The sequence below is a fragment of the Prauserella muralis genome (assembly GCF_003202285.1).
Lineage (GTDB): Bacteria > Actinomycetota > Actinomycetes > Mycobacteriales > Pseudonocardiaceae > Prauserella_B > Prauserella_B muralis.
This window is the reverse complement of the sequence record NZ_MASW01000008.1, coordinates 1-57,671: the sequence shown is the minus strand read 5'-3', so window position 1 is coordinate 57,671 and position 57,671 is coordinate 1. Positions and strand designations below refer to the sequence as shown.

General features: G+C 68.7%; 49 protein-coding genes and 1 pseudogene (1 of these 50 running past the window's edge). 34 read left to right on the top strand and 16 right to left on the bottom strand.

Going from position 1 to position 57,671, the window contains the following annotated elements; genetic code table 11:
• On the bottom strand, positions 1-2,872 hold the 5' portion of the coding sequence (locus tag BAY60_RS34860; RefSeq protein ID WP_186361385.1) for a lantibiotic dehydratase. The gene continues 242 nt to the left of window position 1, outside the view; the window shows 2,872 of its 3,114 coding nt (coding positions 1-2,872); it begins with the start codon at positions 2,870-2,872; its stop codon lies off the left edge, out of view.
• An 81-nt stretch (positions 2,873-2,953) separates the two neighbouring features.
• The gene (locus tag BAY60_RS34855) at positions 2,954-3,139 is read right to left on the bottom strand and encodes an FxLD family lanthipeptide (RefSeq protein ID WP_009151814.1); all 186 of its coding nucleotides are present in this window, start codon (positions 3,137-3,139) and stop codon (positions 2,954-2,956) included.
• Between the two features lie 450 nt (positions 3,140-3,589).
• On the opposite strand from BAY60_RS34855, the gene BAY60_RS34850 reads away from it, so the two are divergent.
• The 11 genes from BAY60_RS34850 (at position 3,590) to BAY60_RS37420 (ending at position 14,147) form a co-directional block, all read left to right on the top strand.
• Complete coding sequence (locus BAY60_RS34850; protein ID WP_112276300.1) at positions 3,590-4,873, top strand: helix-turn-helix domain-containing protein; 1,284 nt, start codon at positions 3,590-3,592, stop codon at positions 4,871-4,873.
• Positions 4,873-5,247: a hypothetical protein gene (locus tag BAY60_RS34845; protein ID WP_233520190.1), complete on the top strand. Its 375-nt coding sequence runs from the start codon at positions 4,873-4,875 to the stop codon at positions 5,245-5,247. The genes BAY60_RS34850 and BAY60_RS34845 overlap by 1 nt, the downstream gene beginning before the upstream one ends.
• Complete coding sequence (locus tag BAY60_RS34840) at positions 5,240-5,452, top strand: hypothetical protein (protein WP_199542942.1); 213 nt, start codon at positions 5,240-5,242, stop codon at positions 5,450-5,452. Before BAY60_RS34845 ends, BAY60_RS34840 begins: the two co-directional genes overlap by 8 nt.
• 99 nt (positions 5,453-5,551) lie before the next feature.
• Positions 5,552-7,006, top strand: coding sequence for a tyrosine-type recombinase/integrase (locus BAY60_RS34835; protein WP_091679564.1), 1,455 nt, complete (start codon positions 5,552-5,554; stop codon positions 7,004-7,006).
• Between the two features lie 125 nt (positions 7,007-7,131).
• On the top strand, positions 7,132-8,991 hold the full coding sequence (locus BAY60_RS34830) for a hypothetical protein (RefSeq protein ID WP_146770612.1): 1,860 nt from the start codon (positions 7,132-7,134) through the stop codon (positions 8,989-8,991).
• Positions 8,988-10,661, top strand: coding sequence for a hypothetical protein (locus tag BAY60_RS34825; RefSeq protein ID WP_112285671.1), 1,674 nt, complete (start codon positions 8,988-8,990; stop codon positions 10,659-10,661). Before BAY60_RS34830 ends, BAY60_RS34825 begins: the two co-directional genes overlap by 4 nt.
• Entirely contained in the window at positions 10,658-11,458 is an 801-nt protein-coding gene (locus BAY60_RS34820; RefSeq protein WP_146771131.1) for a hypothetical protein, read from the top strand. The genes BAY60_RS34825 and BAY60_RS34820 overlap by 4 nt, the downstream gene beginning before the upstream one ends.
• On the top strand, positions 11,458-11,925 hold the full coding sequence (locus tag BAY60_RS34815; protein ID WP_112276282.1) for a hypothetical protein: 468 nt from the start codon (positions 11,458-11,460) through the stop codon (positions 11,923-11,925). Before BAY60_RS34820 ends, BAY60_RS34815 begins: the two co-directional genes overlap by 1 nt.
• Positions 11,926-11,934: 9 nt before the next feature.
• Positions 11,935-12,450 (top strand): NUDIX hydrolase, encoded by a 516-nt coding sequence (locus BAY60_RS34810; RefSeq protein ID WP_091679574.1) that lies wholly within the window; start codon positions 11,935-11,937, stop codon positions 12,448-12,450.
• A gap of 102 nt (positions 12,451-12,552) precedes the next feature.
• Positions 12,553-13,284, top strand: a complete 732-nt coding sequence (locus BAY60_RS34805) for a hypothetical protein (RefSeq protein WP_091679577.1) — start codon at positions 12,553-12,555, stop codon at positions 13,282-13,284.
• A 692-nt stretch (positions 13,285-13,976) separates the two neighbouring features.
• Complete coding sequence (locus BAY60_RS37420; protein ID WP_009151804.1) at positions 13,977-14,147, top strand: hypothetical protein; 171 nt, start codon at positions 13,977-13,979, stop codon at positions 14,145-14,147.
• A gap of 35 nt (positions 14,148-14,182) precedes the next feature.
• Here BAY60_RS37420 and BAY60_RS34795 read toward each other — a convergent pair whose 3' ends face one another.
• The gene (locus tag BAY60_RS34795) at positions 14,183-14,767 is read right to left on the bottom strand and encodes an Rv1733c family protein (protein ID WP_091679580.1); all 585 of its coding nucleotides are present in this window, start codon (positions 14,765-14,767) and stop codon (positions 14,183-14,185) included.
• Between the two features lie 121 nt (positions 14,768-14,888).
• Entirely contained in the window at positions 14,889-15,698 is an 810-nt protein-coding gene (locus BAY60_RS34790; RefSeq protein WP_112276275.1) for a universal stress protein, read from the bottom strand.
• Between the two features lie 66 nt (positions 15,699-15,764).
• On the opposite strand from BAY60_RS34790, the gene BAY60_RS34785 reads away from it, so the two are divergent.
• On the top strand, positions 15,765-17,246 hold the full coding sequence (locus tag BAY60_RS34785; RefSeq protein ID WP_245992959.1) for a potassium/proton antiporter: 1,482 nt from the start codon (positions 15,765-15,767) through the stop codon (positions 17,244-17,246).
• Between the two features lie 78 nt (positions 17,247-17,324).
• Here BAY60_RS34785 and BAY60_RS34780 read toward each other — a convergent pair whose 3' ends face one another.
• Positions 17,325-18,176, bottom strand: a complete 852-nt coding sequence (locus BAY60_RS34780) for a universal stress protein (protein ID WP_225949947.1) — start codon at positions 18,174-18,176, stop codon at positions 17,325-17,327.
• A 338-nt stretch (positions 18,177-18,514) separates the two neighbouring features.
• Between BAY60_RS34780 and BAY60_RS38205 the strand changes: the two genes are divergently transcribed.
• From BAY60_RS38205 to BAY60_RS34770, 3 genes are read left to right on the top strand one after another with little or no spacing between them, the layout of a single operon-like run.
• Positions 18,515-18,910, top strand: coding sequence for a transposase (locus tag BAY60_RS38205; RefSeq protein WP_228714306.1), 396 nt, complete (start codon positions 18,515-18,517; stop codon positions 18,908-18,910).
• A 40-nt stretch (positions 18,911-18,950) separates the two neighbouring features.
• Positions 18,951-19,412 (top strand): transposase, encoded by a 462-nt coding sequence (locus tag BAY60_RS38200; protein WP_233520242.1) that lies wholly within the window; start codon positions 18,951-18,953, stop codon positions 19,410-19,412.
• Between the two features lie 48 nt (positions 19,413-19,460).
• Positions 19,461-19,796, top strand: a complete 336-nt coding sequence (locus BAY60_RS34770) for an NUDIX hydrolase (protein ID WP_281245774.1) — start codon at positions 19,461-19,463, stop codon at positions 19,794-19,796.
• A gap of 514 nt (positions 19,797-20,310) precedes the next feature.
• Here BAY60_RS34770 and BAY60_RS36900 read toward each other — a convergent pair.
• Positions 20,311-20,718 carry a bacteriophage spanin2 family protein gene (locus BAY60_RS36900; RefSeq protein ID WP_005456771.1) on the bottom strand — a complete coding sequence of 136 codons (408 nt, stop codon included), beginning with the start codon at positions 20,716-20,718 and terminating at the stop codon, positions 20,311-20,313.
• A gap of 100 nt (positions 20,719-20,818) precedes the next feature.
• Positions 20,819-21,868 carry a TerC family protein gene (locus BAY60_RS34765; protein WP_005456772.1) on the bottom strand — a complete coding sequence of 350 codons (1,050 nt, stop codon included), beginning with the start codon at positions 21,866-21,868 and terminating at the stop codon, positions 20,819-20,821.
• Positions 21,869-22,137: 269 nt separating this feature from the next.
• Here BAY60_RS34765 and BAY60_RS34760 point away from each other — a divergent pair, with 269 nt between their 5' ends.
• On the top strand, positions 22,138-22,635 hold the full coding sequence (locus BAY60_RS34760; protein ID WP_005456773.1) for a hypothetical protein: 498 nt from the start codon (positions 22,138-22,140) through the stop codon (positions 22,633-22,635).
• Positions 22,636-22,723: 88 nt separating this feature from the next.
• The gene (locus BAY60_RS34755) at positions 22,724-23,203 is read left to right on the top strand and encodes a helix-turn-helix transcriptional regulator (protein WP_177242873.1); all 480 of its coding nucleotides are present in this window, start codon (positions 22,724-22,726) and stop codon (positions 23,201-23,203) included.
• A 409-nt stretch (positions 23,204-23,612) separates the two neighbouring features.
• Here the strand turns inward: BAY60_RS34755 and BAY60_RS34750 are convergent, their stop codons facing one another.
• Complete coding sequence (locus BAY60_RS34750; RefSeq protein ID WP_225950578.1) at positions 23,613-24,623, bottom strand: TerC/Alx family metal homeostasis membrane protein; 1,011 nt, start codon at positions 24,621-24,623, stop codon at positions 23,613-23,615.
• 316 nt (positions 24,624-24,939) lie between these two features.
• Here BAY60_RS34750 and BAY60_RS34745 point away from each other — a divergent pair, with 316 nt between their 5' ends.
• Together BAY60_RS34745 and BAY60_RS34740 are read left to right on the top strand one after the other, a co-directional pair.
• Positions 24,940-26,154 carry a bifunctional folylpolyglutamate synthase/dihydrofolate synthase gene (locus BAY60_RS34745; RefSeq protein ID WP_170160654.1) on the top strand — a complete coding sequence of 405 codons (1,215 nt, stop codon included), beginning with the start codon at positions 24,940-24,942 and terminating at the stop codon, positions 26,152-26,154.
• Between the two features lie 152 nt (positions 26,155-26,306).
• On the top strand, positions 26,307-27,422 hold the full coding sequence (locus BAY60_RS34740; protein WP_005456778.1) for an L-threonylcarbamoyladenylate synthase: 1,116 nt from the start codon (positions 26,307-26,309) through the stop codon (positions 27,420-27,422).
• Here the strand turns inward: BAY60_RS34740 and BAY60_RS34735 are convergent.
• From BAY60_RS34735 to BAY60_RS34725, 3 genes are all read right to left on the bottom strand, one after another.
• The gene (locus BAY60_RS34735; RefSeq protein ID WP_005456779.1) at positions 27,327-28,715 is read right to left on the bottom strand and encodes a UDP-N-acetylmuramoyl-tripeptide--D-alanyl-D-alanine ligase; all 1,389 of its coding nucleotides are present in this window, start codon (positions 28,713-28,715) and stop codon (positions 27,327-27,329) included. The two genes, BAY60_RS34740 and BAY60_RS34735, sit on opposite strands and share 96 nt — an antisense overlap.
• A gap of 72 nt (positions 28,716-28,787) precedes the next feature.
• Positions 28,788-29,657: a DUF6671 family protein gene (locus tag BAY60_RS34730; protein ID WP_005456780.1), complete on the bottom strand. Its 870-nt coding sequence runs from the start codon at positions 29,655-29,657 to the stop codon at positions 28,788-28,790.
• Positions 29,657-29,956 (bottom strand): helix-turn-helix transcriptional regulator, encoded by a 300-nt coding sequence (locus BAY60_RS34725; RefSeq protein ID WP_005456781.1) that lies wholly within the window; start codon positions 29,954-29,956, stop codon positions 29,657-29,659. The genes BAY60_RS34730 and BAY60_RS34725 overlap by 1 nt, the downstream gene beginning before the upstream one ends.
• A gap of 126 nt (positions 29,957-30,082) precedes the next feature.
• Here BAY60_RS34725 and BAY60_RS34720 point away from each other — a divergent pair, with 126 nt between their 5' ends.
• The 11 genes from BAY60_RS34720 to BAY60_RS34665 all read left to right on the top strand — a co-directional run bounded on the left by BAY60_RS34720 (position 30,083) and on the right by BAY60_RS34665 (position 46,829).
• Entirely contained in the window at positions 30,083-30,541 is a 459-nt protein-coding gene (locus BAY60_RS34720) for a hypothetical protein (RefSeq protein ID WP_005456782.1), read from the top strand.
• Positions 30,538-32,121 carry a proton-conducting transporter transmembrane domain-containing protein gene (locus tag BAY60_RS34715; RefSeq protein WP_091679436.1) on the top strand — a complete coding sequence of 528 codons (1,584 nt, stop codon included), beginning with the start codon at positions 30,538-30,540 and terminating at the stop codon, positions 32,119-32,121. Before BAY60_RS34720 ends, BAY60_RS34715 begins: the two co-directional genes overlap by 4 nt.
• A 154-nt stretch (positions 32,122-32,275) precedes the next feature.
• Positions 32,276-34,906, top strand: coding sequence for a DUF2309 domain-containing protein (locus BAY60_RS34710; protein ID WP_005456785.1), 2,631 nt, complete (start codon positions 32,276-32,278; stop codon positions 34,904-34,906).
• Positions 34,907-34,997: 91 nt separating this feature from the next.
• Positions 34,998-35,597, top strand: a complete 600-nt coding sequence (locus BAY60_RS34705) for a hypothetical protein (protein ID WP_005456790.1) — start codon at positions 34,998-35,000, stop codon at positions 35,595-35,597.
• Between the two features lie 46 nt (positions 35,598-35,643).
• Entirely contained in the window at positions 35,644-37,089 is a 1,446-nt protein-coding gene (locus BAY60_RS34700; RefSeq protein ID WP_005456797.1) for an NADP-dependent isocitrate dehydrogenase, read from the top strand.
• Positions 37,090-37,124: 35 nt separating this feature from the next.
• Positions 37,125-38,807, top strand: coding sequence for a dihydroxy-acid dehydratase (ilvD, locus tag BAY60_RS34695; RefSeq protein ID WP_005456798.1), 1,683 nt, complete (start codon positions 37,125-37,127; stop codon positions 38,805-38,807).
• Positions 38,808-39,046: 239 nt separating this feature from the next.
• Complete coding sequence (gene fabI, locus BAY60_RS34690; RefSeq protein WP_005456799.1) at positions 39,047-39,832, top strand: enoyl-ACP reductase FabI; 786 nt, start codon at positions 39,047-39,049, stop codon at positions 39,830-39,832.
• Between the two features lie 97 nt (positions 39,833-39,929).
• The gene (gene bioD / locus BAY60_RS34685) at positions 39,930-40,610 is read left to right on the top strand and encodes an ATP-dependent dethiobiotin synthetase BioD (RefSeq protein WP_005456800.1); all 681 of its coding nucleotides are present in this window, start codon (positions 39,930-39,932) and stop codon (positions 40,608-40,610) included.
• A 96-nt stretch (positions 40,611-40,706) separates the two neighbouring features.
• Positions 40,707-41,558 (top strand): phosphoadenosine phosphosulfate reductase domain-containing protein, encoded by an 852-nt coding sequence (locus BAY60_RS34680; RefSeq protein ID WP_083844754.1) that lies wholly within the window; start codon positions 40,707-40,709, stop codon positions 41,556-41,558.
• Between the two features lie 362 nt (positions 41,559-41,920).
• Positions 41,921-42,304, top strand: coding sequence for a helix-turn-helix domain-containing protein (locus tag BAY60_RS34670; protein ID WP_005456801.1), 384 nt, complete (start codon positions 41,921-41,923; stop codon positions 42,302-42,304).
• A 1,426-nt stretch (positions 42,305-43,730) separates the two neighbouring features.
• On the top strand, positions 43,731-46,829 hold the full coding sequence (locus BAY60_RS34665; protein ID WP_091679433.1) for a Tn3 family transposase: 3,099 nt from the start codon (positions 43,731-43,733) through the stop codon (positions 46,827-46,829).
• 201 nt (positions 46,830-47,030) lie between these two features.
• On the opposite strand, the gene BAY60_RS34660 is transcribed toward BAY60_RS34665, so the two are convergent.
• Complete coding sequence (locus BAY60_RS34660) at positions 47,031-47,930, bottom strand: DUF4241 domain-containing protein (RefSeq protein ID WP_211330569.1); 900 nt, start codon at positions 47,928-47,930, stop codon at positions 47,031-47,033.
• Between the two features lie 500 nt (positions 47,931-48,430).
• Here BAY60_RS34660 and BAY60_RS34655 point away from each other — a divergent pair, with 500 nt between their 5' ends.
• From BAY60_RS34655 to BAY60_RS34645, 3 genes are all read left to right on the top strand, one after another.
• A complete protein-coding gene (locus BAY60_RS34655; protein WP_091679428.1) occupies positions 48,431-49,636 on the top strand; it encodes an IS110 family RNA-guided transposase in 1,206 nt (401 codons plus the stop codon).
• A 54-nt stretch (positions 49,637-49,690) separates the two neighbouring features.
• Positions 49,691-50,563 (top strand): recombinase family protein, encoded by an 873-nt coding sequence (locus BAY60_RS34650; RefSeq protein WP_091679426.1) that lies wholly within the window; start codon positions 49,691-49,693, stop codon positions 50,561-50,563.
• Positions 50,564-51,043: 480 nt separating this feature from the next.
• Positions 51,044-51,889: a hypothetical protein gene (locus BAY60_RS34645; RefSeq protein ID WP_091679423.1), complete on the top strand. Its 846-nt coding sequence runs from the start codon at positions 51,044-51,046 to the stop codon at positions 51,887-51,889.
• A gap of 206 nt (positions 51,890-52,095) precedes the next feature.
• On the opposite strand, the gene BAY60_RS38670 is transcribed toward BAY60_RS34645, so the two are convergent.
• The 4 genes and pseudogenes from BAY60_RS38670 to BAY60_RS34620 all read right to left on the bottom strand — a co-directional run bounded on the left by BAY60_RS38670 (position 52,096) and on the right by BAY60_RS34620 (position 56,225).
• Complete coding sequence (locus BAY60_RS38670) at positions 52,096-52,329, bottom strand: hypothetical protein (RefSeq protein ID WP_146770610.1); 234 nt, start codon at positions 52,327-52,329, stop codon at positions 52,096-52,098.
• 55 nt (positions 52,330-52,384) lie between these two features.
• Positions 52,385-52,525, bottom strand: a pseudogene (locus BAY60_RS38665) (hypothetical protein); the annotation flags it as partial.
• 162 nt (positions 52,526-52,687) lie between these two features.
• The gene (mgtA, locus tag BAY60_RS34625; protein ID WP_245788968.1) at positions 52,688-55,342 is read right to left on the bottom strand and encodes a magnesium-translocating P-type ATPase; all 2,655 of its coding nucleotides are present in this window, start codon (positions 55,340-55,342) and stop codon (positions 52,688-52,690) included.
• 31 nt (positions 55,343-55,373) lie between these two features.
• Positions 55,374-56,225: a CorA family divalent cation transporter gene (locus tag BAY60_RS34620; protein WP_158303258.1), complete on the bottom strand. Its 852-nt coding sequence runs from the start codon at positions 56,223-56,225 to the stop codon at positions 55,374-55,376.
• 137 nt (positions 56,226-56,362) lie between these two features.
• Here BAY60_RS34620 and BAY60_RS34615 point away from each other — a divergent pair, with 137 nt between their 5' ends.
• Positions 56,363-57,496, top strand: a complete 1,134-nt coding sequence (locus tag BAY60_RS34615; RefSeq protein WP_043829840.1) for an IS701 family transposase — start codon at positions 56,363-56,365, stop codon at positions 57,494-57,496.
• Positions 57,497-57,671: the final 175 nt, after the last annotated feature.

Below are 57,671 nucleotides of genomic sequence, written 5' to 3'. Positions count from 1 at the left end.
TGCTGCGCAAGGCGCGGAAATTCTCGGAGGGGTCGGCGAGGCATTGTGCCTCGGTGAACACCGGCCGGGGCACGACGGTAGGAGGTTTGGCCGGGACATGGTCGACCAGCCACCGCATCCCGGCCTCGGTCCCTCCCATGAAGGCGACGGCGATGGCGGCGAAGTTCGCCGCGGCCAGAGCATGGTCGTGCGGTCGCGCGGGCCAGGCGAGCTCGGCGAGCACGGCGCGGGAGTCAGCCGTGAAGAACGCCTCGACGGCTGATAGTGCCGCACCTGAGCCCCAGCGGCCGGTCTCCGGGTAGGAGGTCGCGAAAGCGATGTCGCGCAGCAGGCCGAGGCGGCGGAGCCGGTCGGCCCAGGCGCTGACCCGGCCGGCCGCCTCGCCGAACACCACTGGCTCAGTGCTGAGGAGACTGATCCGCAAGCGCAGGTAGTGCTCGTTGCCCTCGCGGAATCGCAGAAACCACCACCGCGGTTGGGCATCGCCCCACTCCGCCAGCAGTGCGGGCAGGTGCTTGGCGAGCACGGTGTTGTGACGTTGCGGGTCGCCGTAGAGCTTGGCGAACAGCATGGGGGAACCACCCGGCGACAGCCCGTGCTCACCTGGCCGGACGATCCGCTGGGGCGTCGGGCGCGGTGGCCGCGTCGTGGCCTGCGGCTGACAGCTGGCCATGGGCACGACGACGTCGTGAGCACGGCCATCGAGCCATCCGGCGGCGTCCTCAGCGGGTCCTTCCTCCAGCACCGCGTGGGGGTGGGTACCGAGGTGCTCGCGCAGCAGGACCCGGTGTGCGTCCTCGACGAGATCGAGCGGCAACCGCCAGTCCCCGTCGACCAGGAACACCGCCTGCGGGAGGCGGCGGCGGGTGCGCCACTCGGCCAGGGCGCTGTCCCAGGTCGCCCAGCTGGAGGTCCGGTCGGGAAGGTCGGCTGCGGCCAACCGCCACCGGGCCGGGGACAGCACGATGCGGCCGAAGCGCAGCCGAGGAAGAAACGGCAACGTGGCCGCCGTGCCCCAGTCGAAGTCGGTGACCTCCGCGCAGTGTGCGCGGGTCAGTTCGACCAGGAGGCGGGCCAGCGGCGGAGTGTGTTTGCGTAGGTTGAGTGCGTGCAAGCCCCACGCTTCGACCCTCGCGCCGAGGGCGGGTGCGGTCAGATACAGGCGGTCGCTGTCGCAACTGACCGCCAAGTCCGCCGCCGTGAGGACCGCCGTTGACGCGGCGGTGTCGCGGTGTTCGGCGAGGCTGACGATGGTTGGCAGGACCTGGGCGCTGCGGGCGACGTGTGCGGTGGCGGGGTCCAGAGGCGGGAATGACAACTGGGCCTGGATTACCCCGTCAGACGCGGGCGGGGCGAGCGGCGTGATCAGCATTCGGCGGTCGTGTTCGTCGAACAGGTGCAGGAAACGGCCGCTGACGACGCCGGCCGATCGCGAGACTGAGGTAACGACGAGCTGGAAGTTGCCCTGCTTCAGGGCTTGCAGGCTCGGGGAGTCGACACGGGCGCACAACTCGAGGTGCGAGGGCAGCCGCATCGAGTGCACAGGCGCCAGCTCCAGCTCGGCGATCAACCTCTCGCCGAGGACGACCTCTTGCTGACCGTCCAACGCGGCGGCCTGGGCCAACGCCAGCAGCCGTTCGTCCCGAGGCGTCTGCTGGGGTCGTGTGACCACTCCGCTGGTGCCGGGGTAGCCGTCAGGCCAGCCGATCCCGCTGTCGGCAATGACCTCGAGCAGTGGCACCTGTGCGCCGGTGCCGAACCGCTGGTAGAAGCGTCGGTGGAAGTCCGCCCAGGCTGCCGTACCGCTGGCGCGGGAGGTCAGGCGCGCCAGGACCAGCGCGGCACGTTCCGCTTCGCGGGCGACTGCGCTGGGGAGCACGACGTCCAGGTCCAGCCGCAGGTCGACCGTGACTGGGCTCCGCCGTGACGGAGCCAGGCGGCTCATGGACGCGGCGGCGTCGGTCCGTAGCCTGCGCCGCGCTTCCGCTGGGCTGTTCCGATGTCGCCGCAACATGTCGTGGATGTCGTTCAGCGTCATGCACCGCTCGGTGGCAGCCTCGCCGACCGTGGCCAGCTCGCGCACCAAGTGGCCAAGTGCGTCGGGCTCCGTGCTCGGCGCATGGAGGTTGGTGACGAGCACGCGACGAGCGACCAACGTGGCCAGCAAGCCGGTCACCGTGCTCCCGGCGGTGCTCGGGAACTCGGCCTGTACCTGCTCGCGCATGTCATCGAAAGGAATCGGTGTCCGCGCAGCTCGCACGGCCGCGCGCACCGGGCCGGTGTAGCGAAGTTCGACTTCGACTGCGCCGGTGCCTCGATGGTTGACGGTCGGCTGGTACGGAACCACAAGCCGCTCACCGCGCACCATCAACGTGGAGTTCGCGACGAGGACCAAGCGCTCCAGGATCTCGGCCTGACCTTCCAACCGTCGGATGACCTCGGCCAGCCACCCGGCGTCGGCCGCAGCGTCCGCGCGATGATCATCACCCCAACGCTGAGAGGGATCCGCGTCGAACCGCGCGGCGGTGACCCCGGCGAACAAGCCGTTGGGAGTCGGACGGCCGGTCAACCGTGCCAGGTACCGCAGAACGGACAGCACCACGCGCCGGGATTCGCGCTCGCTGGCAACCTGAGCGCCACACAGGTTGTGGACGCGGTCAGCAAGGACAGGGCTGGCCAGGCCGATGGCGTCACGGACGGCTTCGACCTCCCACACTTCGCGCAGCCAGTCCACCCACGCGGTGACGGCGTCGGCCCCGGTCGCGGTCAGCGTCGGCCACGGCGGAAGTTTCAGCTCGCCCTCTGCAACAGCCCGGACCAACAGGCCACCCGCGGCTCGAAAGCCGACGCGGTCGGGCAAGGCCGTGGACACGGGACACCTCTCCAAAGCGACGGATGGAAACCGGACGCCCGCCCAAGAAGCCCCTGGCGGGCGTCCGGTCGCTCGTGACAATCAGGCGGCGCTGATGCAGGTCGACTTCTCGCACGTCGTCCCGCAGCCGTCATCCGTCATGTTGATCAGATGCGCCGGGTCCACCACCTCGACCAGCGTGATGTCGAGGTCGAACTCCGAGCCCATCTCGACCTCCGCGGCGGGCGTGGCCACCGTGGTCGGCGACCACTCCATCTGAACCGTCACAGATCCTCCTTCGTGGGTTTTACGCTCCGAGTCCCGGCGAGTCGGCCGTGACTTCGCCCGCCAGGCGGACCAGCCCGGAACTCGACCGAGGTACCGAGCGCTCCCGCCAGCACACCCGCGAGCGGAATTCCATCGAAGTGGAGGGCAGTCCTACCACCACACACCCCTCGACGGCACGTCCCGGTGAAAGACGCTTCCGGATACTCGGGCTGCGCCGAAGCGGAAGCTCGCCCGGACCGCAGCGATATCAGTCAAACCCCTGGTGATCAACGATAGCCAGAGCGCCGACGCGGCGTCGATGAGGCGGCAATGAGGCGTCATCACCTCTGACCTGCATAAACGCCTTTTCAGAGGCGGTAGTCCGAACGGGTACAGCTCGCCGAGCGGGTGATCAGCCTTGACCCGTAGCTGGCTATCGTGGCAGGTGACCGACGGGGTGAGGTGGTGTTCATGAGTGACCGACGAGATGCCTTCGCCGCGCGGCGTGAGCAGATGGGCTACACCCAGGAGAGCTTCGGCGCGGCGGTGGGCGTGGAGTTCTCCACGGTCGGACGCTGGGAACGCGGCACCCTGACCCCGCAGCCGTACCGTCGACCGTGTTTGGCTAAGACCCTCGATGTGAGCCTCGACCAGTTGGATGCGTTGCTCACGCCGAACCGGCAAGCTTCTACCGTTGCCACTGAACCAGCCGACCCTGCGGAGGCCGACGACATGAACCGTCGTGACCTGCTGCGCTTGTTCAGCATGACCGGCGCGTTGCTCGCGCTGCCTGCTGGCGAGACAGTACTCGGCGACGTCGACCGGCTCGCCGCCACAGCTCACGCGGGCACGGTGGACACGGCGGGAGCAGCGGAGTTCGCCCAGCTCAACTCCCACCTGTGGCGCGTGTACGCACTGTCGCCGACCAAGGCCCAGGTGCTGCCGCTGGTCCGAGCCCAACTCGGTGTACTCAGCGACTCCTTGCGACGACCGCAGACACCGACCATCCGACAACGGCTCTGCGAGCTGACCGCCGACCTCTTCCAGTTGGCGGGGGAAATCTTCTTCGACGGCAACCGATACACCGACGCCGCTCACTGCTACACGCTTGCGGCAACAGCGAGCAAGGAGGCCGTCGCTTCCGACCTGTGGGCCTGCGCGTTGACCAGGCATGCTTTCGTCGCCGTGTACGAGCGCCGATTCGCGGATGCCGCGCCGATGCTCGACGTGGCCGCCACCATCGCACGTCGAGGCGACCCCAGCCTGTCGACCCGACACTGGGTCGCCGTGGTGCAGGCCGAGACCTTCGCCGGCCTCGGCGACTTTGACTCCTGCCAACATGCCCTCGACACCGCTGCTGAGGTCCAGCGCCTACGGGGCCAGGTGCACAACGGCGGCTGGCTCCGGTTTGATGGCTCCCGCTTGGCTGAAGAACGCGGAACCTGCTACGTCACGCTGGGCCGCCACGACCTAGCTGAAGCGGCTCTGGTCGACGCCCTGCAGGGCACCTTGACCGCCCGCCGGAAAGCAGGCGTCCTGACCGACCTGGCGATGATCGGCGTGCACCGTCGCGACCCGGACCAGGTCGTCACCTACGCCGACACCGTCCTGACTACCGCCCGCCAGACCCGCTCGGGGGTCATCGCACAGAAGCTGCGGGTCCTTCAGCCACACCTTGCTTCCTTGCTCAACGACCAACAAATCCAGCGACTCGATGCCGAGATCACCAAACTCGTCGGCAACCGCGCCGCGTGATGGAGGACGACCGAATGCACAACGACCGTGGCCGCGTGTTCCGCGAGGCGTGGATCGCCGGAGTCACCAAGCACTACCCCGGTGAGCCGAAGCCTGGCTACATCACCCCGTGGGACCAGACCCCCGACTGGGAACGCGACGCCGCGACCGCCGTGTACGACCAGGTCGTCGCCTTCATCAAGGCCACCGACGGCGCCACCACCAAACTGACCCCAGACCAGAAAGGCCGCTTTGTGGCGTTGTGCTGGATCGGCCAGATCTTCAAGCACTTCCCCGAGCCGAAGCCGTCGTACGTCGCGGACTGGAACGATTTGCCGGACTGGCAGAAGGCGACGGATATCGACATCTTCGAGCGCATCGAACGCGATGCCTGACCAGGCGACGATCGACGCTGCGGCCGTCGATGCTCGCCTTGCCGAGACCGAGTACGACGACGCTCAGGCGTGGCTACACGCACGTTCGACCGCGTTGGAGCCGCTCGCAGCCGAGGTCTGGGTCACCGACCCGGAGCACCGCCACGTGCTGCTCGTGCGGCACCGGGTGCGAGGCTGGGTACCGCCTGTTATGGCAAGTATTTGAGCCTGTCTCACCGTTCCGTGGCGTTCGTACCGCTCTGTCGCCTTTGATTCGTGCCCGCTAGGTTCTGGGAGCCGTATAGCTCTCACTGAGGGGCGAACGATGGATCACTTCTTCGTGTCGAGGGACAAGGTCCGTCGATATTTTGAGCCCGTGCCTGGTCTTGGCGTTGACGGTCTCACTGTCCTGCGGCGGAAGGGTTCGCCGCAGGATGGGACTCCGTTCTTCCTCGGACGGGATATGCGGCCGGTCGAGCCACTGTGTTCGTTCATGTTCGAAATGGCCAAGACTCACCAACCTAAGACGTTGTCCGATTACACCTACGACCTGCTCGACCTCGTCGACTTCCTGGCTCAGCTGGAACCGTCGACTGACGTCCTGTCGGCGACTGAGGAAAACCTGATCGCCTACCGCGCTGAGCGGACCGAGCTACAGGACAAGCCGAACGCGCCGGCGACCTGGAAGCGCCGACGAGCGCTGATCAACAACTTCTATGAGTGGGCGGTCGAGGCCCAGTGGCTGGACCGCAAGCCTTATCGCCGGCTGCGCAACGGCCGGGACGTCCTGGCCTGGGGTGCGGTATCGGATCTGGACATTCGCCATCTGACCCACCGGCAGTGGCGATTCCTCAAGCAGGTCGGCTTGCGGGGAATGCTTCCAGCAGACCGGGTCGACCTGTCGTTCCGAGGTTCGGCTCCGCTCAGGAACGCGGCGGCAGCGGAGCTCGCGGTGACGACAGGGATGCGCTTGAGGGAATTCACCTCGCTACTGGACATCGAGGTCGGACTCCCGCGTCGTGACTGCCTGCCGGTCGACGTACGGCTGGAGATGATCGCGAAGTACAGCCTGCCCCGCGATGTGACGATCCAGCATTCCGTGATGAAAGAGCTCGACCTTTACCGGCGCACCGAGCGGGCCGCCACGATTCGCAGGGCGGCACCGGCGTTGACCAGGCGCAGAGCCGAGCTGTTCGTCGTCACCGATATCGACGAGCGGCAGATGAAGGTCAGCGGGCGGCTGCATGGGAGACGCCGGACGTTCTCGATCGAGAAGATGACCGCGGAGCTGCGGAGAATCGCGGTGACCGAAGGGCCTTGCGGTCTGGAGCCGATGGCGTTGTTCGTCGGCCGTGGTGGCCGGATGCTCAGTAAGCAACGGTGGGAACAGATCTTCGATGATGCGCACGCCAGATCTCTTCGGATTGCAGCTGAAAACGGTGTCGATATGGTGATGCCGCGCAGGTTCAGAATCCACGATCTACGGCACACGTTCTCGGTTTACATGTTGGAGCAGCTCACCCAGTTGGTGATTGCACAGGAGACGGACCGCAGACTCAACGGTGGGCACAATGCTTACCTGGCCGACCACATCTGCCGCAATCCGCAGTTGATCTTGCAGCGGCTACTCGGACATCTGAATCCTGGGTCGACGATGAAGTATTTGCGTTACGTCCGGAACACCAACGTTCTTGTGGCCCAAGCTATTGCCGAGTGGAATGAATCAGACAAGACCTACGCGGAGTACGCGGCTCTTGCCGCGGAACGCGCGGTCCTGTGATGGCCCGCAGAGGCGAACGTGCTTCGCGCCCACGTACGATGGTGGTGCCAGAAGTGAAACCCGCCAACTCCGATAGGATCGGGGACCGGGTTATAGTCCGGGAACGGCGAGGGCGAACGGTGCGGTTGAGTATCGCCCCCTCCCTGTTCCGATGTTCCGTCCTGGTCGCGGAGCTGGCGGACGAGGCTGTGGCGTACGCCCATCGGGTCTCGCTGCGCAAGCCCGATTGCTATTTCACGGCCGTGCGGGAGCTGGGAACGTTCCTCGATGAACACTTGCCGACCGTCGGGTGCGAGCCTGCAGAGGCGCGTTTGGCCGGGATGAAAATCGATCTGATCGAAGCCCTCTTCTGCTGGGAGGCAGATCTGCGGAGGCGGCACGGGCTGCGATCAGCGGAGCCCTACCGCAAGGCCGCGGCTGTGCTGGCGCTGATCGATATGCGTGCGGAGCGCGACCCGAATGTTCCGGAGACCCTTCGTCGTCGCGCGGCGGGGCCTCCGACATACAAGCGCCGCCCCAACGCGGTCCTTGACGAATACTCCAACGAGGAACGGTTGGCACTGCAGGAGGCCGCAAGGGCCGACGTCCGGGCACTGGAGAAACGCCTCACTCGGGGGCAGCATCTGCTGAGATCCGGAGCTGACCCCCGCCGCGAAGGCTGGCATGACCTCGCCAACCTGGTCTGGGCCGCCAAGCATCGCCTTCTGACGACCACAGATCTCCTCGAGCACCTGCCCATGAATTCGTCATCGTGGTCGCAGCCGATCAAGGACGTTATCGAAGCGAACCCGCCTGGCAGGGAACGTGGAGTCTATGCCTGCTTGAAAGCGATCAACCGGTTGCTGTTCCCGTCCGAGCAGGACCTGCAGCCCTTCCGGGTACTCCTGCTGCTGGGCATGGCCGACTGCACCCCCGAGGAACTCCTCGACCTGCGTATGGCGGACCTGGAGTTCTCTGACGCGGGCGTGCGAGTGCGGCAGACCAAACTCCGCGCGAATCGCATCCGGGCTGATTTCCACCCGGACCTTCCTGATAGCAAGGCCAGCACAGGCGATGTCGCGGATCTGGATGGGGACACCGGAAGCGAGGTGTATCTTGCCGTCGGCAGGTGGGATGTCGGTGGGCTCCTACGGCGGTTGATGGAGGTCACCTGGCAGGCACGCGAATCGTTCGACTCCGAGGACGTGCTGTTCCTCGCGGTCGAAGCGGGCCGTCCCAGGACCACTATGCGGGCCAGAGTCGCCACATGGACTGAGGACCACAACGGGTTCAGCGCGTGGATCAGCTGGCATCGCAACGACGACGGCACACCCGCTATGGCGATCTCTCAGCCGCACTACGCCCGAAGGCTCCGCAAGACCGTGAAAACCGCCCGTGTGGCCGCCCTCGGCGGAACCCTCACCGATGTGGCGGCGGACGACCATCACATCGAGGTCTTCCGTCACCATTACGCCCACGGAACGACGGCGCTAACACTCGCCGGACGATCCATCAACCGCGCACAAGAACGCGTCTTCCACACGATCACGACCAAGCCGATGCTCCTCGACACTCAAGCAGAGCATCGATTGGCCGAACCCGAGGTCGCCGAGGCCGCGGGGATGACTGTGGAACACGCCGCCGCGATGCGCGCCGGGGAGTACGACATGGGCCTGACTCACTGCCGTGATCCCTACGATTCGCCATTCACCCCTGGCGGGAAGCCCTGCCACGTCGCCCCGGCGATGTGCATGATCTGCCGCAACGCCGTCGTATTCATCTCGCAGCTGCCGAGGCTGCTGCTGCTGGCAGCCCACATCGAGCGGATGCGCGACGCCCTGGACCCGATCCGCTGGACGGCAATCTGGGGGACCCAGGCCACAGCCCTGGCCGAGGTGTTCGCGGAATGCACAGCACAGCAGCTCCACGACGCCCACGAAGCGATAGGCGACCAGGGGCTGCGGCTGGACCTGCCGCTGGGTATGAGGACGGAGTATGACCGGTGAGCACGACGCCCCAGCCGACGGCAGTGACTTCCACCCTTGTTTCCGCTGATGAGGCGGTCTTCGGATCCGGCCACCCGCTCGTGGAAGGCGTCCCTATTCCCGAGTTCGGCGAGAGCAGGTCCTGGAGTTTCGGGTGTATTCGCCGTCCGAGCAACGTCCGCCCGGCGGCGTGGAAGGTCAACTTCACGGTGATCGATTCCGTCTGGAACCTGCGGATCCGGGAAATCTGCTTCAGCATGCTCAACCCCACGCACAAAGTCATTCGGGACGCGGGGATCGCTCTTGTCGCCGAGCCGGCGGCGCACAGCACGGTCCGGCAATGCGCCTACACACTGGGCAAACTCGCTGCCTGGGCGTTGGCCAACGACATGCCCGCCGACATCGCGGCCTGGCGCGAAGAAGACTGGGCCGGATTCGTGGAACACATCACCGCCAGGGCGAACGCGCTCAAACCCGACGCGACGGCGCTGAGCTGGCTCTCGACGCTCGCGCCGGTACTCACTCACGGCGGCATGGCTCAAGGGCTGTGGAACACCGATACTTTCCGGGAGATCAGGCACCGCAGCGATACTCCGTCGACGGCATCCATACCGCCATCAACGTGGTGGCCGCTTCTGCGGGCCGCATGGGCCTACATCCACGAGTTCTCGCCGCACATCCTCGACCTACGCGATCAGCTGGCGCAGCAACCAGATCCTGGCGACAGCCCTGAACGTCGACCGGCCTTCCGCACTCCGGCGGGAAACGACGAGCTGGTGGACAACTGGCTCGCGAACCCCGACAACCTCGTTCCAGTCCACAAGTACGACCACCAGACGAAGTCGGCTGGGGAGCCGATCTGGCATCATCTCGCGCTGACGATCACAGGCGGCACCAACACGGGGCTCTTCCAGACCACAAGGAAGGGAGCGGCGCAGCGCCGGCGAGACGCCGTCCTTCGAGCCGTGGAACGGGGGCAGGTACAGGCCTACTCCTGGTCAGAGATGCGGGCCCGGACCGACGTGGTCAACCATCCCGCCATTTACCTCGGCCGAAGCACAGCTGCACTCGATCAGGTTCTCGACGACTGGCTTACCAATCCCGACAACCTGATCCCAATCCGCACCAAGCAGCCACGTGCGCCGCGCTCCGACCTCGAACCTGGAACGATCATTTGGACTGCACTGGAAGCACTGATCTACGGCACCGCGGGCACAGCACCCTTTACACAGCGCTCCGTGACTAGCGCCGCGCGCAGACAGAAGGTCGAGGACGCTGCCGCGGCCGGGCGGGTACAGAAGCTCGCCGGAACCATGACGACCCGCTCACTTCCGATGCCCTGCAAGGACTTCACCTCAGTCACCCGTCAGGACGGAACCACGCGGCCGTGGCGCGGCCAGATCAGCGTCGAGGAACTCGCGGACGAAATCCGCATGGTCAGGGCGGCATGTTATGTGTTCATGGCAGGACTGACGATGATGCGGGACTCAGAGATCCAGGAAATCGAGCGCGGATCCCTCACTGCCTATTACGGAGCGCCCGCAGTCAAGTCCCGAAAGCTCAGCACGACCCGGCGCAACCGGAACTCAACTGGTGGATCAGCGCGCCGGTCGTCGAAACTCTGGCAGTTCTTGACCGGTTGTCCTGGCATCACACTCACCTGTTCGTCGCTCTCGATCCGCCCAGGGTGACCGCTCACAACGAGGACACGGTGCGCGGAATCGATGCCGCCGGCGAGATCGACTTCTTCGTCGCGGGAGTCAACGCTTCCCTCGAACGAACGGGTTTGGAAGAGATCCCGGCCGGCCGCATCCGTCCGCATATGTTCCGAAGAACCATGTCGATCATCTGCAGTCAAGAGCCCGACTCCGAGATCGCCCTCGGCCATCAACTCAAGCACCTGGCCCGTCGTACCTTGGCCAACCGAATCACCCAGGGCTACTCCCGCATGGATACCCACTGGGCCAAGGAGTTCGACAACCAGCTCGAACTCGCCGCCGCTGGGCGACTCGTCGAACTCCTCAAATCCCGCCGGTCCGGCACCGACGTCGCAGTCGGTCCCGCAGCGGCCAAGCTCCACTCCGGCCTCGACAACGTGATTGCGACGATGAACAGAGCCCCAGCTCTGCGAGCTCAACTCGCTGACGAGCAAATCGAGGTCCTGCTGTTACGGGATGAGTTTGCTGACCTGCATTTCGGCACGGTCAACCACTGTCTCTGGGACCCCGCTCAGGCGGAATGCCAGAACTCGCTACCCGAAGGGCAGCGAGGGAAAACGCCCGTCCTGGGAGCCTGCCAGCCCGCACGGTGTCGAAACTCGGCAGTAGACCAGGACAAGCACGGCCCAGTCTGGCTCGCCGAGGACGCCGATCTGACGCGCATGCTCCGCGACCCGCGGCTGGCCACACCCCGCCGCGCAGCCCTCGAGAACCGCCTGTCCGAAGTCCGGCTGATCACCGGTACCTGGCTGACCAAGGAGCGCCCCTGATGGCCGTCTCGCCCCCGACCGAGACCAAGCTCCGAGCAGCGATACAACGACTGCTCGACGGAGTTCCGATCCACACAGACGGCGCACTGACCAAAGAAAATCTGGCCCGCGAAGCGGGCGTCAGCCATGCCACCGTTCACCGTGCTGGCGAGATTCTGGCCGAGTGGGACACCCGAGTTGCCCGGCCGGTCCTGCGCTCCACCGGTGAGGTTCGTCGGGACGAGAAGATCGAGGCACTCACAGCCGCGCTACGCGCCGAAAAGCGGGCCGTCACCGAACTGCAGGGGAAGCTCGATGCGCTCGCTAGCGTGACCGCCGACCTCTACCACGAGAACCTGACGCTGAGGAAGAGGCTTGACAAACAACCTCCAGTGACCTCAATGGATACCAGAGCAGCCAGGTCCGAATCTTCACCTGTTCGTGGCATCGAGCGTGCACGAGGTCATCGGCAAACCCGCCCGCTCTAGCCTGGATCGGTGACCCCTCACGCCCCTGGTCCGGACACACTGCACGCGGCCATCGTCGACGCCGGTCTCGCGGAGTTCGAGTTCGACGACGCAAGAATGTGGCTGAAGAACGCGTGCCACGGCCCCATGGCCCCTTTTGCCGCCGACGTCTGGGCCTTTGACAGCACCTTCCAGCACATCCTTCTTGTCCGCCACCGGTGGCGGGGCTGGGTTGTCCCTGGAGGAATGGTCGAACGAGGAGAGACACCTCGACAGGCAGCGCGCCGTGAGCTGGAGGAGGAAACGGGGATGGCCGCCGACCTCCTCGAACTCCCTGCTGCGGTGACCGTCCGTTCCTACCGCTCGGATTGGACACCCACGCTCGGGCTGACCTATGCCGCCGTTGTCGACCCCTCGCTTCCCCTGAACGGCGAACGTCATCAATCCGCAGCATGGAACCCATTAGCGCAGGACTGGACAGGCGCCTTTCCCGAGGACATCACAAGAATCCGACGCTACGCCCAGGCAGGGGCATCAGCGCAGTAGTCGGGCACTCGTGGGATGCCGCCGGGGCGATAGACCATCGGCTCGTCCTGGTGGTCGGCGGCCTTTCAATCTTGTCGAGCATCGAGACGAGGCGCACCGTACGTGCTGGTCGCCGCGGGCGCTGCCCAACTCGGGTTGTCGGTGGCGGCGGTGCCGAGGTTGTCCGCGGCGTGCATGACGGTGAGATGCGACGATGACGACATGGAGGACGGCCAGAGCGAGAAGGGCGCGTCGCAGCTGCCAGATGGCCGCGGTGGGCTGACGGTGGTGGCCGGAGCCGCGGTGATGGGGGCGCTGACCGTGGCGGTGACGACGATGGTCATTCTGTCGTCCGCGACAGCTGAATGCACCGACACCTCTGGGTCGATCCTGTGGTCTTGCAGGCCTTCATCATCGGTTGCGTTGCTGCTGCCGATTGGGGGGTGGGTCGTCGCGCACCTTGTTGTGCTGGTGACGGTGCCGCGGCTCCGACGTGCCCGCGATACAGTCCTGCCGCACACAGCCCTGCTTCTGGTGTCGGTGGCGATCCTCGTGAGCAGCGGGCTCACTGTGGTCTGGGTGGTGTGGGCGTCGTGGGTGCTGTCCGCGGTTGTTGTTCTGACTGTCCCGATGGCGGGGGTCGTGGCCTTCGCGGTCGCACGGTACCGGTGGTCGGCGGCACTTGTCGCCATTCTCGCCGCGGCGGTGGTTTCAGGCGGTGTGGTCGGGCTCTATGATGTCCTGCCGCTGGCGCCGGTTCTGGTGCCGTTGCTGTCGGCGGTGACGCTGACCGTCACGATGTCGGTCTACGCACGCTGGGCCGCGGGCCGGTCTGTGTCTGTGGCGCGGCGCTAGGCTGAGCTGTGAGGCTCCGCCGGATGTTTCTGGACCAGCCTGTGAGGGTGCGCCTCGACTTTTCTGACGTTGCCCGTAGGGTGTGTCGGCCAAGGATGTTTCGTTGTTGAGGAGCCGGTCGGGTGCAGGCACGGGCGAGGATGGGCCGATTCGGGCTCGTGCTTGCTCTGCTGGTGATGCTGCTCGGGATGAGTGCGGCTCCAGCGCACAGCACCGACGGCGGGTTTGCCGGGCAGCACCCGGTGTCGGTGATTGGCGAATCCGCGTCGCCTGTGCCGTCGCCGGACAAAGGTCTTCATGACCGGCCGCACCTGTCGGAGGCGGCGCGACATGTGCTGGCCACGGCGCTACCGGAGACCTGCTGGGCTGTGGGCCCGGGCACGAACCGTGGATGCTCCCTGCAGCGATGCTCGGCCGGCAAGGTCGGCGCTGGAGGGATAGCGGCTGCGGCGTCGACACGGCAATCGTGTCGGGCGCCCCCGGTCCGCGTGAACGGAACGATCCAAGCCTGACGCTGTTCACGTCGCTGCTGCGCGCATTCTGCGACGTGACTGTGCTGCCTGGCCCCATCGAGAGCGGGCCGGTGATCCCGTAATTCTCTTAACCACTGTCCTGGGTGCGTTCAGCCCGCCATGTGCTGGGCGGATGGCGGCGTTATCCGGCTCTACCCCTGGTTCCTGGAGGACCGAAACATGTCTGTTGTCGTGCTGGCACTGTTGATCATTTCGCTCGTGGCCGCGGCCGTGCTGATGGTGGCGATGCTCGTGAAGGACAAGCCGTTTTACGGCGGTATTGGTCTCTGTGTGTTGCTCGGGCCGGGTGCGGTGCTGACGTTCTGGTACACGACCTTGTCCTGGGGTTAGACGCGGCCCGCGCGCCGTCGTCGCGGTTGGGGCGTTCAGGGCGGGCCGTGGCCGGTGTTCAGGCGTGCCCACTCGTGTGCCCAGTGGGCGTAGCGATGCTGGTCAAGTCCTGCCCGCAGGAGCCAGAAGGCGGCCGACAACGCGCCGACCACAATCAGCCAGGTAGCGATGGCGGTGGCTGCGGCATGACCGGCGGCGTCCTGCGGCGTGGCGGGTGACGACGTCACCTCGCCAGCAGTGTCAATCCAGATCGGTACCTCGCTGCCCGCGGACATCCCGGAACTGGCCGGGACAGCCCCCGTGAGCTCGATGCCCTCGGATGTGGTCCACCGGGCCTGCGCGCGCGTGCCGTTCTCACTGACTGGCCCGCGCCCAGCTCGGGGTCTCGATGGGGCGTCGGCGAGCAGGGTGGCCGTGGTTTCGTACCGGCTGGCCATCGCTTCCTCGGCGATCTGGCGGTTGTGTGCGTAGCTGCGCTGCCCGTGAGTAACGACAACGGGGATGGTCAGCAGCGACAGCAGCACAACGATCACGAGAGCAGCGGCCTCGATTCGGTCGGAGCCTCGCGCCACAGGGCTTCGCCCCGGGCGGAGACGCCGGGCGAGCCGCAACAGGTACATGGAGGTATCGGGCATGCCGGGCGACCTCCTCCGGTCCCGATCGCCGGTTGAAGCCACCTTTCAGGGTACGACTGACACGGGCATCGGACATGTTGATCACCGCTGCCCTGGGGAGATGCGTTCAGGTGACGGGAGCGACCAGGACGGGGGTGGGACTGCGCGTGAGCAGTTCTGTGGTGACACTGCCCAGCAGGAGTCGGGTGAGCCCGGTACTCCCGTGTGTGGCGGTGATCGCGAGTGTGGCCGGGCGGGACTGGAGCAGCTCGGCGATACTGGCGGCGGGATTGTCGCCGGTGAGCAGGGTGGCACTGGCCTGAACACCGTCATCGGCCAGTGCGTCGGCAGCTCGGGACAGGCCCGCTCCGAGAGCTTCCAGGTTTCCCGGGGTTTCTCTCGGAAACGCGACGTGCACGAGCTCGACCTCGGTAGCGAAGAGGCAGGCCCACGTGGTGGCGACCGCGAGGGCTGTTTCGGCACGGCCGGAGCCATCGAGACAGACCACGAGACGTTCATAACGCCGGGGCAGTCGCGAAAGCTCGTAGCCGGGACCGACCACCAGGGTCGGCGCGCGGCTGGTGCGCAGCAGATGCGCCGAGACGCTGCCGAGGACGAGGCGGTCAACCTCGTCGCGGTGTTGCGCCGACATGCAGACCAGAGTTCCGGGTTCTTCACCGGCCATGTCGGCGATCACCTCGCCCGGCCATCCGGCGCCGACGACAGCGACCTCGACCTGGTCGTAGGGCAGCTGCTCGGCGATGTCGTCGAGGTCACGGGCCCAGCGTCCGTTGACCGGGTCGTAGACCGTGACCAGCTCTATGGGGCAATCCAGCGTCTGGGCAACCCGCAGTGCGGGCAGGAGTGCCCGCTGTGCCTCGTCGGAGCCGTCCAATGGCACCAGCACACGGGAGACGGCTTGCGTATCGTCCGGCATCACAGCCTCCGACCTGCACCATTTGCCCGATTCGACCTGATGTGTTGGGTAAGGTCGTGACCGTATGTGGAAACCGGAAACCGTGGAGCTATGAGCATTCAATTACCTGCCGACTGGTGGATCCTGCTGGTTGCGGTGCTGTTGGTGGGTGGCGTTCTCGCGGCCGGATTCGCCAACCGGCTGCGGTTACCCGGTCTGTTGCTGTTCCTCGTGCTGGGCATGGTCATCGGTGACGACGGGCTCGCGTTGGTCAGTCTGTCCGACCCGCGTGTCGCCCAGATCGGGGGCACCATAGCGCTGCTGCTGATCCTGTATGAGGGTGGGCTGACCACCAAACCCGGTGATCTACGCCAGGCCGCTCTGCCCGGCTCACTGCTGGCCACCGTCGGAGTGCTCATCACCGCGGGCGTGGTGGGCGGCGGTGCGTATCTCCTGCTCGACGTGGAACCGTTGACCGCGTTCCTGATCGGCGCGGTGGTGGCCTCGACCGACGCCGCTGCGGTCTTCGCGATGTTGCGCAGGGCCCCGCTGCCGCGCAAACTGGCCTCGCTACTGGAGGTCGAATCCGGCGCGAACGACCCGATCGCGATCATGCTCACGATCGGATTGATCGAGACCTGGCGTGCCGATCCCGGAATTGGCGACTGGGTCACGTTCGCGCTGCTGCAACTGGGCGGTGGCCTCGGTGTCGGCGCACTGGCCGGCCTCGCCGGCACCTGGATGCTCATGCGCCCCAACCTCGGCCCCGAAGGCGCCTATCCGGTCCTCGCGCTCGGCGTCGCCGGACTGTCCTACGGCGCCGCCGCGGCGGTAGGCGCCTCCGGCTTCCTCGCCGTCTACGTCACGGGACTGGTGGTGGGCGCCCGGGTCCCGCTGCACCGCCGCGGGATCCGCACCTTCCACCAAGGACTGTCCAGCACCGCCGAAGTCGGGCTGTTCCTCATGCTCGGCGTGCTGGTCTTCCCCTCACAACTGCCGTCGGTCGTGGTTCCCGGACTGGCCGTGGTTTTCGTGCTTGTGTTCGTGGCCCGCCCGATCGCGGTCCTGCTTACCCTGGGTTGGCTGCGGTACCGATGGCAGGAACTGCTGTTCACCAGTTGGGTCGGACTCCGCGGCGCGGTGCCGATCGTGCTCGCCACGTTCCCCTTCGTCGCCGGCCACCCCGATGGCCAGTTCATCTTCAACATGGTCTTCTTCGTGGTCCTGGTCTCCGCGGCCGTACAGGGCGTCAGCATCAGCACCGTCGCGGGCTGGCTCGGGCTGCGTGGCGAGTCCCCTACAACAACCTCGGTGGCCGAGGATGTCCCCATCGGCGACATCAACACCGAACTCATCGAAGTCCGCGTCACCCCCGACCTACACATCGCCGGCAAACAACTCAAAGACATCACCCCACCCCACGGACTCATCACCGCCATCATGCGCGGCAAACGAACACTGATCCCCACCCCACGCACCCGGCTCCGAGACGGCGACCTCGTCATCGTCGCGATCCCCCGCCAACCCGACGCCTCCAAACTCGTCACTACCTGGGCCCGCGGAGAATAAGCGGCGATCAGGCAACGCCCACACAGGCGGCGATGGCCAGGATGATCGCAATATCGCGGGAACACGTACAGCTCCAGGTCAGTCCTTCCGGGCCGGCACGACGAGCACATCCGATGACGCGTCCCGCAACACGTGCTGGGCAACGCTGCCGAGCAGGGTGTAGCCCAGCGACGAGCGGGCGCCGGTACCGACGGCGACCAGATCGGCGGCGTGGTGGCGGCTCAGCTCTGGCAAACGCGTCTGCGGACGCCCGGACGCGATCACCACCCGCGACGCAGCGGGCGTCAGCTCGGCGGCCACGCGCTCGATATCGACGCGAACCTGCTCGGTGCTCACCTCGCGCAACTCGGCCAAGTGTTGCTCGCTGGCGCCGTGCATGCGCATCAACGTCTCGCCGACAACTACGGCAAAGTGCACGACGATGTGGTCCGCGTACGGCGTGAGCGCGCCCGCCGTGTGCGCCGCCGTTGCCGAGACAGCTGTGCTATCGACGGCGAGCACGACCGTGCGGTACTCCCCATCGGGTGGACTCTTGACCACCAGAACCGGAACCGGGCTCGCCCGCACCAGGTTGCCGGGAGTGCTGCCCAGGACCGGGCTGGTCAGCCGGTGGCCGCCATGCGCGCCGACGACCAGCAGGTCCGCGTCGCGATCAGTGACCTCAGCGAGGATCTCGTAAGCCACGTGACCGTGGCGGACGACGGCCTCCGTGACCGTGGAGGTGATGAACCGGTCGAGGTGTGAGCGCAGGCGGGCGTGGGCGAACTCGCTCAGCTCCTCGTTCAACCCGGCCGGCTGCACATTGACGGCGCTCAGCCGGGCGTCGCGTTCGGCGGCCAGCTGCGCGGCCCTCCGCACAGCCAAGCCCGCCTGCTCAGACAAATCGGTGGCGACCAGCACCCGGCGGACTGGTGCGGCGGCCATCGACATCACACTCCCTCCCTGCGAATAATGCCCCCTCCGACCGTCCGGCGCCCACGACCGAAGTCGAACCGGGCCAATGCATCGGCAAGCCGATGGCGGCTGGCGACGGATGTTTCCTCGGGCATCCATAGTAAGGCGACGTCTGGATGGGCCGCCTGCGCGAGCGGCGCCCGCTCATGACCAACGGCGCCAGCGAAATTCACGCGCTGAACGAAGCAGCGTCAGCCCGCACATCGAATTGCCCAAGACCAAACGCGTCCTGCACGGACCGAAGAGATGATGTCGACGCCGCAGCTAGGGCGTGTCTGACAATGGTGTTGGCGGGTGGTTGAGATGCTGTTCGGGTGTCGCGGTTCCAGTTGCTTTCAGATGATCAGTGGGCGTTGATCGAGGACCTGCTTCCGGTGCGTACCGGCAAGCAGGGCCGACCGTTCTCGGATGCGAGGTCGATGGTCGAAGGGATCATTTACCGGTATCGGTGCGGGATCGCGTGGCGGGATGTGCCTGCGGTATTCGGCCCGTGGCAGACGATCTGGACCTGGCACCGCCGGATGGCCGGTGACGGCACCTGGGACACCGTGTTGCAACGTCTGCTGACTGCTGCGGACTCGGCCGGCCTGGTGGAGTGGTCGGTGTCGGTGGATTCCACGATCGCGCGTGCGCATCAGCACGCCACCAACATCACCCGCCCCACAGGGGGCTGGGTCGAACTACACGGATCTGCACAACGAGCCGCCTGATCACGCGATCGGCCGCTCTCGTGGCGGCTGGAGCACCAAAGTGCACCATCTCGTCGACGGGAACGGCCGCCCGCTGGTGACGTTAGTCGGGCCCGGCCAGGCCGGGGACGCGCCGATGTTTCCGCATCTGATGCGGCAACTGCGTGTCGCTCGCCTCGGACGTGGTCGAGCTCGGACCCGGCCCGACCGTGTCCGCGGCGACAAGGCTTATTCCTCGAGAGCGATCCGGGGGCATTTGCGCGATCGCGGCATCACGGCGGTGATCCCCGAGCCGGCCGACCAGGCCGGGCACCGCACCCGCCGCGGTTCCCGCGGCGGCCGTCCGCCCACCCTCGACGCGGTCGATTATCGCGGCCGCAACGTTGTCGAACGGCGCATCGCCCTGCTCAAACAATGGCGTGGCCTGGCAACTCGCTACGACAAACTCGCCATCGTCTATCGCTGCGCGGTCGTTCTCCACGCCGTCATCACTTGGACCAAGACATTGTCAGACACGCCCTAGCCCTCGACGTGCGCGCCAGTTGAGACAGCAGAAGAGTGAGACCGCCAACTGTTCCTAACGCCCGGCGGAACCGTCGAGCCAGGCGAGACGCCTCGAGCCGCAGCAGCCCGTGAACTCTTGGAGGAGACCGGCCTGCTGGGCGAGCTGCTGTCAGTGCCGGCGGCCGTCGCTGTCCGCTCTTTCCGCGCCGACTGGACGCCAACGCTGAGCCTGTCCTACGGAGCCGTCATCAACCGCGACGCGCCACTCGGCGGGGAGAAGGGACAGCCGCCGAAGTGGGTCGACCTGGACGAATCGTGGGAGAGCGTGTTCCCCGAGGATCGCGACCGAATCCGCGCGTATGTGCGCAGGCTCGCGGCAGAGCACGCGGTCGAGGCGCGCTGATCCTGTCGGGCGGGGCTTTAGTGTCAACGGCGGGCGAATCTTGACCCCCTGGCGGCACCTGGGTTAGGCGCCACGCCGGGGTCAGTTTTCACGCGCCGTCGACAGCTTTAGTTGGTGGCGGCCCCTGCGGACAAGCACAGATCGTCCCAAGCACCATCCCGCTCTGGCGTTTTCATGGGCGGTCTGGGTCGCACGTCCGGACGTGAACGTCCGCCGTTTCGTCGTTGACATGGCCGCTGATCAGGTCCGATCAACGCCGGGTAGCGTGGGTGCGCTAGCGAATCTGGGAGTGATTATGGCGATACGACGAGATGCTCTCGCAGCACGGCGCGAGGCTCTCGGCTTCACCCAGGAAACCCTCGCCCAGGAGCTTGGGGTGGAGCTCTCGACAACCTGACCTCGCCTGCGAGTGGGCCGCTCACCTGGAAGGGAGGGACGACCGACGAACGTTCAGCGGGGTCGCCGACGGTGCTCATCACGGGCTGCTTCCTGTCGTGCCCGTGACCCTACTTGGTCAGGGCGCGCAGGCGGTGGTGAGCGCGGCGGCCTGATCGGCCCTGGTCTGCAGCCAGGCGGCTGGAGCACTGGTGAGGGTGTCCAGGGTGGCCGTCTGCAGGGTGGCGGCCAGGTCGGTGATGGCGCGGCCGATGTCGGTGTCGCTGGTGGTCGCGGCCAGGTCGGTGAGCTCGGTGGCGGTGGTGTGCGCCTGGTCCAGTGCGGCCTGCGGTGCGCTGAGGTCGGGCGGGTTGGCGACCAGTGCCAGCGCGTCGCTACACACCTCGGCGGCGGCGACCGCGCCGGTCACGGTGTCCGCGGCCGAACCGGCGGTGTCGCCGGCCTGCTGGACAGCGCCGCAGCCGCTGATCGCCGCCACGACGCCCACGCCGAGCAGCACAGAGGTCCATCGAGTCGAGATGCGCATGAGCGGGTTCCTTTCCGGATGGGCTGGGTCTGTGGGGTGGTGCCGCCCACCGCTGGTGGGGGGAGTGAGCGGTGGGCGGCACCGGGGCGGTCGACGCGCGTCAGTCGCGCGTCGACAGGCCAGTGGGCGAGGACGGGGCCGTCTCGGCTGCGGCCGCCCCGGTTTGGGCTGGCTCGGTCGTGACCGTGTCGGGCTCCGCACCGGCCAGCGAATCGGCAGAGGCAGCCGCTGGGGTGGCCGGGGTGGTGCGGGTGCGGATCCAGCTGGCCGTGACGGCGACGGCGAGCAGGAGGGCGACCACGGCCAGCGAGAACCAGGTGGGGATCTTGTAGAGGTCGAGCAGCAGCATCTTGATGCCGACCCACACCAGCACCAGGGCGAGGCCTAGCTTGAGGTAGATGAAGCGGTGCATCAGGTCGGCGAGCAGGAAGTACATGGCGCGCAGGCCCAGGATGGCGAAGGCGTTGGAGGTGAACACCAGGAACGGCTGCTGGGTGATGGCGAAGATCGCCGGGATGGAGTCGACGGCGAAGACGATGTCGGTGACCTCGACCAGCACCAGCACCGCCAACAGAGGGGTGGCCACCCAGCGCCCGGCCTGGCGCACCAGGAACTTCTGCCCGTGGTACTCCTCGGTGGTGGGGATGACCTTGCGGAACAGGCGCAGCACGACGCTGCGGTCGGGGTCGATGGTCTCGTTGCGGTGCACGGCCATCCGGACACCGGTGGCGACCAGGAAGGCGCCGAACACGTACAGGATCCAGGCGAAGGACGCGATGAGCACCGAGCCCGCGGCGATGAACACCGCCCGGAACACCAGTGCGCCGAGCACGCCGTAGAACAGCACGCGGTGCTGGTACTCGCGGGGAACGGCGAAGTAGCCGAAGATGATCGCGAAGACGAACACGTTGTCCACCGCGAGGGACTTCTCGATCACGTAGCCCGCGAAGTACTGGGCGGCGAACTCGCTGCCCCACGCCCACCACACGATCGCGCCGAACCCGAGGCCGAGCGCGACCCACACCGCCGACCAGGCGGCGGCCTCGCGGACCCCGACCACGTGTGCGCGGCGGTGGGCGAACAGGTCGATCGCGAGCATCACCAGGATCACGCCGAGCACCGCGGCCCACGCCCACAACGGAACAACCACAGTCAAGCACCTCCGGTCACGTCGAGTGAAACCGGAGGTCTCCCCAACCGCCAGAGCACGTGCGCTGGGTCCGGTGGCGCCGGGACCGGGCAGCCATCGAACTGCCGTAATGACGATCCCGGACGTGGTGGGTACTCCCCTCCGCACCACCAGAATGACGAAATACGGTTCGCCTGTCAAGGCTTGACTGGCGAACCGTACTTCGTCAATCTGGAAATGAGGCCAGCGCGCGGCCTCCTCGATCCGTGCCGTGGAAAGCAGGTCCGCTGATGCCCGCCCAGTGCACAACCCTCGTCTGCGTCGTCGACGCCACCGATCCCGCGCCGGCCGCCGAGCTGCCCGCGGCGGTCGAACTGATCGCCGACCACGGCCACCTCGTGCTCGCCGTGCTGCACCCGCCGCCGGGGCTCACGCTCAACGCGCGGCTGATCGCCTGGCAGCAGGTCCGCCGGGAGCAGGTCACCGCCGCGGCGCTCGCTCCCGCGCTGTCACGGCTCCCGTCATCCGGGCTGGCCGAGCGGGGCGTGCGGATCCACACCACCGCGTGGCATCACCGTCGCGGGCCGGGCGGCCGGCATCGGCGCGTGGCCGCCGCCCTGCTGCGACTGTGCCGAGTGCACGACGCCGACGTGCTCGTGTTGCCCGCCCATCCTCGCGCCGAGCTCCTCACGCCTGCGACCTGCCAGTACCTGCTCGGCCTCACTCAACCTCGGCTGCGGATCCGCCGCGCAGACGAGCACACCCTGCCCGACGCGATGCTGGTCTGATCACACCCGGTCGAGCAGCTCCCCGCCGATCCGGACCCCGCGCCGACAGCGGCATCGAGAGTGGAAGGAATGCCTTATGGTCGGCCCCATGCGGCCTGCCGAACCCCCACCCGACCACGCCCTCCCCACCCCAGCGGGCTCGGATCCCACCGACTCCGGCACGGTGGATTCTGGCGTGGTGGATGCTGGTGCGGAACCGGCCGACGCCGCCGCGTCGCAGACGCCAGGGTCGTGGATGTTCCTGAGCAACCACGCCCACGTGCTGCTCTGCCTGGCCGCCGACCCGCACCAGACCCTGCCCGTCATCGCCCAGAAGGTCGGCATCACCACCCGCGCCGTCCAGCTCATCCTCACCGACCTCATCCAGGGCGGCTACATCGAGCGCACCAAAGTCGGCCGCCGCAACCACTACCGCATCAACCCCGACGGCCATCTGCGCCACCCGCTGGAAGCCCACCACCGCATCGCCGACCTCATCACCGCCGTCGGTCCCGCCACCCCTGACGATGCTCGTGATGCTTCGGCTGACGGCGCCTCGACTCCTCCGCGTCGTCGCCGCACCGGATAACTCGCCACCCTTGGTAAACGAACCACAGTTCGTCATTCTCGACGTTGAGGGGGAGTACCTCAACGACCAAGCCCCGCGTCGTCAACACGATCTGGCCGACCCGGATCCGGCGCAGGCACCCGCCGCCCCACCGCGCGGGTCCAGGAAACCTCACGCCACCGACGCCAGCACCACCAAGCACGCCCTGGCAAGGGCTACGTGGCGTGGCCGGGCGGTGTGCGGACAGGACCTCGCGACGACCAGCGCCCCTCTCGCTTCGCACCCCACACTGACACGCCACCCGGGACGGCGTGTGTTCATCGTGGCGGGCGGGGCGGCACCAACGCTGCGCAGGTGATGACCAACGCCAGCAGAATGAGTGCCGTGACAGCGATGTCGATGAGGAATCCGGTGAGCATGGTGAACATGGTCAGTCCTTCTCAATCACGTGCTGCTCGGCTCGGCGGCGGGTGCGCAGGCTCGCCGCGATGACGACGGCGAGGATGGCCACGATGACAGCGAGGGAGACCGGCGTGGGGATCTGCGGGGTGGCCGGCCAGATTCCGTGGGCCCAGTGCAACACCAGTTTCAGACCGATGAACGCGAGAATGACCGCCAGGCCGTGGTTGAGATAGACGAGCTTGGCCAGCGTGGCGTGGAGCACGAAGTAGAGCGCGCGCAGGCCGAGCAGCGCGAAGGCGTTGGTGGCGAATACCAGGTAGGGGTCCGCGGTGATGCCGTAGACCGCGGGGACCGAGTCCACGGCGAACACCACGTCGGTCACGAACACCGCGGCGACCACCACCGCAAGCGGCGTGAGCGCGCGTCGTCCGTGCTCCCGTACGGTCAGCCGGGTGCCTCGGTAGTCGTCGGTGACGGGCATGAACCTGCGGAGCAGTCGCACGATACGCATCTGGGATACGTCGCGGCCCGCGAAGGCCGAACCGGTGTGCACCTCGTGCAGGATCTTGCCCGCGGACACGAGCAGGATCAGGCCGAAGAGGAGGAACGCCCAGGTGCCTGCCTGCAGCAGCGCCGCGCCCGCCGCGATGAAGATGCCCCGCAGGACCAGGGCACCGGCGATGCCGTACAGCAGCACCCGTTGCTGAATGGGGGACGGGACCGCGAACCCGGCCAGGATCAGCATGAACACGAACAGGTTGTCCACCGACAGTGACTTCTCCACCACGAAGCCGGTGATGAACTCCAGTGCCGGCCCGCTGTCGAACACCGCCCACAGCCAGATCCCGAACAGGACGGGCAGCGTGAGATAGAACACCGACCAGCCAATCGCTTCCCGTATCGACACCTCGTGGGGACGGCGGGTGACGGCGAAATCGGTGACGAGGAGGCCGAGTATTACGGCGATGCTGGCGACCCACAACCAGGGCGACCCGATCGACGAGGACCCCACCGAGTCGGCGGGCGCGGCCACGGACAGAGACGACACCACGGGATGAAAGGGCACGAAGACCTCCGCGCACGGACGACGTTCGAGGTCTCCTTCACCCTGGTGAGGGCGGTCGCCCGGGGACACCATGGGGTGTCCGTATTGACCAGGCAGACACTTAGGGAAGTACTCCCCTCTGCACGCAGTGTCACTGGCCGGAATGTGGCTGTCAAGGTTGATCGGGGGTGGATCTAGGATCGGTGGCGTGAGGCGCGCCGGGGTATGGCAGTGGCTGGACGGTCACGTCGACCATGAGCGGGGGGTGGGGGTCGCTGCTGGTGGGGTGGTGTCGCAGGCCCCGACGACCGTGGTCATCGAGCGGCTGCTGCGCACGCTCGGCCGGCCCGAGCAGCGGGTGCCGGTGATCCTGGTGGCCGGCACCAACGGCAAGAGCACGACCGCCCGGATCCTGGCCGCGGTGCTGGCGGGCAGTGGACTGCGGGTCGGGTTGTACACCAGTCCTCATCTGCACCGGCCGCAGGAGCGGATCACCATCGATGGTGTCACGATCACCGACGACGAGTTGGCGGCGGTGCTCGACCCGCTGGTGGCGGACGAGCGCACCGCGTCAGAGCTGGGGCGGCCCAGTTGGTTCGAATTGATGACCGCGGCCGCGGTGGGCTGGTTCGCCGACCAACGTGTTGATGTCGCGGTGGTCGAGACCGGTCTGGGTGGCAGCGGCGACGCGACCGCCGCGCTCGGCGCCGGCCTGGTGGTGGTCACGTCGGTGGGCGTCGACCACGTCGAGTACTTCGGTGACACGCGGTGGGACAACGCCGTGGCTGAGGCTGGCGCGGTTCCTGAGGGCGCGACCGTGGTGCTAGCCGAAGCGGACCCGGCCATGCACCCGCCGTTCCTGGGCCGCCGCCCCTCGCGCGTGGTGACCGTGGATCGTGACTTCGGCGTGGCCGCCGACGCGCCGGTCGCGGATGGCCGGACGGTGTCGCTGTTCACGCCCGGGGCGACTTATGACGACGTTTTCCTGCGTCTGCTGGCACCGTGGCAGGCGGCGAACGCGGCGACGGCGTTGGCCGCCGCCGAGGTGTGGCTGGCCCGGCCGGTGGCCGACCAGGTGGTGCGGGCGGTCTGCGGGGCGCTGCGGGCTTCGGGCCGCTTTGAGCTTGTCCACACCCCCGGCCCTGTGCTGATGGACGGCGCCCACAACGAGGAAGCGGCCACCGCGCTGGCACGGGCGCTGCGGGAGCGGTTCGACGGCGTCTCCCGCACCGTGGTGGTCGGTATGACCGGGACCCGCGCGCCGGAGGCGTTTCTGAGTGCCCTGGGGGTCGGGGCTGGTGACTGGGTGATCTGCACCTCGCCCCGGACACCGCGAGCGGTGCCGCTCGCCAGGCTCGCCGCCGCCGCGCGGGCGGTGGGCGCAGGATCGGTCGCGGTCGAGGCGGATGTGGGTGATGCGGTGCGCCGCGCGGCGGCGGCGAATGATAGCACGCTCACGGTAGTTACCGGGTCGCTCTATGTGATCGGCGAGGCGCTGCCCGTCGTGCGAGCGCTGGTGACGTGACCACCCGTGCTGCCCGGGCTGAGCGCCGCGCGTGCTGATCGGGAAGAGAGGGTACGAGATCCGGTCTCGAAATGGGTCCGGCGGCGCGGGGGCAACGGTGATCGCGCGAGCCGGTGGTGTGTCAGACTGCAGTGGTGAGGGGTGAACGGGTGATGTCGGATCAACCAGGCATCGCGCCTGAGCGCGTGGGACTCGATGTGGAACGCGCTGCTGGCACCCTGCGCGCGGGTGGGCTGGTCGCGTTCCCGACCGAGACCGTGTACGGGCTCGGCGCGGACGCGGAGAACGTCGACGCGGTGGAGCGTGTCTTCGCCGTGAAGGGGCGGCCCTCGACGCACCCGCTGATCGTGCACCTCAGCGGGGCGCGTCAGCTCCCCGACTGGGTCGCGGAGGTGCCCGACGCGGCGCGCCGCGTCGCTGACCGTTTCTGGCCTGGCCCGGTGACCCTGGTTCTTCGTCGGGGCCGCCGTGTTCCCCGCGCGGTCACCGGCGGTCTGGAGACGGTCGCGCTGCGGGTGCCCGACCATCCGGTCGCCCGCGCGCTGCTCACGGCGTTCGGTGGCGGTGTGGCGGCGCCATCGGCCAACCGTTTCGGCTCGGTCAGTCCCACGGCGGCTGCTCATGTTGGCGACGGGTTGGGCGCCGACGTCGACTACGTGCTGGACGGCGGCCCCTGTGCGGTGGGTGTCGAGTCCACGATCGTCGACCTCACCGGCGCACCTGCGATACTGCGCCCAGGCGGCGTGACACGAGAGGATCTTGAGCGCGCACTGGGTTGCTCCGTGCCGGTGCGGGCGAGGAGTGCCGTACGCGTTCCGGGCCAGCATCCGTCGCACTACGCGCCGAGGGCACGGGTTGTCCTGGTCGAGCCGGGCCAGGTGATCGGCCACGCCGAGTACCTGGCAGCGCAGGGCCGGCGCGTCGGCGTCCTGCTGCCGCCCGAGTTCGCGGGCGGTGCCGGTGCGTGTGCCGGGCAGCGCGTTATCGCGGTGCCGGACTCGGGTGCGCGGTACGCGCGGCGGCTTTTCGAGTTCCTCCGTGACTTCGACCGGCATGAGTGCGAGGTCGTGGTGGCCTCGGTTCCTACCCCGGACGGGCTCGGATTGGCGATCGCGGATCGGCTCCGCCGAGCGGCCGGGTCGCGCAGCCAGACGGCCGCGACTCCGGGCTGCTCAGCGGTTGCTGAGCGCGGCGACGAGGTGTTCGAGGTGGGCGGCGCGGGATGCTTTGATCAGGACGAGATCGTCGGGACGAAGGATTCGACTTAGCACGTCGTGGGCGGCCTGGCTGTCGGGAACGGCGATGATGTCGAGGGTGCTGTGCTCGGTGTCGGCCGCGTCGGCGATCAGAGGCGCGGTCCGGGTGCCGATGGTGATCAGGACGTCGAGGCCGGCGCGTGCGGCGAGCACGCCGAGGTGGTGGTGGGCGCCAGCGGCGTGGTCGCCGAGGTCGGCCATCTCGCCGAGGACGGCGATCCGGCGGCGGGCGGACATGGTGCTCAGGGTGGTCAGCGCGGCGGCCATGGAGTCGGGGTTGGCGTTGTAGGCGTCGTGGAGGAGCGTGACCCCGTCGCCCCGCACGATGGTTTGCATGCGCCCGCCGCTGGCGGGTTCAGCGGCGCTCAGGGCATCGGCGATGGTGTGGTGGTCAAGGCCGAGGCCGAGGGCGAGGGCGGCGACGGCGAGGGCGTTGCCGACGTGGTGCCGGCCGGTCAGGCGGAGCGTGACGGGTGCCGTGCCCTCGGGAGTGTGCAGGGTGAAGCACGCCCGGCCGCGCGGCGTGACGTGCACATCTCGGGCGTATACGCCGTTGGGGTGGGGGCGCTGGCTCCACCAGCGGGTGCGGGCGGGGGTGAGCGGGGCCATCGCGGCGACGAGCGGATCGTCGGCGTTGAGGATGGCCAGCCCACCGTGGTCTGCAGAGGGGAGCCCGGTCAGTAGTTCGCTTTTGGCCGCGGCGATCCCGGTTTGCCCGTCGGGGTATTGACCGAGGTGGGCGGTGCCGACGTTGAGCACGACCCCGACGTGGGGGGTGACCAGGCCGCACAGGTAGCTGAGGTGTCCACGGCCCCGGGCGCCCATTTCCAGGATGAGGTAGCGGGTGTCGGGGGTGGCGCGCAGGACAGTGAGGGGAAAACCGAGCTCGTTGTTGAAGGAGCGGTCTGTGGCGGCGACCGGGCCGTGGTGTGCCAGGACCTGGGTGGCGAGATCTTTGGTCGTGGTCTTGCCGTTCGACCCGGTGATGCCGATCACGGTGGCCGGCAGTCGGTCTGCCACGTGGCGAGCCAGGTCGCCGAGCGCGCGGGTCACGTCGGTGACCTGGACGGCAGGGGCGGGCACCGGGCGTGCGGCCAGCACCAGGGCGGCTCCCGCGGCGAGGGCCGCTGATGCGTGGTAGTGCCCGTCGGTGCGCCGGCCGGGGAGGGCGGCGAACACGCCGCCGGGGTGGACCTGGCGGGAGTCGATGCTGGCGGGTGCGGTCACCAGCAGCGACGGGTCGGTCCCCGGGACGAGGTGACCGTCGGTGGCCGCGGCGATCGCGGCGGCGGTCAGGGGGATCATCGTGGTGACGCTCCTTCGGACGTGCAGTGGCTGGGGCCGGCCGGGTGGGTCTGCGGGGGTGGTGTCCGGGGGTTACGGGTTGCAGCATTCGCAGAACGTGGGATCGGCACGTCGTTGGCCGTCATCGCGAGGGTGGCGGCCGCGGTGCGGGCAGCGGGCACACCCGTGGATCGTTGCCAGGGTCAGGCGGGTGGGCTCGCCACACGTGCCGCAGGGCAGACCAGGTTCGCGGTCCACCGGGCCGAATCCGGGGGTGCCGCAGGCCGGGCACAGGGTGGCCAGACGCGAGGCGAGTTGGTGGGCGAGCACGCTGATCTCCCGCATGCGGGTGGGGTTGACGTGCGCGCGCATGTCGGTCTCCAGTCGCGCCAGGCCATCGGTGGAGTGCGCGGTGCACCGGCTGATCGCCGCATCGAGGTCGGCACGGGTCTGGATGCCCTTGCAGATGGGGCCTGGAGCCCGCACGTCGGCGGGGCTGTGGGGACGGACGATGACCGCGTGGGCACCGAAACCGACGCGCGCCAGGTAGGCGTCGGTTTCCTCGTCGAGGCGGCGGGTCGTGGTGTGGCTGAAGTTCGTCGGTGTGGTTCGGCGCTCCAGGATGCAGACGTCCCGCACCGTGTCGAGGAAGGCGAGGATCTCCTGGCCGGCGCTCAGCATTGGCGCGACCGGGTGCGGGCCGAAGGAGCCTTCGCTGGCCACGGCGAGTCCGAGGCCGGTCGACTCGATCGCGAGGCGCGCCTTGCGGACCGCGGTCTCGGCCGCCGACCCGGCGCGGGGGATCTCACCGGTGAAGGTGCCGAGCTGATCGGTGTCCACATCGTGGGCGAGCACAAGCCGCATGCCGGGGATCCGCGCCAGGGCGGCAGCGAGGGCTCGCTGCTTGCCGTGTCGGGTGGCCATCGCGACCGGTGCGCCCGCGTAGGGGTGCACGGCGAGCATTACACGAGGTTGCCGGATCGGGCGTCGATGCCGGTGAGCAGGGCCACGAGCTGCCCGATGGCGGTGTCACGGTCCATCGGGTGCCGCAGCGGCAAATCCGGATGCAACCGGTACCGGTTGCGCCGCCCCTCCCTGGTGCGTTCCAGGTAGCCCGCCTCGACGAGGTCGGCCACGATGCGCTGCGCCGCCCGCTCGGTGATGCCCACCACCTCGGCCACATCCCGCAACCGAACTTGTGGATCCCGCACCACGCACAGCAGTACGTGGGCGTGATTGGTCAAGAACGTCCACTCCTGCATGGCCGCAACTGTACCTCGTCGGGGGTAACGCATGTCACGCTTGCCAAAGCACGTCATCAATGTCGTATGATTCATATCGCGTATTAGAACACAGGTCATTGGTAGCGTGCTTGGGAGGTGGGTGTCATGGGCGACGAGGAGATGGCGCTCCCGTGGGAGAACCTGCTGCGGGAGGTGGGCGCGGTGGTCGACGCCGAGATGGCGGGCGTACTGACCGGCGAGCGCGCGGCCGATGAGGTGGCGCGGCGCTGGGCGCACCGGTGGGCCTCGCCGCCGCCGGACGTGGTGATCGACACCAGCCCGCCGGGCGTGCGGCGGGGGGCCGCGCAGAGCGTGGGTGCCTACATCGCCCGGGAGCTGGAACGGGGGCGGTCGCTGTACTGCGTGGTCCACGACGAGTTCGTCCGGGTGCGGATCGGGGGTTTCGACGGGCGTGCGTTGCCTCCGCATTGCCTGGAACACCTCGGTTCGCCGCCCGAGCCCGCTGCGGGCACCGGTGCTGAGCCGCGCGCCACCGACCTCGCCGGAGCCCCGGCGACGCGCGGCGCGGCGGCGCGCGCGGGTCAGGAAGGTACGACGGCGTGACAGGGGTGACGCTGCTCGTTTTGGTGGCCCTTCCCGCTGTTGCGGCCATGGCCGGGTCGATCCGGCGGCTACGAAGCTTGGCGCCCGCGTTGGGTGCGGGTGCGGCGCTGGTGGCCACCGCGCTGGCGGGGACGCTGGCCGTGACGGTGGTAGTCGGCGGGCCGGTGGCGATGGTGCTGGCCAACCCGGACGGGCGAGCCTGGACCGGGCTGGTGGTCGACCACGTCGGGGCGATCGTTCTGCTGCTGGTGTGCACGGTCAGCGCCGTGGTCCAGGCGTTCGCCCGCCGCTACCTGCACGGCGATCCGGCCGCGGCCCGCTTCGCTGTCGCGGCGGGGGCGCTGACCGCCGCGACCACGGTGATGGTGACCGCGGCGACTCTCGTCACCCTGGCGGTGGCGTGGACGCTGACCGGGGTGATCTTGTGCCGTCTGGTGGGGATGTATCGGCCGGCGCCCTCGGCCGTCGATGCCGCACGGCGCACCACCCGTGCCGTCGTCGCCGGGGACGCCGCGTTGTGGACTGGGGTTGTCCTCGCGGTCACGGTCTGGGGGGATCTCGACCTGCGCCACCAGGGCGACGCGGCCCTCGGCGGTGCGGTGGGCACGGTGGTGGCCTGTTCGCTGGTGGTCGCCGCGGCCGTGCGGTGCGCGCAGCTGCCCTGGCACCGATGGCTGCCGGCGACCCTGGCGGCACCGACCCCGGTTTCGGCTCTGCTGCACGCCGGCGTGGTCAACGCCGGCGGGGTGCTGCTGGTGAAGCTGTCGCCGATCGTCGGTGCCGCGCCGGTGGCGACACACCTGGCGTTCGCCATCGGAGCCGCCAGCGTCGTGGCCGCCACCGCGATCATGCTGACCCGCCCCGACATCAAAGGGGCGCTGGTGCACTCCACGATCGGGCAGATGGGGTTCATGCTCATGACCTGCGGGCTCGGCCTCTACGCCGCGACGGTGGTGCACCTGGTGGCGCACGGGCTGTTCAAAGCCACCCTGTTCCTCGGCTCGGGGTCGGCCGTGCAGCGGCACGCTGGCCACACTGCGGCTCCTCCCGCGCCTCGGTTGGCTCCTGCCCGCGCAGCGCAGGTCGCTGTCCTCGCCGGGGTCGCCGCCGTCGCGGCGGTCGGGGTGGCGGCCTGGTTGCTACCCCTTCATGCCGGTGGCGTCGCGTTGTCGCTCTTCGCCGTGGCCACCGCCGCGCGGCTGGCGTGGGGCTGGCTGCGTCGTCACCCGACCGGCGGCGCGCTGGTCACGGTGGTGATCGTGCTGCCGGGCGTGGCGATCGGGTACCTGGCCCTGGTGGGCGCGGTCACCGAGCTCCTGGCCCCGAGCCTGCCCGCAAGCGGGCCCGCCGCTGTCTCGGCCTGGGTTCTCGCGACCGTGGTGGCGGTGCTGGCGGCCGGTGCGCTGCTGCTCCACCTGGCACCCGCGGTCGGTCTGGGCCGGTGGCGCGACCGGCTGTACGTGGCGGCGTTGTCCGCCGGGCAGCAGCGCACGTACACCGCCGCCTGGGGTCACCCGCCATGGCTGGTACCGACACCGCGTCCGCGGCCGGTTCCCCAACTGGAAGGAGCTCGGGCGTGACTCGCCCCCACGCGCTCGACGGCATCCCGCGCAAGCGGGTCGCCGCCATGACAGGTGAGTCACCGGCTGTCCCGCACGCGTGGCTTCCCCTGTTCTCCACGGTCGCACGTTCCGCCACTTGTCGCGTCGTGCTCGCGCAGGAGGGTTCACACTCATGACCACCGGCCCCGCCACCAACCTCGCCCCCGATGCCGTCTCTGACGTCGCCACACAGCAGGCGGCAGTGCGCGCCGAGATCGCCGACGCGGCCGGATTCCTGGCTCCGACCTGGCCATTGGCGGACTTCATCGCGGTCAACCCGTTGTCCGGCCTGCTGGACCGCCCGTTCGCCGACGCGGCCACCACCGCCGCGGATCTGCTCGGAGCACGAGTCACCCCAGACGAGACCTGGCTACGTGCCGCCTGGCAGCGCGGCCGGATCACCGACGACGACCTGCGCGCCGCGCTGGCCCGCCGCCACCCCACGGCGCTACAGCGGGGCCCGCTCACTCTCGGCAACCGCGCCTACGACCCGGTCGACCTGCTGGTGGCCGATCTGCACCAGGGCATCGCGTGTCCACCGCCGCGCCGTCAGGCACGCACCGCGGCCGAAGCACTGGCCCCGGAGGTGGCCGCCCTGCTCAACACCCACACGATCCAGTGGTGCGCGGCCTACCTGGACGAAGGCCAGTCCACCTGGCGGATGCCGGGTCGTGACCGCGGCTTCTACTCGGCGTGGCGGGCGCTGGCCGCCCATGACGGAACCTTGCCGCGGCCGGTGCGGGCGCGGCTGCGGCACCTGCCCGAACGCGCCGAGCACACCATCCTGGACGCGCTGGCCGCGCTCGGTGTCCCGGACGACCAGCGGACCCGCTACCTGCAGGCCCACCTGGCCTGCTTGCCCGGCTTCGCCGCCCACGTCCGGTGGCGCGGCGAGCGGCCCGACAGCGGCATCGACCTCGTCGACTACCTCGCGTTGCGGTTGGCCGTCGAAGCCGCCGCGCTCGCCGGCTCCCACGCTCCCGGCACAGCGTGGTCCTGGGCCTCCGCGAGCCGGTTCGACACCCGGCAGGCCACCGTCGACCCGCACGACCGGGCCTACCACCTGTTGGGAGCGCTGGAAGTCACCGACACCGATGCCGCCCAACGGAGCGAGCTGGTGGAGCTGCTCGACCAGCTGCCGATCCAGCAGCGGGCGCTGGTCTGGCTGGACGCCTACGAGGACCACTACCGGAGCCGGCTGCTGCTGCGCATCCTCGGCCGGCCCCAGCCCGAACTGCCCGAAGCCCCACCGCGGGCGCAGGTGGTGTGCTGCATCGATCCCCGCTCCGAAGGACTGCGCCGCCACCTGGAGGTCCTCGGCAGCTACCAGACCCTGGGCTTCGCCGGTTTCTTCGCCGTCGCCATGCGCTACCGCGACCTCGCCGGGGGTGCCGCTCGCACCCAGTGTCCCGGCCCGATCACGCCTCGCCACACCCTCACCGAGCACCCCGCCCCTGGTCGGCGGCGCGCGGCCGAGCGGTCACTGGCCGGCCGCAGGGTGCTCGCCGCCGCCGAGCACTCCCTGCACGCCGCCAAGGACGACCTGCTGGCGCCGTTCGCCCTCGCCGAAGCCGCCGGCTGGCTGGCCGGGCCGCTGGCCGCGGCCAAGACCTTCACTCCCCGTGCCGCCGGCGCCACAGGCGCGTGGTGGGCCCGCCGCATCACGCCCGAGCCGCAGACCGAGATCTCCATCGCCGAGGCGCTCACCCCCGAGGAGCGTGCCGCGACCGCCGAAACCATCCTGACGTTGATGGGCCTGACCCGCGGGTTCGCGCGGCTGGTCGTGTTCTGCGGGCACCGCGCCCACACCGACAACAACCCCTACCAGGCCGCGCTGGACTGCGGCGCCTGCGGGGGACATCCCGGAGGTCCCAACGCCCGCACGGCCGCCGCCCTGCTCAACGATCCGCAGGTCCGCCTTCACCTGGCCGACCGCGGCATCACCGTTCCCGACGACACCTGGTTCGTCCCGGCCGAACACGACACCACCACCGACACCGTACGCCTGCTGGACACCCACCTCCTGCCCGCCACCCACCGCCGCGACGCTGACAGGCTCACCGCCGACCTCCGCACGGCCGGCACCCGGCTGGCCGCCGAACGCTGCGCCATCCTGCCGGGCGCACCCACCCGGCCCCGCCCGCGGCACGCGGCGCGCCACACCCGCGCCCGGGCCCGTGACTGGGCCCAGGTCTTCCCGGAATGGGGTCTCGCCGACAACGCCGCCTTCCTCATCGCGCCCCGCGCCCTCACCCGCGGCATCGACCTGCACAGCCGCGTGTTCCTCCACGACTACGATCCCGACCTCGACCCGACCGGCACCGTCCTGGAAACAATCCTCACCGCGCCGCTCGTCGTCGCACACTGGATCAACAGCCAGTACTACTTCGCCACCGTCGACCCGCAGTCCTTCGGCGCCGGCAGCAAAACCCTGCACAACGTCACCGGTGGGGGCCTGGGCGTCATGACCGGCCACACCAGTGACCTCCAGCCCGGCCTGCCCTGGCAGTCCCTCACCGACGGCCACCACGCCCGACATGAACCGCAACGCCTGCTCGCCATCGTGCAGGCACCCCTGCCCAGGCTGGACACCCTCATCGCCCGCCACACAATGCTGCACCACATGTTCAGCCACGACTGGATTGGACTCGCCGCACGGGAACAGCCCGACGACCCGTGGCACCGCTACACCCCCACCGGGTGGCAGCCCTGGCACCCCAGCACCGACACGCCAGCACCGACATCCCGGCAGGCGCTCCCGTGACCGCTCCACACCACCCGATGGCGGCGTCCCACCCGGAACGACCTGTCCTAACTCCCCACGTAACAGAGCCGCTTGGAAAGAGAGGTACCCGATGAGCGCGCTTCTACTGATCTCAAGTGTGGACCACGCCGAGGTCGCCGTCGAGCAGGCGAGCGACTACCTGGTCCACCACCGGCGCTACGGCGGCGATCCAGCTCAGCGGGACGCCCTGCTCGGGATTTGGATCCGCCGCGAGCTTGACGCGGACCTGCCCACGTTGTTCCCGTGCGGCGAGCATGTGCAGACCTGCGGATGCGCCGTCGGGGACCCCACGGAAGGGCGCCCGCCAGCAGTGCCGGTGGGGATCCGGACCTCCTCCTCGGTGTCCGGGCTGTGGTCGCTGTGCTGGCTGGACGGTTCCGCCCTGCGCGAGGCACACAACCCCCACCAGCGACGGCGCCTGATCCTCGATGTCCTGGTGCAAGGCGCGGCGCCCGCAGCGAGCCTGCCGGGAGCGTTCTTTCCGGTCTTCGCGCACACCGACTCCCGCGACACCGTCCACGCCACCCTGACCGAACTCGGCAGCCGCTACCCGCGCCTGGTCGCGACCCACTGGTACATCGATGACCCAGAGCAGGGCATCAGTGGACCGTGCGGCACGACCAGCGCCGGATGCCGGCTCGCACGCGGCACCGCCACGACTCGCCCCTAGCCCATCCAGCGTCCCGTCCCGTCACGTCCTCGGTCTCAGGAGCAGCATGACCACGCATTCCACATCCGCACCGATCACCGTCGCCCACGGAGACGGAATCGGTCCGGAAATCATGGAAGCCACCCTTTCGGTGCTCAACGCCGCAGGCGCGGCCCTTGACATCGACACGATCACCATCGGAGAGTCGGTCTATCAGGCTGGCAACCCCGCCGGCGTCACTCCCGAGGCGCTCGAGTCGATCCGCCGCACGGGTGTGTTCCTCAAGGCGCCCATCACCACCCCGCAAGGCGGAGGGTTCAAGAGCCTCAACGTCACCGTGCGCAAGACGTTCGGTCTCTATGCCAACGTCCGGCCATGCGTCGCCTACGCACCGTTCGTCGCCACCAAGCACCCTGGCATGGACGTCGTCATCGTTCGGGAGAACGAAGAGGACCTCTACGCCGGCATCGAGCACCGCCAGACCGACGAGGTCGTGCAGTGCCTCAAGCTCATCTCCCGGCAGGGATGCGAGCGGGTAATTCGCTACGCCTTCGAGTACGCCACAGCCTATCGGCGAACCAAGGTGACAGCGTTCACCAAGGACAACATCATGAAGATGACCGACGGCCTGTTCCACCGGGTGTTCGACGAGGTCGCCGCCGACTACCCCGATATCCAGGCAGAGCATTGGATCGTCGACATCGGTGCGGCCAAGCTCGCCGACACCCCCGAGGCGTTCGACGTCGTCGTCCTGCCGAACCTCTACGGCGACATCCTCTCCGACGTCGCCGCCCAGATCGCCGGATCTGTCGGCCTCGCCGGAAGCGCGAACATCGGCGAGCGAGTCGCCATGTTCGAAGCCATCCACGGATCCGCCCCCCGGCGAGCCGGCCAAGACGTTGCGAATCCTTCAGGGCTGCTGCTGGCCGCGGTACAGATGCTGGTCCACATCGGACAAGCCGACGTCGCGAGCCGAGTCCACAACGCCTGGCTGCGGACCATCGAAGACGGCATCCACACCTACGACATCTACGAGCCCGATACCAGCACCTCCAAGGTCGGCACCACGGCGTTCGCGGCATCGGTCATCGACCGTCTCGGCCAAGAACCCACCCGGCTGCCGGCAACGCACTACGCCCAGCACAGGCCGATCACCGTCAAGCTCGCGGGCCGATCCGCTGCCGCCAAGACCCAGCTCGGCGTCGACGTGTTCGTCCACAGCCCAGACACCACCCCAGACGAACTCGCCGCCAAGCTTCGTCCGTTCGCCGCACCCCTGCACCTTGACATGATCTCCAACCGGGGACAGAAGGTCTGGCCAGGCGGCGCGCCCGAGACCCTGCTCACCGACCACTGGCGATGCCGCTTCCTCGACCCGCGCGGGACCACCACCGCCGCCGAGGTCGTCGCCCTCCAGGCCCGCATGGTCGAGCACGGCATCGAACCGATCAAGACCGAAGGACTCTACGCCTTCGACGGCGAACCCGCATTCACCCGAGGCCAGGGCCAATGAAGGGCCGAGCTGACCAAGCGAAGCCGGGAGAAGACATGGACCCGCGTCACCGTAGCCGAATCGTCACCGACGGCGTCACCCGAGCACCGGCCCGGGCGATGCTGCGGGCAGTCGGGTTCGCCGACGAGGACTTCACCCGGCCGCAGATCGGTGTGGCCGCGGCCGCCAACGACCTCACACCCTGCAACATCGCCCTGGACCGCCTGGCAGGCGCGACGGCCGACGGGGTCAGGAAGGCGGGCGGGGTGGCGATGCGGTTCTCGACCATCGCCATGTCCGATGGGATCGCCATGGGGCACCGCGGCATGCGCGCGTCCCTTCCCAGCCGGGACCTCATCGCAGACTCGGTCGAGTGTGTCATGGAGGCCGAACAACTCGACGCGATGGTCACCATCGCCGGCTGCGACAAGAGCCTTCCCGGGATGCTCATGGCCGCCGCACGCCTCAACGTACCCACGGCGTTCTTGTACGGCGGCTCCTCCCTCCCCGGGAGCTGGCAGGGTCGGCCGGTGACGATCCAGGACGTGTTCGAGGCCGTCGGCGCGCAGGCAAGCGGCCTGCTCAGCACCGACGACCTCGACGAGCTGGAGCGCGCCGCGTGCCCAGGAGCCGGATCGTGCGCCGGCATGTACACCGCCAACACGATCGCCGCCGAAGCCGAAGCCCTCGGTATCGCACTGCCCGGCTCGGCATCCGCCCCCGCCATCGACCCCACACGCCCCGGCATCGCCCACGACACCGGAGCGGCCGCCGTCGCCGCCCTGCGCGCCGGGATCCGCCCACGCGACATCCTCACCCGCGAAGCCTTCGAGAACGCCATCACCGTGGTCATGGCCCTGGGCGGGTCGACCAACGCCGCGCTGCACCTACCCGCCATCGCCCACGAAGCCGGCGTCCGCCTGACCCTCGACGACTTCGACCGGATCAGCCGACACACCCCCCACATCGCCGATCTCCGTCCCGGTGGGCGCCACGTCATGGCCGACCTGCACCAGGTCGGTGGCGTGCCCGCAGTGCTCGCCGCGCTGCTGGACGCCGGACTGCTCCACGGCGACTGCCTGACCGTGACCGGAGCCACCCTGGCCGAGAACCTCGCCGAACTCGCAGCCCCGAAACCCGACGGTACGGTCCTCCGAACGCCAGATGACCCGCTCCGCCCCGACGGCGGCCTGGCCATCCTCCGCGGGGCACTCGCCCCCAGCGGCGCGGTGGTCAAGATGGCCGGCCTGACCGTCGACCGCTTCCACGGCACAGCCCGGGTCTTCGACAACGAAGACGCCGCCATGGGCTACGTCTCAGGCGGTCGCCTCACCGCAGGCGAGGTGATCGTGATCCGGTACGAAGGCCCACGCGGCGGACCGGGAATGCCGGAGATGCTCGCCGTCACCGCCGCTGTCCGCGGCACCGGCCTGGGTGACCAGGTGGCGCTGGTCACTGACGGCCGCTTCTCCGGCGCCACCACCGGCCTCTGCGTCGGCCACGTCGCCCCCGAGGCCGCTGCCGGCGGGCCGCTGGCGCTGGTCGCCGACGGCGACCCGATCATGATCGACATCCCGGCACGCACCATCGATCTCGACGTCAACCCTGCCGAACTCGAACGACGCCGTCACCGCTGGCACCCACCCCCTGCCCCGACCGGCAACGGCTTCCTAGCCAAGTACAGCCGCCTCGTCGGCTGCGCCTCGCAGGGGGCGCTCGTCGGCGCCACCCCACGATGAGCAGCCCCACCCGACGCAAACACCATCATGTCACGCGAGCGATCCGGCTTTTCTCCCATCGCCGTGCCGGCGGCACGGCCTGCGGGGCGCATCGGCGGTGCCGCCAGCGCCGACCGCCCTGTCGAAGGAATCACCGCCACGACCGGACCCTGCATCCGCCGGGCCATCGACGTCCACCAAGCGGTCACGACCCACGCCTGCCGGGCCGCACACACCAACCCCCGCGAAGGAGCCGCACTGTGTTGGACGGCAAGCACATCCTGGTGACCGGGGTCGTCACCACCGACAGCATCGCCTTCGCCGTCGCCCGCCGCGCCCAACAACTCGGCGCCGAGGTGCTGCTCACCGGGCTCCCCCGCGATCTCGATCGGGCCCGTGCGGCGGCAGCGCAGCTCACCGGCGACATCGACGTCATCCCCTTCGACGCCACTGCCTCCCACGACACCGCCCGGCTCACCGCAACGATCGCTGAGCGGTGGGAGAGACTCGACGGCGCCCTGCACGCCATCGCCTTCGCACCCGCCGACGCCCTGGAAGGCCCCCTACTCAACGCCCGCCCCGAAGGGATCGGACTGGCGTTCCAGACCAGCACCGTATCCCTCGCCGCGCTCGCCGCGGCGGTGAACCGGCTCGCCCCACCCTCCGGCGCCAGCCTGGTCGGGCTCGACTTCGACGCCAGCGCCGCGTGGCCGGTCTACAACTGGATGGGCGTCTGCAAAGCCGGACTGGAGTCGCTCAACCGGTACCTCGCACGCGACCTCGGGCCTGCCGGAATCCGGGTCAACCTCGTCGCGGCCGGGCCGATCCATACCCGGGCGGCCACCGGCATCCCCGGCTTCGAAGCCCTGCTCGACGCCTGGGCAACCCGTTCGCCCTTGCGGTGGGACCCAGCCGACTCGACCCCGGTGGCCGACGCCGTCTGCTTCCTGTTCTCCGACCTCGCCCGCGCTATCACCGGCGAGATCCTCCACGTCGACGGCGGCTACCACGCCATGGCCGCGCCCCTGCGCCAACAGGGATCATGATGGGCCACGAGGACATCCAACACCTCCACACTGATCAGGGCAGGTGCCCTGGCGCAGACTGGGCAAGATCTCGGCTGGTTGACCCGGTGGGCGCTCCATGACCCGACCTAGCCGACTCATCCTGGTCACCGGCACCGGCACCGAGGTCGGCAAGACCTGGGTGACCGCCGCCTTGTCGCGACGATTGCGAGCATTTGGCATCGAGGTCGCGGCCCGCAAACCGGCGCAGTCGTTCACACCCGGTGATACCGCGACCGACGCCGCCGTGCTCGGCGAGGCAACTGACACGCCCGCCGACACGGTGTGCCCGCCACACCGGTGGTACCCGGTACCCCTCGCGCCACCGATGGCCGCCGACACCCTACAACTGGCTCCGATCCTGCTCGACGACCTCGTCGCCGAACTCGACTGGCCCTCAGACGTCGCCATCGGCTTCGTCGAGGGCGCAGGCGGGCTGTGCTCACCAATCGCCCATGACGGCGACACCCTCTCACTGGCGCAGCGGGTGAGACCGGACCTCGTGCTACTGGTCACCGAGCCTGTCCTAGGAGTTGTGTCCCAGGTGCGCCTCGCCGCGCGAGCCCTCACCGGACACGAGGTGCTAGTCGTCCTGAACCGATACGACCCCAGCGACGAGGTGCACCGGCGTAGCCGCGACTGGCTGACAGCCATCGACGCGCTCGCCGTACTCACCAACCACGACCTCGCCGACACCGTTGATTCCGACGCGGCCTGGCGCGCCATCAGCGGCGAGCCCCCCTCGGCACGCAATCCCTGACCACGCCCCTCGGTCACTGACCCGCTTACCCACGTCCTGGACCCGAGCGGTTGGTCAGACCGGGTCAGTTTCACCCGGCAGCGACAGTCACCATGAGTGATCGCGAGAGGTGAGAACTCGACGCGGAACGGTATTGCTCTGCGCCAGCAGGCTCGCCTGAGTCGTGGCGAGGCTGCCAGCAGCGGCCGGCGCACTGTCGACACCTGGCTTCCGATCCACGACTGGACCGAAACCCAGGTATGGCAACGCATCCATGCGTCAGGTGTGCCGTACCACCCGGCCTACGACCAGGGCATGACCCGCCTGTCGTGCTCCCTCTGTGTGCTCGCCAGCCGCGCGGATCTGGTTCGCGCCGCACAACTACGCCCGGAACTGGCCGCCGAGTACGCGGAGCTGGAAGCCGAGATCGGGCACCGGTTCCGCAACGACCTGTCCATGGCCGAGATCATCACCGCCGCCGAGCAAGCCGCAACCGCGGGACACACCGAGGAGACAGCCACGATCGAGCTCGGCCAGGGCCAACTGTGGTGGCCGAGGTTCGAACGCCAGTCCGACCGCTACGGCACCGTGTTCCTGCTCACCGGTCCGGATGCCGAGGACTACGTCTCGTTCGAGAACGCACCCGTCGGCCAACCGGGACGACTCGTCGCCATCGTGGTCGAGACACGTCGCTCCGAGCACTGTGGCGACATAGCGCGGTCCCTGGCACCCGTCACGCCGACGGTCGGCGAGGAGATCACGCTCGGCGCCGGCACGTTGTTCACCGACACCGATGCCGATCTCGGCATACCCACCGCCGTCGGCCTCGCGCCGGACGACAACCGGGACGCCGACTGGCTCGACCCACGCGCCTTGTACCGCTGCCACAACCAAACCGTGCGGCTCGAACTCCGCATCAGCAGCCACACCAACAAGCGCGCACACGACACCAGGCCACGCGCAGCCTGAGAGCCGTCGCTGGCGCGGCGAACAAAGTCACAAAGGCCGTCCCTGCTCAATCGCCACACGAACCCCACCGCACACGCCGAGTGCGGGAAGAAGGAGAACGTACGTGACCAGGCTGATCGAGTCCGGCTATGACGGGCAGTTCGTCACTGACCAGGTCGGTCATTCCCACGCGGCGACCACGGCGATCTACACGGCGGTCAGCAGCGACTTCAAGAACCTAAAGGTCCGCGAGCACCTGGACGCGGTGCCGAGGAAGCCGTGCTGCAACGCGCCTTCGCGATGGCCGAGACGGAGGCGGAGATGGACGACGACTTCAGCGATCACACGTCAGGTGAGCCTGCTGGCCGCCGGAGGAGGGTGCGATGAACGCGGTGTCCCGGCAAGGACCGGACGAGCAGAACGACGACGTGCAGGTCCGGCAGCCGCGCTACGAGTGGCGGCTGCGTGAGCTGATGGCGGTCCGCAAGAACTGGTACACCACCACGAAGCTGATCCCGGAGTTGCGCAAGTACGGCTTCGAGTTCGACCGCAGCTCGATCTACCGGCTCGTCAGCACCGAACGTCCGCCGAAGATGCCGATCGAGTTGATCCTGGCCTTGTGCAAGATCCTCGACTGCCGCTTCGAGGACCTGGCGGTGGAGGTCGAGCCGCAATCGGCCACCGAGGAGCCGGCTCGCCGGGGTCCGCGGCCGGCCGTGCCGGACATGCCGTTGTTGTCCGCGGACTTCTTCGACGCCGAGAGCTGACCGGACACCGGGTCACGCACGTGGGGAAAGGGCGAGGTGTCTGCGCCAGCTGTGGATGCGACCGATCTCTGGTCGCTAGCGGGCTGTGCCATACCTGCTACCACGCCCGCCGGGACAAGGAGAGCTGTGTCGGGTGTGGCCGTCTGACCGTTCCGATTGGACGTACGGCGGAGGGGGCGTGGTGCCAGAACTGCAACGGAAAGCGCCGGGCCGAACCGTGCTCGCTGTGCGGTCGGTCGGGGCGGGTGGCCGCGCGGCGCTACGGGCAGCCGGTGTGTTCGCGGTGTTGGCAGCGCGAGCGGCGCGTCCCGCTGCCCTGCTCGGTATGCGGGCGGACGATGAAGGCCACGAAGAACAGCCCGCAGGGCCGGGTCTGCTACACCTGCCACCGCAAGACCGTTCCCCGCGAGCCCTGCTGGATGTGCGGCAAGGTCGTGCTGGCCGCCGCCCACACCGAGGAAGGAGCGTGGTGCGAACGATGCCGCCGGACGCATCTGGCCGAGCCCTGCTCACGATGCGGCCAGACGGCGCCGGTCACCGTCCGCGACGACGAGAAACGGCCGGTGTGCCGGCGGTGTTGGCAGCGCGGGCATCAACGGCCGCTGCGCCGGTGCATCGACTGCGGCGAGGACAAGCCTGCGGCTCGGCTCATCGAGGACGGGCCACTGTGCGAGAAGTGCGACAACCGGCGTGCGCCGGAGGTGCTGTGCCCGCGCTGCGGGAAGACCCGCAAGGTCGGGATTCTGAGCACGGGGGTTTGCCGGGCCTGCGCCCAGCAAGCTGGGCCACGCCAGCCGTGCCACAACTGCGGCCGGACCAGGTTGGTGGCCTACCGCGACGCCGACGGCGAACCGTGGTGCGACGGCTGCCGCCGCCAGACGCTGGCCGAACCGTGCTCGGGCTGCGGCGTCCACAAGGTGGTGTGCGCGCGTGACCATAATGGACCGTGGTGCAAAGCGTGCTGGGAAGTGGTGCGGCCCGGTCCGCCGTGTACCGACTGCGGGCAACGACCGTCGATGTCCGTGCCAGCTACGGACGGTGTGGCCAGGTGCGTGCCGTGCTACCTGGCCGCCCAGGTCCCCTGCACCCGATGCGGAACCACCGCCCGCGCCGAACGACATTGGCCGGAGGGCCCGGTCTGCCTGTCCTGTGTGGACGCGGTACGGCTCACACACGAGCACTGCCACTGCTGCGGCCAACTAGCCGCGGTGTTCCGCCGCGAGCCCGCCGGGCCGTTGTGCCCGGACTGCGCGGGCGTCACCTTCTCCTAGGGGGACCGCCGGGATACGGGAGAAACCTGCCAAGTGGTCGGGTAGTGCCTGGTAGAGGGCGCTAGAGATCGTTAGAGAGCCCGTGTGACGTGGGTGCGGCGGGTGTTGGTTAGGGTGCGCTGGGTTACGTCCGCTGGCTGGGCCTGGGGTGCTGGGTGGCTTCGATCGATCGGACCGCCTATCCTCGGTTCAAGCGGGTGGTGTCGGTCCGTGAGCTGGCGGAGGCGTTCACGCCGGTCGCCGGCGAGATTGAGTGGGCTCGGGGGCGGAGTCAGGGCGAGCCGAACTTCCTGGCGTTGGTGGTGCTGCTGAAGTGCTACCAGCGGCTGGGGCATTTCCCGAAGCTGGCTGACGTGCCGGTGGTGGTGATCAACCATGTCCGGGCCGCGCTGGGCCTGGCCGAGGACGTCCTGGCGGTGCACGAGTCGGATCGGACGTTGTGTCGCCACCGTGACTACGTCCGTGACCGACTGAATGTGGTCTACAAGCCCGCCGAGGCACGCGCGATCGCCGAGAAAGCGATCCGCAAGGCGGTCACCACGAAGGACAACCCGGCCGACCTGATCAACGTCGCGCTGGAGGAGCTGGTCCGGGCACGGCGCGAGCTGCCGGGGTTCACCACGCTGGACAAGATGGTCTCCGCGAGCCGCACCGAGACGAACACCGCGTTGTTCGGGCTGGTCGCGACCCGGCTGGACGCGGCGGACCGGCGGCGGCTCGCGCGGCTGCTGTGGCTGGACCCGACATCGCGGCGCAGCGAGTTTGACCGGCTGAAGACGCCGGCGAAGGCGGCGTCGGTGGGAAAGTTCAAGCTTCGCCTGGCCCACCTGCAAGCGCTGGACGAGCTCGGCGCGACCGAGCAGTGGCTCGACGGCATCCCGGCGACGAAGATCGCGCATTTCGCCGGGGAGGCGCGGGTGACCGACGTCGGCGACATGCGGGATATCGGCGAGGCGAAGCGGTGGACGTTGCTGGCGAGCCTGATCCACGAGTGCCGGACCACGGCCCGGGACGAGGTCGCGACGATGTTCTGCAAGCGGATGGCGGTGATCCACAAGAAGGGCAAGGAGCGGCTGGTCGAGCTGCATGAGCAGCACCGCGCCGAGTCCGAGCGGCTGCTGGACGTGTTCGGTGATGTCCTGGCCGGCGCCCGGGAGGCCACCGCACCAGACAACGACGGCGCGACCGCGCCGGAACCCGCGGCCGCGGTGGCCGAGCGGGCCGGGCGGCTGCTGCTCAAGACGCTGGCCGACGCGGGCGGGGTGGAGCAGCTCTCGGCAGCGCATGAGGTGGTGTCGGCGCACCACGGCAACAACTACCTGCCGTTGCTGGAGAAGTTCTACAAGAGCCACCGCTCGGCGCTGTTCACCCTGCTCGACACCCTCGACCTGGAGCCGACCAGCGCGGATCACAGCGTGGCCGACGCGGTGGAGTTCCTGCGCGCGATCCGGGGCCGCACCGGCGAGTACGTCCCGGAGAAGGTGACCGTCGGGCGTGGGGCGGACGCGGTGACGGTGGCGATCGACATCGACTTCGTCACTGAGGCGTGGCGCAAGATCCTGGTGGTGAAGGACCGGCCGGGCAAGCTGGTGCGCCGTCACCTGGAGGTGTGCGTGTTCTCCTACCTCGCCTCCGAGCTGCGCTCCGGGGACATCGCGGTGGTCGGCGCCGACTCCTACGCCAACCTGCACGCGCAGCTGATGTCCTGGGATGAGTGCGTCCCGCTGGCCGAGCAGTTCTGCGGCCAGGCCGGGATTCCCTCGGACCCGAAGGAGCTCACGGCGCACTACCGGGCGGCGCTGACCGATATCGCCGCGGTGGTGGACGCCGGGTTCCCGCACAACACCGACCTGTCCTTCGAGGACGGCCGCCCGGTCCTGCGGCGCCGCAAGGGTGCCGACCGGCGCCCGTCCGCGCTGGCGCTGGAGGAGTCGATTCACCAGCGGCTGCCCGAACGCGGGCTGCTGGACATCCTGGCCCGCACCGCGCACCTGGTCGGCTGGCCGCGGCACTTCGGGCCGGCGTCGGGATCGGACCCGAAGATCCGCGACGCGATGGCCCGCTACGTCCTGACCGTGTTCGCCAACGGCACGCTTCTCGGCCCCGCGCAGGTCGCGCGGCACATGCGTGACCAGGTCAGCGCGCACGAGCTGTCGATCGCGGCGAACAAGCACACCACTTGCGCCAAGATCGACGCCGCGTCCACCGACGTGATCAACGAGTTCGCGAAGCTCGACGTCGCCGGGATGTGGGGCGACGGCCGGGTGGTCGCGGTGGACGGCACGCAGGTGGACACGTGGGAGAACAACATCCTCGCCGAGTCCCACATCCGCTACGGCGGCTACGGCGGGATCGCCTACCGGCACATCTCCGACACCTACATCGCCCTGTTCTCCCACTTCATCCCGTGCGGGGTGTGGGCGGCCGTCTATATCATCGAAGGGTTGCTGCGCAACGACTCGGAGATCCAGCCCGACACGATCCACGCCGACACCCAAGGCCAGTCCCTGCCTGTTTTCGGGCTCGCCGCGCTGCTCGGCTTCGACCTGCTCCCGCGCATCCGCAACTGGGCGGATCTGAACTTCTACCGGCCCAGCGCGGACACCGGGTTCGCGCACATCGACTCGCTGTTCGGCGACAACGTGATCGACTGGGGCCTGATCGAGACGCATTGGACGGACCTGCTGCGCACCGCGATCTCGATCAGCGAGGGCCGGTTGTCGTCGATGACGCTGCTGCGCCGGCTGGGCAACAACTCGCGGAAGAACCGCCTGTACCGGGCGTTCCGGGAGCTGGGCCGGGTCATCCGCACGATCACGCTGCTGCGGTTCCTCGCGGACGCGCAGTTGCGGGAGCAGATCACCGCGATCACCAACAAGGCCGAGGCGTTCCACGGGTTCTCCGCGTGGCTGCGTTTCGGCGGGGAGGCGGTCGGGCGTAACGACCCGGACTACCAGGAAAAGATCATCAAGTTCAACGAGCTGCTCGCGAACTGCGTGATCTACTCCAACGCCTGCGACATCACCGCCGCGGCGAACGCGCTGGCCTCCGACGGGCACCCGATCGACACCGACGATCTGGCCACGATCTCCCCGTACATCACCCACACCATCCGCCGCTTCGGGGACTGGGTGCTCGATCTGTCGCCGCCTGACGCGGTGCCGGTCACTACGCTGGACCTGGTGCCGGGGGCGCTGTTCCCCGGCGACGCCACCGCGCCGCGCCGGACAAGGGCGCGCGTCACCGCGAAGTAAGGGATCCTGATGACCACCCGTTGGGTCCGCTACGTCGTTCCGGTCATGGTCGAGATCGACTGCGACAACGACTCCATCGCGGGCTGCGCGCAACCCCAATCGCCGGGAAGCGCCCCCTGGGGGAAACTGCCTCGCGCGCGACGCGCATGCGTCTCGCCACTTAGGGCGCGATCCGACGCCCCAACCCCGCACGACGAGGTTTCACGTTTCATCGCTGCTCGGGGAGCGGCGTGCCCGGATGTTCGGAGTCGCCGGACTGGCGATCCCGGTGGGGGGCCGCACTGGAGACCGTTGCACTGGAGACAGTGGCTGTGGCCTGGCCGCATATGGCGGGCGTGGTGGCGTGGTCGAGTCCTCCGGGACGCTTATCGGACCGTTGCCTGAGGGTGGCTCGTCATTCTCGCTATCGCCATCCCCGGTCAGGATGCAAAAGTCGGTGAGGAAGCAAGCGACCTCGCCGTCGGCGGTGCGCCCAACCCAGGTTGGATAGTGCCCGTCTCCGCTACCAGAGGGAAACGCCACCGCAAGGGGCCGGTCCCCGTCGTCGGCCAGTGTGGCGGGCGCGGTGCGGTCGGTCTCGCCGAGGATGTGGATGTCCAGGTTAGATAGCAGCTGGTTGCTGTAGTCGTCGTTCTCGCGCAGCGCCGCGATGTTCGCCGCGTCCACGAAGCCGCCGGCGCCGCCGACGACCGGATAGCCGAAGTACTCGTCGTCGCCCAGTTCGGCGGCATCCTGGCCCGCGCACGTCGCCATCTCCCAGGAGGCGGCTGGCTCGTCCCGGATCATCAGCCGGGCCGCCGCGACCCACTCCTGCGCATCCTGCTCGTCCGGTTCGCCGAACACGGCGAGCACCAGCACCACCGGATACCGGCCCGGTGGCACCTGTTGGACAAACCTGTCCTCGGAGCCGGACATCGACAAGAACATGGCCGGCTCGCCGGCGACGACCCGCCCGGACGGCAGCCACAGCGAGGCGTCCTGCCGCAGCCGGACGGTGGCGACATCGCCGCGGGACAGTGTGTGATGCGTTCCTGGGGCGAACAGCCATTCGAAATCGGGTGCGGACACCGGCATAACTGCTCCTTCGACGAGTTTCTTCACTGTCCACCGGCGCCGAAGACGGATGACACCTTGGCGACACCTGATGAAGCGATCGTAGCCACCTCTTCTCCCCGGCCTAGCCATGTCCACCGGCAAATGTCCTAACGGATCCGATCGGATACCTGGAAGGGCACCGGTGTCAGGCTTCGCGCGGCAAGGGACCTGTAGTTTCTCTCATAAATGAACAGTTGTGACAGTTCTGCGAACAGCCCGATCCGCCCCGAAGATCCGCAGGTCGCGATTCGCACAAAACCTCTCAGAACCCCCCCCCCCGTTACCTTTTTCGTAGCTCCTGATCAAGGAGTCGTGGTCGCCAGGTCCGGCATGACTGACGCCCCCAGTCGAGCGCATGATCCGGGGGGTGGTGTCACCGGACCTGGTGGCATCGAGGGACCGCTGATAGGGACACGGCCGCCCGCCGGGCAGGTCTCGTCGTAACGTGGGTGCCGGCCGTCGATGCCCGACCGGCGACCACCCGCGACGAACGAACGGCAGGACGGATGACCAGCGGTTACCAGGTGTTCCTCGGCCTGGACGTCGGCAAGGGCGAACACCACGCCGTCGGCCTGGACCCGGCGGGCAAGCGGCTTCACGACGCGCCGCTGCCCAACAGCGAACCGAAGCTGCGGGCGCTGTTCGACAAGCTCGCCGCGCACGGGCCGTTGCTGGTGGTGGTCGATCAACCGGCGACGATCGGCGCGCTGCCGGTCGCGGTGGCCCGCGCGGCCGGCCACCGGGTGGCCTACCTGCCCGGCCTGGCCATGCGACGCATCGCCGACCTCTACCCCGGCCGCGCGAAAACCGACGCCCGGGACGCGTTCGTCATCGCCGACGCCGCCCGCTCGCTGCCGCACACGCTGCGCCCGGTCGACGTCGGCGACGACGCCCTGGCCGAGCTGGACGTGCTGGTCGGGTTCGACGACGACCTGGCCGGTGAGGCCACCCGGATCGGCAACCGCATCCGCGGCCTGCTCACCGGCGTCCACCCCGCCCTGGAACGCGCGATCGGCCCGAGGATCAGTCACCCGGCGGTGCTGGAGATCCTGTCCCGCTGCGGCGGCCCGACCGGCATCCGCGCCGCCGGCCGCCGCAAGCTCACCGCGATCGCCACCGCGCACGCGCCCCGCATGGGCGACAAACTCGTCACCGCGATCCTGGCCGCGCTGGACGAGCAGACCGTCGTCGTCCCGGGCACAACGGCGGCCGACACCGTCCTGCCCCGTCTGGCCGACAGCCTGAAAACCGTTCTCCAGCAACGCAAACAGGTCGCCACCGAGGTCGAAGGGATACTCGATGCGCACCCTCTTGCCGGGGTCCTGACCTCCATGCCCGGCGTCGGGGTCAGGACCGCAGCCCGCATCCTGCTGGAGATCGGCGACGCCACGGCGTTCAAGTCCTCCGGCCACCTGGCCGCCTACGCCGGCATCGCCCCGGTCACCCGCAGCTCGGGCTCCTCCATCAAGGGCGAGCACCCGGCCCGCACCGGCAACCGCAAACTCAAGCGGGCGTTCTTCCTCGCCGCGTTCGCAGCCTTGTCCGACCCCACCAGCAGGGCCTATTACCAGCGAAAACGCGATGAAGGGAAGAAGCACAACGCCGCGCTGATCTGCCTGGCGCGGCGCCGCTGCGACGTCCTGTTCGCCATGCTCCGCAACAAGACCTACTACCGGCACCCCGAGACCACTCCTGCCCCGGCTGCGGCTTGACAACCACATAGGGACACCCCCCCGGTTTTGACAGAGTTCTGAGAGACTGGAGGTATGCAACTCGGACCCGACGACGCAGCGGCCGCGGTCGAACGCCACCCCTGCCCGCAATGCGACGTCCCCGCCGGCAGCGCCTGCCGCACCCGCGCCGGGAAGACCGCCGCGAAGTACCACACCGCGCGCTTCATCCTCGTGCCCGCGCTACGCGACGAACTCACCGTACCCGTCCCGGCCGATCGCGGGCCCGGCAAGAAGTGGACGCAGTGCCCCGAGGTCGCCGCGCCGGCGCCTGAGACGAACGGGGCGCCGATCCGGATCGGCTACGCTCGCTGCTCGACGGCCACCCAGGAGTTGCAAAGCCAGCTCGACGCGCTCGCGGCCGCGCACTGCACGCGGGTGTTCTCCGAGAAGATCAGCACCCGCATCAAGATCCGCCCCGAGCTGGAGAAGGCACTCACCCTCGCCCACGAGATCAAGATCGCGGCACCGGACCAGCCGGTGATCCTGACCGTGCACGAGATGAAACGCCTTGCCCGCAACGCCGCCGAGCTGATGACGCTGTCCGCCCAGCTGCAAGGTGGCGGGGTGCAGCTGGAGCTGCTGAGTGGGCCGCTGACCGGCATCTACGACCCACACGGTATGGGATCGATGCTCTTCGCCGTGCTCGCCGTCGCCGCCCAGCTCGACCGCGACTACATCCGCGAAAAGACCCTCGAAGGCCAGCAGGCCGCCGCCGCACGCGGCAACCACGGCGGCCGACCCAAGGTGATCGACGAAGACGACGTGCTCTTCGCCCGCGCCCTGCGCGACAAGGGCACCCCGATGCCCGACATCGTCAAGAAGCTGACCATCAAGACCGGCAAGAACGCCGGCCGGCACCCCTCAGTTGCCTCGCTCTACCGCGCCCTCGCCGACAACGACGCCTGACCAGGCACTACCCGACTACTTGGCAGGTTTCTCCCGTATCCCGGCGGTCCCCCTCCTACCGCTGCCCGACCTGTGGGGCCATGGGCCGTCTGCTGCGCGGGCACTGCGTATCCTGCATCGCGCGTCGGGACTTGGTCGAGCTGTTCACCCAGCCCGACGGGCAACCGGCCGCCTGGTTGGCGCCGCTGGCCGAGCTGCTGGAGAGCTACGACAACCCGTACTCGCTGTGCCTGTATCTGCGCCGGCCCGGCGGACAACTCATCCGCCGCATGGTCACCGGCGAACTGGCTTGCTCGCACGAGGCACTCGACGAGCTCCGGCAGACCACCGCGGTCCAGCACCTGCGCGGTACTCGCCGAGATCCTCGAACCCCGCGAGGAAGAACTCGCCCAGCTCACCCGCGACGTCCAGACCCTGCTGGCCCGAGTAACCGTCCAGCAGGACAAGACCATCCTGGCTCGCTACGTCCGGTGGCACCTGATGCCCCTGGCCCACCAGCGCGCCGAGCGGGATTCCGGCTTCACGCGCTACCAGCGCGAACACCTCCGGCGGAAGCTCGACGCCGCCCGCCTGTTGCTGAGCTACCTCCGCGCCCGCGGCATCAGCCTGGCCGCCCTCACCCAACCCGTGATGGACCGCTGGCTGATCCGCAACCGGCCCCGCCAGCGTTACGCGCGCCCGTTCCTGCTGTGGGCCGCAACCAACGGCCTCGCCCCCGCCCACGTCGCGATCGGCACCTCGGCCCACACCGGCAACCGGGAGATCATGAGCGACACCGACCGAGTCCTGCTCGCCGTCAAGCTGGAGACCGACGACACCCAGGCGCTGACCGATCGTGCCGCCGGCTGCCTGGTCCTGCAATACGGGCAAAGCTGCTGGCGACTGGTCAACCTCACCACCGACGACGTCCTCGCCCACCCGGACGAGCCCGGCGTCCTCGGCCTGCAACTCGGCCGCGACCCCTTGTGGCTACGCCCCCGGCTGTCCGTACTCCTGCAGCAGCTCGTCAACAACCGCCGCCCGCTCGCGGGCGCGCTGCGGCACCGCCCGACTCCCTACCTGTTCCCAGGGCTGCGCCCCGACCGGCCGATGACGTCGGCCACCCTCCAGGCCCGGCTGCGCAAGCTGGGCGTCCCCAGCGCCCGCACCGCCCGCAACGGCGCCTGGATGTCACTGGTTGGTTCCGTCCACTGGAAGATGCTCGCCGACCTGCTCGGTGTGGCCGACACCACCGCCAGCGCCTGGCACCGGGAGAACGGCGGCGACCGCGCCAGCTACGTCGCCAGCCGCCTTCGCCAGGGACAACGAAGCGTCGCACCCGAGTAACCGTGGCGCCATGTGTGTCCACTATGTGTCCACGTCGCGTCACCGGGTGAAGTCGCTGAGCTTCGTGTCCTTGCTCATGAGGAGATCGATGGGTGGAGGCCAGCGGCGGGATCGGCGGTGATCTGGTCGGTGTCGGTGTCGTAGTCGAACAGTTCGGCGTAGCGGCCCCAGGCGATGGCGGGGTGTCGAGTTGCTGCTGGGCGTTTTCAGCGGAGAAGGGGCGGCGGGATACCGCCGGTGAATAGCCGGGGAAGATTCCCCGCAGGATGAGTTTCCGCCACCACAGCGGCGGCTTCGCGTAGGTCGCTGGGGATCGCGCTGGCCTCGGCGATGACGTTGAACAGGATGTACCACTGGGCGCCCAGCGACATGAGCAGGATGCCGCCCCAGTTCAGCGCCCCCGCCGAGGCTGAGCACCACAGCGTGGCGGCGGTGTCCAAGCCCACGCACGCTCAGCCCGTCCCGCAGGATCACCCCAGCACCCAGGAACCCCCGATGCCGGAGACGATCTGGGCGGCACCCCGCGTGGGATCGGCAGAGCTGGCGCCGCTGACATCCCCGAAGCCGTAGGCGGACAGCAGCACGAACAGCGTGGCACCCCACAGCAACCAGGGCATTGGTCCGCAGCCCCACCATCCGGGCCCGATACTGCCGCTCGAAACCGATCAGCGCGCCCAACCCGACGCCAGCGCCGACACGCAGCGCCATCTCGACGGTGCCCGAGTCATCTTCCGCTCGCGTCGTCATGATCAGCCCCTGGCCGCCCCGCCCGAACGCCGCCACCGCAGCCGATGCGGCTCACAACCACGCTCGCCCGCCACGCAGGTACCTCGCCTTGACGACCTGGGCCGCCACGACATAGCTGAACAAGATCGCCAGCAGCCAGGGGAAGTAGCCCAGCGGCAGCGCCGCCATCCGCAGCGCGCCCGCAAGCTGCGACCACGGCAGCAGCAGGCCAACGAGTACCACCGCTACTGCGGCGGCCAGCACCGGCCGAGACGGTGCGCCGCACGGCGTCCAGACCTGCATCCCGGTCTGGCGGGTGCGCAGCACGAGCACGATCAGGACCTGCGAGAGCAGTCCCTCGATGAACCAACCTGCCTGGAACATCGCCTGCTCGGCGGGGCTGTCGATGTCCAGCAGCCACCACAGCACGGCGAACGTGGCCAGGTCGAACAGCGAACTCAGCGGGCCGAAGGTGAGCATGAATCGGGTCAGGCCGCCGGTGTCCCACCGCCGTGGCCGGCGCAGATAGTCCTGGTCGACGCGGTCCCAGGGCAGCGCCAGTTGCGCCGCGTCGTAGAGCAGGTTCTGCACCATGAGCTGGATGGGCAGCATCGGCAGGAACGGTAGCGTCGCGCTGGCCACCAGGACACTGAGCACGTTGCCCAGGTTCGAACTCGCGGTGATCTTGACGTACTTCATGGTGTTGCCCAGCGTGCGGCGACCCTCCACCATCGCGCGGGCCAGCACCGTGAGGTCCTTGTCCAGCAGGATCAGATCGGCGGCGTCCTTGGCGACATCGGTGGCGGTGTCCGCAGCGATCCCCACATCCGCCGTCCGCAACGCCACTGTGTCGTTGACCCCGTCCCCGACGAACCCAACCGCGTGCCCGGCGTCCCGCAGCGCGGTCACGATCCGCGCCTTGTGTACCGGATTGACCTGGGCGAAGACCGTCGTGCGCGCCACGAGCCGACGCAGCTGCGCGTCGTCGGCATCCTCAACCTGCGTCCCCAGCACGATCTCGCCCACGGGGATGCCGACCTGGGCTGCCACCTGCGCTGCGACGTGCCGGTTGTCACCGGTGAGGATCTTGACCGTGACTCCGTGGTCGGCCAGGGTCCGCGCCGCGTCGGCCGCGCTGTCGCGCACCGGGTCGACGAACCCGACAAACCCGACAAGGACAAGGTCGTGCTCGTCACCCTCGTCGTAGCCGCTCAGCCGGGCGGGATACTCGCAGGCGGCGACGGCCAAGATCCGCATGCCGTGATCAGCGTAAGCGCGCACGACCTCGCCAGCCTCGCGGCGATCTGCTTCGCTGAGCTCGACTACCTCGCCGGCCCGCCGTGCGTGGGTGCAGCGGGGCAGGATCTGGTCGGGGTCGCCCTTGGTGATCAGGATGTGCTCGCCGGGCTGCTGTCGCACCACCACCGTGGCGCGCCGCCGGGTGTGGTCGAAGGGGATCTCGTCGATCTTGGTGAACGCCGCGTCGGTGACCAGCGGCGCGTCGTCGGTGGCGAGCTGGTCGATGATGGCTTCGTCGAGCCGGTTGTGCGGGCAGGTCTGGAAATGCACGGCCAGGTAGGCGTACTCGGCGGCCTCGCCGTCCGGCCGTCCGGCCGGGTCGATACTGTGCGCGTAGGCCACCCGGTCCTGGGTGAGTGTGCCGGTCTTGTCCACGCACAGCACGTCCATGCCCGCCAGGTCTTGGATGGCGTTGAGCCGGGTGATGACCACCTGCTGGCGGGAAAGGTGCACCGCGCCGCGGGCCAGGTTGGCGGCGACGATCACGGGCAGCATTTCCGGGGTCAAGCCGACCGCGACCGCGACCGCGAACAGCGCGGCCTGCGCCCAGTCGCCGGTGACGGTGCCGTTGACCGCCAGCACGATCGGCGCCATCACCAGCATGAACCGCACCAGCGTCCAGCCCACGGCGCGCACGCCGCGGTCGAAGCTGCTCTCAGGGCGGGCGTGCCGGGCCTGCTCGGCCATCGTCCCCAAGTAGGTGCGCGGCCCCGTGGTGATCACCACCGCGGTCGCGGTGCCGCTCAGGATCGACGTGCCGGCGAAGCACACCGACGACAGGTCCGCGATCTCGCCACCGGTCCGGCCGCGGGGTTGCCGATCGGGCACAGGCGATGGTGGCCCCTTGCGCACCGGCAGGGTCTCCCCGGACAGCGCGGACTGGTCGACCAGCAGCGCGTTGGCCGCCACCACCCGCGCATCGGCCGGCACCAGATCCCCCGTCGCCAACACGATCACGTCACCCGGTACCAGGTCCTCTGGCGGCACCTCCCGCTCGGTCGGGGCGAGCCCGTCACCGGGCCGCCTGCGCACCGTAGTCGTCGTGGTCACCAGCGCCCGCAGGCCGCGTAACGCCTGATCGGACCGAACCTGCTGCCACCACCGCAGCACCACACTGAGCAGCACCATCACGCTCACGGTGACCGCACCACGCAGATCCCCGAGAACGGTGAACACCACGCCCAGCCCGGTCAGCAAGGCCACGAACGGGCTAGCCACCGCGGACCGCGCCCGCCCCACCCACACCGACCCTTCGTGCCGCTGCAGCCGATTGTCGGCGCACACGGCCGACCGGTGGGTTGCCTCCTGCTCGGTCAGCCCTTTCGGGGAGCTGGACAACCGCTGAAACAGCGTGATCGGGGCCGCTGTCGCCAGCTCCCGCAGCTCCGGGTCAACCCAGGACACCACGCCGTTCGCCACCCGGTTCACAACCCATCTCCAGGCGACTGAGGCGTCGTGATCACCGGAGCCAGCCCTTCCGCTTGATGTAGGCCAGCGGAATCAACGCCGCCACGAGGGTTAACAGCGTGGTCACCAGGAAGCCGTGCTCCCATTCCAGTTCCGGCATCCAGGTGAAGTTCATGCCGTAGAACGTCGCGATCAGCGTCGGAGGCAGGAACACCGCGGTGATGATGGTGAACACCTTGACGATCTGGTTCTGCTTCACATCCAGCGACGTCATAATGGACTGCTGCAGATAACGCACCTTGTCGTGCTCGAAACTCGCGTGTTCCTTCACCCCGTCGATGTCGGCGATCAGGATGTCGATCAGCTTGCCCAGCTCCACCTCGCTCGCCGCGGTCTCGGCACGCAGGTACCGGGCGGCACGGGCCAGCAGCAATTGCGACTCCTGGGAGCGGGACACGATCTCCTCGGCCTCGTTCATTCGAGCGATGGTGTCCTGCATGTCCATCACCCCGATGTCCCGCCCGTTCTCGTCCACCCCCTTCGTGGCCATGTCGATCTCGTCGGTCATCGCCTCCAGGGCGTCGCTGGCGTAGTCGATCACCCGCTCGGCGGCCTCGTTCAGCGCGTACAGCAGCGCATACATCACCCCGTGCGGCGACCCGGCCAGGTGCGGCGTGCGCCGCATCCGCGCAACGGCCTTGTCGAACGGCGCGAACCTGACTTCTGGTTGCAAGGTGACGAGCACGTCGTGGCCGAGCGCGAACACGACCGCCTCGCGGCTGATCGTGTCCCCGGTGCGCAGGTTGACGACCACGGGCAGATAAACGAAGTCGTCGGTCTCCCACACCCGACCGTTGGCCGCCGCGAAATCCACCCCCAGTCCCTCGATCCGCTCGGCAGCCACCTGCGGATCACCGGCCGGAACCTGGACCCAACGACGACGCAGATCGACCGGGTCGAACCGAGTCCGTTCAGTCCGAGTTTCCATGACGTCTCCTAATACTGCAACGGCAGTTGGTCGTCGTGTGGTAGATCATCGTTGTGGTGGTCGATGTGGTGATGGGGCAGCTGGATCGGGTTCATGATCGGATCGCGGGACGGTTCAGGCGGTCGGAGCCGCGGGGCCGGGCTCGGGAGTATGTGTCCGGGCTGGTCGCGGGGTTGGAGCGGAAGAACGGCTGGACACTGGCGGAGCAGTCCGGTGAGGTGTCTCCGGATGGGATGCAGCGGTTGTTGCGCTGGGCGGACTGGGACATCGACGGGGTGCGTGACGACGTGCGGGACTACGTGGTCGAGCATCTCGGCGAGCCGGGCGGCGTGCTGATCGTGGACGACACCGGGTTCCTGAAGAAAGGTGTGCGCTCGGCCGGGGTGCAGCGGCAGTATTCCGGGACGGCGGGGCGGATCGAGAACTGTCAGATCGGGACCTTTCTCGCCTATGCCGGTGATCATGGGCATGCGCTGATCGATCGGGCGCTGTATCTGCCGGAGCCGTGGATCGCCGACCGGGACCGGTGCCAACGGGCGGGGATTCCGGATGAGGTCGAGTTCGCCACGAAGCCGCGGCAGGCGATGGGCATGCTGGCGCGGGCGTTCGAGGCGGGTGTGCCGTTCGCGTGGGTCACCGCCGATGAGGCCTACGGGCAGGTCAAGTACCTGCGAGCCTGGCTGGAGGAACACGACGCCGCGTACGTGCTGGCCACCAAGGTCAACGACACCCTGATCACCGCCGAGGGCACCGAACAGCGGGCCGATGAGCTGATCGCGGACCTGCCCGCCCGGGCGTGGCGGCGGTTGTCGGTCGGTGCCGGCGCGCACGGGCCGCGCGAGTACGACTGGGCACGGGTGCCGGTCCGGATTGGCTGGCAGGCCGGGCGCGGGCACTGGCTGCTCGCCCGGCGTTCGATCTCTGATCCGACCGAGATCGCCTACTACATCTGCTACGGGCCCCGCCGGTCCACCCTGCTGAACCTGGCCTGGATCGCCGGGGCGCGCTGGCGGATCGAAGAGTGTTTCCAGCAGGCCAAGAACGAAGCCGGACTGGATCACTACCAGGTCCGGTCCTGGCGGGCGTGGTACGCCCACATCACCCTGTCGATGCTCGCCCACGCCTGGCTCGCCGTCGCCAAATCCCTTGCCATAAAAGGGGAATCGGTATCGCCGAACCAGACATGATCAGCTTTACACTACCGGAGATCCGGCGCCTGCTCACCAAGCTGGTCCTGCGTGTCGCCGACGCCGCCGAACACATCTGGTCCTGGTCACGCTTCCGCCGCCGACGACAACACCAAGCCCGCCTCAGCCACTACAAACGCCGCGGCTACCCACTTCCTTAACTGCCGTTGCAGTA

Excerpts from the sequence above, each read along its gene's own strand:
- BAY60_RS34850 (WP_112276300.1), top strand. The coding sequence starts at position 3,590 with ATGAGTGACCGACGAGATGCCTTCGCCGCGCGGCGTGAGCAGATGGGC.
- BAY60_RS34845 (WP_233520190.1), top strand. The coding sequence starts at position 4,873 with ATGGAGGACGACCGAATGCACAACGACCGTGGCCGCGTGTTCCGCGAG.
- BAY60_RS34840 (WP_199542942.1), top strand. The coding sequence starts at position 5,240 with ATGCCTGACCAGGCGACGATCGACGCTGCGGCCGTCGATGCTCGCCTT.
- BAY60_RS34835 (WP_091679564.1), top strand. The coding sequence starts at position 5,552 with ATGGATCACTTCTTCGTGTCGAGGGACAAGGTCCGTCGATATTTTGAG.
- BAY60_RS34815 (WP_112276282.1), top strand. The coding sequence starts at position 11,458 with ATGGCCGTCTCGCCCCCGACCGAGACCAAGCTCCGAGCAGCGATACAA.
- BAY60_RS37420 (WP_009151804.1), top strand. The coding sequence starts at position 13,977 with ATGTCTGTTGTCGTGCTGGCACTGTTGATCATTTCGCTCGTGGCCGCG.
- BAY60_RS34795 (WP_091679580.1), bottom strand. The coding sequence starts at position 14,767 with ATGTACCTGTTGCGGCTCGCCCGGCGTCTCCGCCCGGGGCGAAGCCCT.
- BAY60_RS34790 (WP_112276275.1), bottom strand. The coding sequence starts at position 15,698 with ATGCCGGACGATACGCAAGCCGTCTCCCGTGTGCTGGTGCCATTGGAC.
- BAY60_RS34780 (WP_225949947.1), bottom strand. The coding sequence starts at position 18,176 with ATGTCGATGGCCGCCGCACCAGTCCGCCGGGTGCTGGTCGCCACCGAT.
- BAY60_RS36900 (WP_005456771.1), bottom strand. The coding sequence starts at position 20,718 with ATGCGCATCTCGACTCGATGGACCTCTGTGCTGCTCGGCGTGGGCGTC.
- BAY60_RS34760 (WP_005456773.1), top strand. The coding sequence starts at position 22,138 with ATGCCCGCCCAGTGCACAACCCTCGTCTGCGTCGTCGACGCCACCGAT.
- BAY60_RS34755 (WP_177242873.1), top strand. The coding sequence starts at position 22,724 with ATGCGGCCTGCCGAACCCCCACCCGACCACGCCCTCCCCACCCCAGCG.
- BAY60_RS34740 (WP_005456778.1), top strand. The coding sequence starts at position 26,307 with ATGTCGGATCAACCAGGCATCGCGCCTGAGCGCGTGGGACTCGATGTG.
- BAY60_RS34735 (WP_005456779.1), bottom strand. The coding sequence starts at position 28,715 with ATGATCCCCCTGACCGCCGCCGCGATCGCCGCGGCCACCGACGGTCAC.
- BAY60_RS34730 (WP_005456780.1), bottom strand. The coding sequence starts at position 29,657 with ATGCTCGCCGTGCACCCCTACGCGGGCGCACCGGTCGCGATGGCCACC.
- BAY60_RS34725 (WP_005456781.1), bottom strand. The coding sequence starts at position 29,956 with ATGCAGGAGTGGACGTTCTTGACCAATCACGCCCACGTACTGCTGTGC.
- BAY60_RS34720 (WP_005456782.1), top strand. The coding sequence starts at position 30,083 with ATGGGCGACGAGGAGATGGCGCTCCCGTGGGAGAACCTGCTGCGGGAG.
- BAY60_RS34710 (WP_005456785.1), top strand. The coding sequence starts at position 32,276 with ATGACCACCGGCCCCGCCACCAACCTCGCCCCCGATGCCGTCTCTGAC.
- BAY60_RS34705 (WP_005456790.1), top strand. The coding sequence starts at position 34,998 with ATGAGCGCGCTTCTACTGATCTCAAGTGTGGACCACGCCGAGGTCGCC.
- BAY60_RS34700 (WP_005456797.1), top strand. The coding sequence starts at position 35,644 with ATGACCACGCATTCCACATCCGCACCGATCACCGTCGCCCACGGAGAC.
- ilvD (WP_005456798.1), top strand. The coding sequence starts at position 37,125 with ATGGACCCGCGTCACCGTAGCCGAATCGTCACCGACGGCGTCACCCGA.
- bioD (WP_005456800.1), top strand. The coding sequence starts at position 39,930 with ATGACCCGACCTAGCCGACTCATCCTGGTCACCGGCACCGGCACCGAG.
- BAY60_RS34670 (WP_005456801.1), top strand. The coding sequence starts at position 41,921 with ATGAACGCGGTGTCCCGGCAAGGACCGGACGAGCAGAACGACGACGTG.
- BAY60_RS34655 (WP_091679428.1), top strand. The coding sequence starts at position 48,431 with ATGACCAGCGGTTACCAGGTGTTCCTCGGCCTGGACGTCGGCAAGGGC.
- BAY60_RS34650 (WP_091679426.1), top strand. The coding sequence starts at position 49,691 with ATGCAACTCGGACCCGACGACGCAGCGGCCGCGGTCGAACGCCACCCC.
- BAY60_RS34645 (WP_091679423.1), top strand. The coding sequence starts at position 51,044 with ATGCCCCTGGCCCACCAGCGCGCCGAGCGGGATTCCGGCTTCACGCGC.